The 57,671-nt window shown below is 73.0% G+C and carries 45 protein-coding genes (1 of these 45 only partly in view); 15 read left to right on the top strand and 30 right to left on the bottom strand.

Annotated elements, in window-relative coordinates; all coding sequences use genetic code 11:
• The 6 genes from dnaE to AB0B76_RS21470 all read right to left on the bottom strand — a co-directional run.
• Window positions 1–3,496, bottom strand: the 5' portion of a protein-coding gene (dnaE, locus tag AB0B76_RS21495; protein WP_360377735.1) for a DNA polymerase III subunit alpha. The gene continues 41 nt to the left of window position 1, outside the view; only the first 3,496 of its 3,537 coding nucleotides appear in the window; the start codon lies at window positions 3,494–3,496; its stop codon lies beyond the left edge, outside the window.
• A 103-nt stretch (window positions 3,497–3,599) separates the two neighbouring features.
• Window positions 3,600–5,819 carry an SWIM zinc finger family protein gene (locus tag AB0B76_RS21490; protein WP_360377733.1) on the bottom strand — a complete coding sequence of 740 codons (2,220 nt, stop codon included), beginning with the start codon at window positions 5,817–5,819 and terminating at the stop codon, window positions 3,600–3,602.
• Window positions 5,820–5,916: 97 nt separating this feature from the next.
• Window positions 5,917–7,068, bottom strand: a complete 1,152-nt coding sequence (locus tag AB0B76_RS21485) for a VWA domain-containing protein (RefSeq protein WP_360377730.1) — start codon at window positions 7,066–7,068, stop codon at window positions 5,917–5,919.
• Complete coding sequence (locus AB0B76_RS21480; RefSeq protein WP_360377727.1) at window positions 7,065–9,383, bottom strand: DUF5682 family protein; 2,319 nt, start codon at window positions 9,381–9,383, stop codon at window positions 7,065–7,067. The genes AB0B76_RS21485 and AB0B76_RS21480 overlap by 4 nt, the downstream gene beginning before the upstream one ends.
• Before the next feature lie 8 nt (window positions 9,384–9,391).
• Entirely contained in the window at window positions 9,392–10,465 is a 1,074-nt protein-coding gene (locus AB0B76_RS21475) for an AAA family ATPase (RefSeq protein WP_360378028.1), read from the bottom strand.
• A gap of 68 nt (window positions 10,466–10,533) precedes the next feature.
• Window positions 10,534–14,103: a DUF4132 domain-containing protein gene (locus tag AB0B76_RS21470; RefSeq protein WP_360377724.1), complete on the bottom strand. Its 3,570-nt coding sequence runs from the start codon at window positions 14,101–14,103 to the stop codon at window positions 10,534–10,536.
• 185 nt (window positions 14,104–14,288) lie between these two features.
• Between AB0B76_RS21470 and AB0B76_RS21465 the strand changes: the two genes are divergently transcribed.
• Entirely contained in the window at window positions 14,289–14,654 is a 366-nt protein-coding gene (locus AB0B76_RS21465; protein ID WP_360377722.1) for an MmcQ/YjbR family DNA-binding protein, read from the top strand.
• A 62-nt stretch (window positions 14,655–14,716) separates the two neighbouring features.
• Here the strand turns inward: AB0B76_RS21465 and AB0B76_RS21460 are convergent, their stop codons facing one another.
• Window positions 14,717–14,842, bottom strand: coding sequence for a hypothetical protein (locus tag AB0B76_RS21460; protein ID WP_360377720.1), 126 nt, complete (start codon window positions 14,840–14,842; stop codon window positions 14,717–14,719).
• 101 nt (window positions 14,843–14,943) lie between these two features.
• On the opposite strand from AB0B76_RS21460, the gene AB0B76_RS21455 reads away from it, so the two are divergent.
• Both AB0B76_RS21455 and AB0B76_RS21450 read left to right on the top strand, forming a co-directional pair.
• Window positions 14,944–15,861 carry a BTAD domain-containing putative transcriptional regulator gene (locus AB0B76_RS21455; RefSeq protein WP_360377717.1) on the top strand — a complete coding sequence of 306 codons (918 nt, stop codon included), beginning with the start codon at window positions 14,944–14,946 and terminating at the stop codon, window positions 15,859–15,861.
• A 419-nt stretch (window positions 15,862–16,280) separates the two neighbouring features.
• Window positions 16,281–17,228, top strand: coding sequence for an AAA family ATPase (locus AB0B76_RS21450; RefSeq protein WP_360378025.1), 948 nt, complete (start codon window positions 16,281–16,283; stop codon window positions 17,226–17,228).
• A gap of 36 nt (window positions 17,229–17,264) precedes the next feature.
• On the opposite strand, the gene AB0B76_RS21445 is transcribed toward AB0B76_RS21450, so the two are convergent.
• A complete protein-coding gene (locus AB0B76_RS21445; protein WP_360377715.1) occupies window positions 17,265–17,573 on the bottom strand; it encodes a hypothetical protein in 309 nt (102 codons plus the stop codon).
• Window positions 17,574–17,602: 29 nt separating this feature from the next.
• On the opposite strand from AB0B76_RS21445, the gene AB0B76_RS21440 reads away from it, so the two are divergent.
• Window positions 17,603–18,202 carry a TetR/AcrR family transcriptional regulator gene (locus AB0B76_RS21440; protein ID WP_360377712.1) on the top strand — a complete coding sequence of 200 codons (600 nt, stop codon included), beginning with the start codon at window positions 17,603–17,605 and terminating at the stop codon, window positions 18,200–18,202.
• A gap of 36 nt (window positions 18,203–18,238) precedes the next feature.
• Window positions 18,239–18,781: an RNA 2'-phosphotransferase gene (locus AB0B76_RS21435; protein ID WP_360377709.1), complete on the top strand. Its 543-nt coding sequence runs from the start codon at window positions 18,239–18,241 to the stop codon at window positions 18,779–18,781.
• Here AB0B76_RS21435 and AB0B76_RS21430 read toward each other — a convergent pair.
• Window positions 18,765–19,175 carry a hypothetical protein gene (locus tag AB0B76_RS21430; protein WP_360377707.1) on the bottom strand — a complete coding sequence of 137 codons (411 nt, stop codon included), beginning with the start codon at window positions 19,173–19,175 and terminating at the stop codon, window positions 18,765–18,767. The two genes, AB0B76_RS21435 and AB0B76_RS21430, sit on opposite strands and share 17 nt — an antisense overlap.
• Window positions 19,176–19,368: 193 nt before the next feature.
• Here AB0B76_RS21430 and AB0B76_RS21425 point away from each other — a divergent pair, with 193 nt between their 5' ends.
• Entirely contained in the window at window positions 19,369–21,093 is a 1,725-nt protein-coding gene (locus AB0B76_RS21425; protein WP_360377704.1) for a DEAD/DEAH box helicase, read from the top strand.
• Window positions 21,094–21,790: 697 nt separating this feature from the next.
• Here the strand turns inward: AB0B76_RS21425 and AB0B76_RS21420 are convergent.
• The 5 genes from AB0B76_RS21420 to AB0B76_RS21400 form a co-directional block, all read right to left on the bottom strand.
• Window positions 21,791–22,006 carry a hypothetical protein gene (locus AB0B76_RS21420; protein ID WP_360377702.1) on the bottom strand — a complete coding sequence of 72 codons (216 nt, stop codon included), beginning with the start codon at window positions 22,004–22,006 and terminating at the stop codon, window positions 21,791–21,793.
• Between the two features lie 364 nt (window positions 22,007–22,370).
• Window positions 22,371–23,558 (bottom strand): adenylosuccinate synthetase, encoded by a 1,188-nt coding sequence (locus tag AB0B76_RS21415; protein WP_360377700.1) that lies wholly within the window; start codon window positions 23,556–23,558, stop codon window positions 22,371–22,373.
• A gap of 7 nt (window positions 23,559–23,565) precedes the next feature.
• The gene (locus AB0B76_RS21410; protein ID WP_360377698.1) at window positions 23,566–24,531 is read right to left on the bottom strand and encodes a hypothetical protein; all 966 of its coding nucleotides are present in this window, start codon (window positions 24,529–24,531) and stop codon (window positions 23,566–23,568) included.
• 12 nt (window positions 24,532–24,543) lie between these two features.
• Window positions 24,544–25,494: a serine/threonine-protein kinase gene (locus AB0B76_RS21405; protein ID WP_360377695.1), complete on the bottom strand. Its 951-nt coding sequence runs from the start codon at window positions 25,492–25,494 to the stop codon at window positions 24,544–24,546.
• Entirely contained in the window at window positions 25,491–26,243 is a 753-nt protein-coding gene (locus tag AB0B76_RS21400; RefSeq protein WP_360377693.1) for an NUDIX domain-containing protein, read from the bottom strand. The genes AB0B76_RS21405 and AB0B76_RS21400 overlap by 4 nt, the downstream gene beginning before the upstream one ends.
• A 159-nt stretch (window positions 26,244–26,402) precedes the next feature.
• On the opposite strand from AB0B76_RS21400, the gene AB0B76_RS21395 reads away from it, so the two are divergent.
• Window positions 26,403–29,678: an NACHT domain-containing protein gene (locus AB0B76_RS21395; protein ID WP_360377691.1), complete on the top strand. Its 3,276-nt coding sequence runs from the start codon at window positions 26,403–26,405 to the stop codon at window positions 29,676–29,678.
• Here AB0B76_RS21395 and AB0B76_RS21390 read toward each other — a convergent pair.
• A complete protein-coding gene (locus tag AB0B76_RS21390; RefSeq protein ID WP_360377687.1) occupies window positions 29,667–31,019 on the bottom strand; it encodes a bifunctional 3-(3-hydroxy-phenyl)propionate/3-hydroxycinnamic acid hydroxylase in 1,353 nt (450 codons plus the stop codon). The genes AB0B76_RS21395 and AB0B76_RS21390 overlap by 12 nt on opposite strands.
• A 70-nt stretch (window positions 31,020–31,089) precedes the next feature.
• Here AB0B76_RS21390 and AB0B76_RS21385 point away from each other — a divergent pair, with 70 nt between their 5' ends.
• Together AB0B76_RS21385 and AB0B76_RS21380 are read left to right on the top strand one after the other, a co-directional pair.
• Complete coding sequence (locus tag AB0B76_RS21385; protein ID WP_360377685.1) at window positions 31,090–31,212, top strand: hypothetical protein; 123 nt, start codon at window positions 31,090–31,092, stop codon at window positions 31,210–31,212.
• 182 nt (window positions 31,213–31,394) lie between these two features.
• Window positions 31,395–31,889: a DUF892 family protein gene (locus AB0B76_RS21380; protein ID WP_360377682.1), complete on the top strand. Its 495-nt coding sequence runs from the start codon at window positions 31,395–31,397 to the stop codon at window positions 31,887–31,889.
• Here the strand turns inward: AB0B76_RS21380 and AB0B76_RS21375 are convergent.
• The 4 genes from AB0B76_RS21375 to AB0B76_RS21360 form a co-directional block, all read right to left on the bottom strand.
• Window positions 31,886–32,650, bottom strand: a complete 765-nt coding sequence (locus AB0B76_RS21375) for a putative protein N(5)-glutamine methyltransferase (protein ID WP_360377679.1) — start codon at window positions 32,648–32,650, stop codon at window positions 31,886–31,888. The two genes, AB0B76_RS21380 and AB0B76_RS21375, sit on opposite strands and share 4 nt — an antisense overlap.
• Window positions 32,647–33,288, bottom strand: coding sequence for a response regulator transcription factor (locus AB0B76_RS21370; RefSeq protein WP_360377676.1), 642 nt, complete (start codon window positions 33,286–33,288; stop codon window positions 32,647–32,649). Before AB0B76_RS21370 ends, AB0B76_RS21375 begins: the two co-directional genes overlap by 4 nt.
• The gene (locus AB0B76_RS21365) at window positions 33,240–34,580 is read right to left on the bottom strand and encodes a sensor domain-containing protein (RefSeq protein ID WP_360377673.1); all 1,341 of its coding nucleotides are present in this window, start codon (window positions 34,578–34,580) and stop codon (window positions 33,240–33,242) included. The genes AB0B76_RS21370 and AB0B76_RS21365 overlap by 49 nt, the downstream gene beginning before the upstream one ends.
• A 63-nt stretch (window positions 34,581–34,643) precedes the next feature.
• A complete protein-coding gene (locus AB0B76_RS21360) occupies window positions 34,644–35,261 on the bottom strand; it encodes a pyridoxamine 5'-phosphate oxidase family protein (RefSeq protein WP_360377670.1) in 618 nt (205 codons plus the stop codon).
• A 78-nt stretch (window positions 35,262–35,339) separates the two neighbouring features.
• Here AB0B76_RS21360 and AB0B76_RS21355 point away from each other — a divergent pair, with 78 nt between their 5' ends.
• The gene (locus AB0B76_RS21355; protein WP_360377667.1) at window positions 35,340–36,680 is read left to right on the top strand and encodes an aspartate aminotransferase family protein; all 1,341 of its coding nucleotides are present in this window, start codon (window positions 35,340–35,342) and stop codon (window positions 36,678–36,680) included.
• 4 nt (window positions 36,681–36,684) lie between these two features.
• Here AB0B76_RS21355 and AB0B76_RS21350 read toward each other — a convergent pair whose 3' ends face one another.
• From AB0B76_RS21350 to AB0B76_RS21315, 8 genes are read right to left on the bottom strand one after another with little or no spacing between them, the layout of a single operon-like run.
• Window positions 36,685–37,809, bottom strand: coding sequence for an ABC transporter substrate-binding protein (locus AB0B76_RS21350; protein ID WP_360377664.1), 1,125 nt, complete (start codon window positions 37,807–37,809; stop codon window positions 36,685–36,687).
• A gap of 13 nt (window positions 37,810–37,822) precedes the next feature.
• On the bottom strand, window positions 37,823–38,572 hold the full coding sequence (locus AB0B76_RS21345; RefSeq protein ID WP_360377657.1) for an ABC transporter permease: 750 nt from the start codon (window positions 38,570–38,572) through the stop codon (window positions 37,823–37,825).
• A complete protein-coding gene (locus AB0B76_RS21340) occupies window positions 38,569–39,327 on the bottom strand; it encodes an ABC transporter ATP-binding protein (protein WP_360377654.1) in 759 nt (252 codons plus the stop codon). The genes AB0B76_RS21345 and AB0B76_RS21340 overlap by 4 nt, the downstream gene beginning before the upstream one ends.
• Window positions 39,324–40,184 (bottom strand): ABC transporter permease subunit, encoded by an 861-nt coding sequence (locus tag AB0B76_RS21335; protein ID WP_360377651.1) that lies wholly within the window; start codon window positions 40,182–40,184, stop codon window positions 39,324–39,326. Before AB0B76_RS21335 ends, AB0B76_RS21340 begins: the two co-directional genes overlap by 4 nt.
• Complete coding sequence (locus tag AB0B76_RS21330; protein ID WP_360377648.1) at window positions 40,181–41,176, bottom strand: TIGR03842 family LLM class F420-dependent oxidoreductase; 996 nt, start codon at window positions 41,174–41,176, stop codon at window positions 40,181–40,183. Before AB0B76_RS21330 ends, AB0B76_RS21335 begins: the two co-directional genes overlap by 4 nt.
• A 4-nt stretch (window positions 41,177–41,180) precedes the next feature.
• Complete coding sequence (locus AB0B76_RS21325; protein WP_360377645.1) at window positions 41,181–42,665, bottom strand: CoA-acylating methylmalonate-semialdehyde dehydrogenase; 1,485 nt, start codon at window positions 42,663–42,665, stop codon at window positions 41,181–41,183.
• A gap of 10 nt (window positions 42,666–42,675) precedes the next feature.
• Entirely contained in the window at window positions 42,676–44,085 is a 1,410-nt protein-coding gene (gene hydA, locus AB0B76_RS21320; protein WP_360377642.1) for a dihydropyrimidinase, read from the bottom strand.
• Window positions 44,086–44,113: 28 nt separating this feature from the next.
• A complete protein-coding gene (locus AB0B76_RS21315) occupies window positions 44,114–44,950 on the bottom strand; it encodes a nitrilase-related carbon-nitrogen hydrolase (RefSeq protein ID WP_360377640.1) in 837 nt (278 codons plus the stop codon).
• 178 nt (window positions 44,951–45,128) lie between these two features.
• On the opposite strand from AB0B76_RS21315, the gene AB0B76_RS21310 reads away from it, so the two are divergent.
• From AB0B76_RS21310 to AB0B76_RS21300, 3 genes are all read left to right on the top strand, one after another.
• A complete protein-coding gene (locus tag AB0B76_RS21310) occupies window positions 45,129–46,493 on the top strand; it encodes an aminotransferase class I/II-fold pyridoxal phosphate-dependent enzyme (RefSeq protein ID WP_360377637.1) in 1,365 nt (454 codons plus the stop codon).
• Between the two features lie 128 nt (window positions 46,494–46,621).
• A complete protein-coding gene (locus AB0B76_RS21305) occupies window positions 46,622–49,720 on the top strand; it encodes a carbohydrate-binding protein (RefSeq protein ID WP_360377635.1) in 3,099 nt (1,032 codons plus the stop codon).
• Window positions 49,721–49,865: 145 nt separating this feature from the next.
• Window positions 49,866–50,627, top strand: a complete 762-nt coding sequence (locus tag AB0B76_RS21300; RefSeq protein WP_360377633.1) for an SGNH/GDSL hydrolase family protein — start codon at window positions 49,866–49,868, stop codon at window positions 50,625–50,627.
• Here the strand turns inward: AB0B76_RS21300 and AB0B76_RS21295 are convergent.
• Both AB0B76_RS21295 and AB0B76_RS21290 read right to left on the bottom strand, forming a co-directional pair.
• On the bottom strand, window positions 50,613–52,898 hold the full coding sequence (locus AB0B76_RS21295; RefSeq protein ID WP_360377630.1) for a hypothetical protein: 2,286 nt from the start codon (window positions 52,896–52,898) through the stop codon (window positions 50,613–50,615). The genes AB0B76_RS21300 and AB0B76_RS21295 overlap by 15 nt on opposite strands.
• 203 nt (window positions 52,899–53,101) lie before the next feature.
• Window positions 53,102–54,205 carry an acetate kinase gene (locus AB0B76_RS21290; RefSeq protein WP_360377628.1) on the bottom strand — a complete coding sequence of 368 codons (1,104 nt, stop codon included), beginning with the start codon at window positions 54,203–54,205 and terminating at the stop codon, window positions 53,102–53,104.
• Between the two features lie 18 nt (window positions 54,206–54,223).
• Between AB0B76_RS21290 and pta the strand changes: the two genes are divergently transcribed.
• Together pta and AB0B76_RS21280 are read left to right on the top strand one after the other, a co-directional pair.
• Window positions 54,224–56,263 (top strand): phosphate acetyltransferase, encoded by a 2,040-nt coding sequence (pta, locus tag AB0B76_RS21285; protein ID WP_360377625.1) that lies wholly within the window; start codon window positions 54,224–54,226, stop codon window positions 56,261–56,263.
• A gap of 33 nt (window positions 56,264–56,296) precedes the next feature.
• Window positions 56,297–56,647, top strand: coding sequence for a VOC family protein (locus AB0B76_RS21280; protein ID WP_360377623.1), 351 nt, complete (start codon window positions 56,297–56,299; stop codon window positions 56,645–56,647).
• A gap of 6 nt (window positions 56,648–56,653) precedes the next feature.
• On the opposite strand, the gene AB0B76_RS21275 is transcribed toward AB0B76_RS21280, so the two are convergent.
• On the bottom strand, window positions 56,654–57,382 hold the full coding sequence (locus AB0B76_RS21275) for a M23 family metallopeptidase (protein ID WP_360377621.1): 729 nt from the start codon (window positions 57,380–57,382) through the stop codon (window positions 56,654–56,656).
• Window positions 57,383–57,671: the final 289 nt, after the last annotated feature.

Here is a 57,671-nt window from a genome sequence, read left to right as displayed (position 1 = left end):
CCTTGAGCGCCGTGGTCGGGTTGACGTGGTACGGCCCCAGGCGCAGCAGCGTCACCCGCGAGCCGTGGCTGAGCTTCACGTGCACCTCGGCCTTGCCCGGGTGGTTGACCAGGATCTCCTTGAGCCGGTCGACGAGCGGCGGGGTGCACCGGGTGGCGGGCAGCGACAGCACGACCGGCCGGTTCTCGTCGGCGGCGCTGATGTCCGGCATCGACAGGTCCATCGCCATCAGCCGGGGCGTCTCGTCGCGCCGGTCGACGCGGCCCTTCACGACCACGATCGCGTCCTCGGCGATGTACTGCCCGACGAGCTCGTAGGTGTTGGGGAAGAACAGCGCCTCGACCGCGCCGCCGAGGTCCTCCAGCGTCGCCGAGGCCCACGGCTTGCCCTGCTTGGTGATGCGCCGCTGCACGCCGGTGAGCATGCCGGCCAGGGTGACGACGGTGCCGTCGGCGATCGCGCCCTCCTCCGAGAGGCGGCTGATCTCGGTGTCGGCCGCCTTGGACAGCACCGACTCCAGGCCGAACAGCGGGTGGTCGGAGACGTACAGGCCGAGCATCTCCCGCTCGAACGTGAGCAGCTCGCGCTTGTCCCACTCGATCTGGGGGATCTGCACCGACATCGCCGTGCCGCCGGAGGACGAGTCCTCCGTGCCGAACGCGTCGCCGAACAGGTCGAACTGCCCGATGGCCTCGTTCTTCTTGAGGTCGGCGTAGTTGTCGATCGCGTCGGCGTGGATGGCCAGCAGGCCGCGGCGCGGGTGCTTCATCGAGTCGAACGCGCCCGCCTTGATCAGCGACTCGATCGTCTTCTTGTTGCACACGACCGCGTCGACCTTCGACAGGAAGTCGTCGAAGTCCTTGTACGGCCCGTTCGCGGTCTGCCGGCAGCGCGCGATCGCGTCGACGACGTTGTGGCCGACGTTGCGCACCGCGGCCAGGCCGAAGCGGATGTCCTTGCCGACCGGGGTGAAGGGGCCGGTGGACTCGTTGACGTCGGGCGGGAGGACCTCGATGCCCATGCGCCGGCACTCGGCCAGGTACATGGCCATCTTGTCCTTGTCGTCGCCGACGCTGGTGAGCAGGGCGGCCATGTACTCGGCCGGGTAGTTGGCCTTGAGGTAGGCGGTCCAGTACGAGACCAGCCCGTAGCCGGCGGTGTGGGCCTTGTTGAAGGCGTAGTCGGCGAAGGGCACGAGCACGTCCCAGAGCTTCTGGATCGCGTCGTCGCTGTAGCCGTTGCCGCGCATGCCGTCGCGGAACGGCACGAACTCCTTCTCCAGGACCTCTTTCTTCTTCTTGCCCATGGCCCGGCGCAGCAGGTCGGCCTGGCCCAGCGTGTAGCCGGCCAGCTTCTGCGCGGCGCGCTGCACCTGCTCCTGGTACACGATCAGGCCGTACGTCGGGCCGAGGATCTCCTTGAGCGGCTCCTCCAGCTCCGGGTGGATCGGGATGATGTCCTGCTGGCCGTTCTTGCGCAGCGCGTAGTTCGTGTGCGAGTTGGCGCCCATCGGGCCGGGCCGGTACAGGGCCAGCACGGCCGAGATGTCCTCGAAGTTGTCGGGCTTCATCAGCCGCAGCAGCGAGCGCATCGGGCCGCCGTCGAGCTGGAACACGCCGAGGGTGTCGCCGCGGGCCAGCAGCTCGTAGGCGGGCTTGTCGTCCAGCTCGAGCGCGAGCAGGTCGAGGTCGATCCCGCGGCTTTTGATGTTCTTCACCGCGTCGTCGATGATCGTCAGGTTGCGCAGGCCCAGGAAGTCCATCTTCAGCAGGCCGAGCGTCTCGCAGGTCGGGTAGTCGAACTGCGTGATGATCGCCCCGTCGGCGTCGCGCCGCATGAGCGGCACGTGGTCGATGAGCGGCTCGGCGGACATGATCACGCCGGCCGCGTGGACGCCCGTCTGCCGGATCAGGCCCTCGAGACCCTTCGCGGTCTCGACGACCTTCTTGACGTCGGGGTCGCTGTCGTACAGCGCGCGGAACTCGACCGCCTCGGAGTACCGCGGGTGGTTGGGGTCGAAGATGCCCGAGAGCGGGATGTCCTTGCCCATCACCGCGGGCGGCATGGCCTTGGTGATCTTGTCGCCGACCGCGAACGGGTAGCCCAGCACGCGCGCCGAGTCCTTGATCGCGGCCTTGGCCTTGATGGTGCCGAAGGTGGCGATCTGCGCGACCCGGTCGTCGCCCCAGCGCTCGGTCACGTAGCGGATGACGTCGCCGCGCCGGCGCTCGTCGAAGTCGATATCGATGTCGGGCATCGAGACGCGGTCGGGGTTGAGGAACCGCTCGAAGATCAGCCCGTGCGGGAGCGGGTCGAGGTCGGTGATCCCCATCGCGTACGCGACCAGGCTCCCGGCCGCCGAGCCACGCCCGGGCCCGACGGCGATGCCCTCGTTCTTGGCCCAGAGGATGAAGTCCGAGACGACGAGGAAGTACGCCGGGAAGCCCATCTTGATGATGATGTCGGCCTCGTAGTCGGCCTGCCGCTGGTGCACCTCGTCGACGCCCCCGGGGAAGCGCCGCGCCAGGCCGCGGGCGACCTCGGCGAGGAACCAGGACTCCTCGGTCTCGCCCTCCGGCACCGGGAATCGCGGCATCAGGTTGCGGAACTCGAACATGCCGTCGGTGTCGACCTTCTCGGCCACCAGCAGCGTGTTCCGGCAGCCGTTCTGCCACAGCTCGGACGAGTCGACGGCCCGCATCTCGTCGGCGGACTTGAGGTAGTAGCCCGAACCGCCGAACCGGAACCGCTTCGGGTCGTTGATGTTCGCCGCGGTCTGCACGCACAGCAGCACGTCGTGGGCCTCGGCCTGGGCCTGGTGCGTGTAGTGCGAGTCGTTGGTGACCACGGGCGGGATGTTGAGCCGCTTGGAGATCTCGGTCAGGCCCTCGCGGACCCGCTTCTCGATGTCGAGGCCGTGGTCCATGACCTCGAGGAAGTAGTGCTCCTTGCCGAAGATCTCCTGATACTTCGCGGCAGCCTGCAGGGCCTCGTCGAACTGGTCGAGCCGCAGCCGCGTCTGGACCTCGCCGGACGGGCAGCCGGTCGTGGCCATCAGGCCCTCGGCGTGCTCGGCGATGATCTCGGCGTCCATCCGCGGCCACTTCACGAAGTGGCCCTCGATCGACGCGCGCGAGTTGAGCCGGAACAGGTTGTGCAGGCCGGTCTTGTTGCGCGCCCAGATGGTCTTGTGGGTGTAGCCGCCCGAGCCGGAGACGTCGTCGTCCTTCTGGTCCGGCCGCCCCCAGCGGATGCGCTGCTTGGTCAGGCGGGACTCGGGCGCGACGTACGCCTCGACGCCGAGGATCGGCGTGACCCCGGCCCCCTTGGCCTGCTTGTAGAAGTCGTACGCACCGTGCATGTTCCCGTGGTCGGTGATCGCGACGGCGGGCATGCCGAGCCGGTTGGCCTCGGCGAACATCTCCTTGAGCCGCGCGGCGCCGTCGAGCATGGAGTACTCGGTGTGCACGTGGAGATGCACGAACGAGTCGGCCATGCTCAACCCCCCAGGGCTCGGTCTGACAGGTCCGGCCCTGGACCCTACCCCTATCCGGACCGCTGTGCGGGGATGCCCCTCGGACGTGTCGAAGGGCACTGCGCTACTGCAGTTCCGCCGTTACCGTCAGTCGCAGATGGGCGTCGACCCAAGCCTCGGCCGCCGCCGCGCCGGGGTCGGGCCCGAGCGCCGCCCGGAGCCGCTCGACGGCCGCGGCCGCCTTGTACAGTCCCGTCTGGTTCAACCCGTCACCGGCCTTGCGCAGACGGTCACCGAAGCCGGGCGGGAGGTGGCGCATACCCCGGTGGGGCATCTCGGCCAGGGTGGCTATCGCGTGGTCGAGGGCGGCCTGGACGGGGTCCTTGCGCCCCTCCCACGCCGGCCCGATGTCCCGGCGATCGGCCTCGGCCAGATCGGGAACGACGACGCGCACACCGTCGGCGATCGCGAGGGGGTCGATCTCGATGCCGCCTTGGGCGCGCCTGACCACCCCGCTGATGTACACGACCGCGTCCTTGGCGCTCGCGTTCGCGTCTTTGGCGTTCGCGTCTTTGGCGTTCGCGTCTTTGGCGCTCGCGTCTTTGGCGCTCGCGTCTTTGGCGCTCGCGATCGCGTCTTCGGCGCTCGCGTCTTGTGGATGCGCGTCCTTGGCGAACTGTGCGGTGCCGGCGAACGCGTCGAGGCTCGCGGCGATGGCGTCCAGGCGACCGGGGGCGGCGGCCGTGTGCGTCGCGGTCAGGGTGGCCAGGTTGCCGTGCCGATCGGCGAGCACGGCCTCGAGCCGCTGAGCCCCCGGCGCGTACGCCACGGCCCGCACCTCCGCGACCTCCAGCACCCGAACGAGCTCGGCCTCGATCCGCGGCCGGACGACCCGCGGCGGCAGCCGATCGAGCTCCGCGGCGAGCGCGGCCAGATCCCGCACGAGCAGCGCCTCGGGCAGCCCGCCCCAAGCCCCGCGCGACACCGTAACGGTGGCCTTGGCGACGCGGCTCGTAGCCAGCCGTACCGCCCGGCTCGCACTACGCACCGCCGACTCCGTCACGAGGGTCCCCGCCGCGAGCCCGCCGACGCTCGACCCCGCGAGCCGCCGCCGCCCGAGCACCGCACCGCTGTCGTCCCCGTCCCAGGCCCGGCGCAGCACGAGCACGGTGGCACTGTCGGCGTGGGCCAGGTACACCTCGACAACCCGCCGCTCGTCCCCGCCCACCGCACTCCCGGCCGCCACGACCCGGCACCCGAGCCCATCGAGCCGAACCCGCCGCAGCGGCGTCTCGGCCGCCTCCTCGGTCCCGAGCACCCGAGCCCGCCCCTGCCCGCCGCGCGCCGCCCGGGCCCGAGCGTGCAGCTCCCCGACGAGCTCGGCAACCCGCTCGGGCGTGTAACCGCTCCCCCGCTCCCGGTACGCCTCCAGCTGCTCCGCCAACTCCCCGACCGCATTCAACGGCCACCGCAGCCCGGCCCGCTCGAGCCGCCGCCGCACCTCGGCTACGCGCCCCGCGAACCCGGCACCGAGGTGAATCGCCCCGCCGAGCAACACCTCGTCGGCGAGCAAAACCCCGGCCTCCTGCTCCCCCGGCAACGCCCCGCCGCCGCCCGCCTCCCGCTGACCCGCCTGCGCCCCGCCGCCGCCCGCCTCCCGCTGACCCGGCCGCGCCCCGCCGCCGCCCGCCACCCGCTCGTCGGGCTGCGCTCCTTCGCCTCCGGGCTCCTGCGGCTCGCCGACGTCGACCTGGACATCGGGTACGCCCGGCGCCTCCTCATCGGCGACCCGGAACGCCCACACCGCAAGCGCGATCACGTCGTCCCGGGCCCCGGCAACCGCATCGGTGTGGACGAACCCGAGATCGTCCGGCACCAGGAACCGCACGGTGGCCGACCCGAGGTCGACGCGCGCGGCGGGATCGGCGGCGCTGGGCCGGTACACCCGCGCGTGGTACCCGGCCCGCCGAGCCCTCCGCGCCGCCGCCAGCATCCGCGGCCCGATGCGCTCGGCGAGCCGCTCGTCGCCGAACCGCCCCGGCGACCAGTCCACGACCCGGCCCGGTGTCTCCTCGGCCGCCGCGCCCACCTGGTACGCGAGGATCAAGCCGAGCACATGCCGGCACACGCCGGCCGCCCCGCACGTGCAGCTCGCCCGCTCCAGCCCCCCGCTCGGCAGCACTGGCGCGGCCCCGTCGGCACAGGTCCCGCGGAGCGTTCCGTCCGGCTCCTCGACCACGGCCGGCGGCGCCGCGTCGACCTCCTTGGCGGCGCGCTTGACGAGCCCCCGGTTGGTGAGCGCCGCGAGCGCATCGGCCGTCAGCGCGAGCACGTCGTTTCTCATCGCCCCACCGTCGTCCCGCAGCGCACCGGCCCGAACCCGTTCCCGGCCGGCGCCGAGCGACGCATCAGCGGGAGCCGGTCCCCAACTCGTCTTGCGCTCATCGGCCCACGTGCTCCGCCACGAAGGCCGCCAGCTCGCCCGGGGTCATCGCGCCCACCGCGGCCCCGACGTCGGCGAGGTGCCGGCCCATCTCCGGGTCGTACGCGGGCTCGGCCTGCTCATCCAGCGCGGCCAGGCACAACACCTTGGTGCCCTGCTCGACGAGCGCCCGCACGCCGCGCACCAGCCGCCCCGGGTCGCCGCCCTCGTAGAAGTCGCTGATGAGCGCGACGATCGTGCGGCGGGGCTGCTCGACCAGCCCCGTGGCGTACGCGACCGCGCGCCCGATGTCGGTACCGCCGCCGAGCTGCACCTTCATCAGGATCTCGACGGGATCGTCGATCTCGCCGGTCAGGTCGGCGACGTCGGTGTCGAACGTGACCAGGTGCGTCTTCACGCCGGGCAGCCCCCAGAGGCACGCCGCGGTGACGGCCGCGTGGATCACGGAGCCGGCCATCGAACCCGACTGGTCGACCAGCAGGATCAGCTGCCACCGCTCGACGTGGCGGCGGGTACGCGAGAAGAAGTAGGCCTGCTCGACGTACACCTTGCGGTCCTGCGCCCGATAGTGCCCCAGGTTGGCCCGCAGTGTCCGCCGCACGTCGAAGTCGCGCGCCAGCCGGAACCGGCTCGGGGTGCGCGACCGCGCCCCCGTGAACGCCCGCCGCACCTCGGTCGCGAGCCGGTCCATGAGCTGTTTGACGACCGCCTCGACGATCCGCCGCGCCTGGTGCAGGACCTCGGGGTTCATGAGATGTCTGGTGCGCAGCACGGCCCGCAGCAGCGTCTCGTTCGGCTCGATCCGCGCCAGCACCGCGGGGTCCGTCACCACGTCATGGATCTGGTACCGCTCCACCGCATCCCGCTCGAGCCGCTCGATGGTCTCCTTCGGGAACAGCTTCGTGATCTGATCGAGCCAGTCGACGGTCGTGATGATCGACGGCCCGTCCCCGCCGTGCCGCCCGGTCCGCCTGACCCCGCGCCGCTGCAGCTCCTCATCCCGCCCGTACAGCCAGTCCAGCGCCGCGTCCTGCCCGACCCCGCCGGCATTGAGCACCGCACCGCCGAGCGCCCCGTCGGCGGCTTCCCCGAGCACGAGCCGCCACCGCTGCAGCCCCGGGTCGACACCGCCGTCCGAGTCCGTACTCATGACACCAGCCCCTGACGCGCCAACGCGGCATCCACCCGCTCCTCCAGCGCGGCCGCCCGCGCCAGTACGCCCGCATCGACCGCGGGCGCCCGCAGCAGGGCCCGCCCCGACCCCGCGACCCCGCGCCGGGCCAGCACATGTTCGGCGATCGTCTCCCGCTCCCGCGGCGGGAAGTACGCGAACGCCTGCCGCAACGCCGGCAACGCGATCAGGAAGTCCTCGGCCCCGAACCCGCACACGAGCTCGTCGAGCAGGTCCAGCACCCCCTGCGCGTGCAGCACCTCCTCCCGCGCCACCGCGAACAGCCCCGCCAGCCAGTCCCCGAGCGCGACCGGCCCGCCCGCGCCCCGGACCGCCCGCAGCGGATCGCCCTGCGCCCCGAGCGCCCAGCCGAACCCGAACGCCCCTCCGCGCAGGTCGGGCGGCCCGTCCCGCCCGGCCGCGACCCGCCCCATCGTCGCCAGCGCCGCGTCCCGATCGAGCCCGAGCTCGGCCCCGGCGTGCCGCGCCGCGTCCCGCAGCGCGACGACCGCCCCGATCCGCCCCGGGTCGGCGGGCGCAGAGGCCCCCCGCGCCCCTTCGGCCAGCCAGAGCACCCGGTCGTGCGCCGCGGCGATGACCACCCCGAGCGCCGCGGACCCGGCGGTGCCGAGCAGCCGATCATGCCGCCACAGCGCCAGCAGTACCCCGAGCAGCCGCCCCACCTCCCCCAGATCCTGCGCCGCGGCGATCCCGCGCCCGAGATCGCGCAACACCTGCTCCGACAGCCGGGTCGTGCCGCACAGCGCCGCGTCGAACAACGCCTCGGCGAGCACCCCCACGCGACCGCCCGCCCCCGCGATGCGCTCGGCGATCATCGCGGCCGCGGCCGCCTCGAGCGTCGCCCCGTACGCCCCCGCCTCGATCAACGCCGGCAGCCGATGCTCGTGCTCGCTGACCGTCCACTGCTCGTCGAGCACCGGGTCGATCCCCGTCGCCGGCCCGTGCCGCCGCGCAAACCCCGGGATCGCCAGCACCCGCAGCCGATGCAGCATCCGGCTGCGCCGCAGCCCGTCGGGGTTCGTCAGGCTCAGGGCGACCGCCCCGCCCGCGGCCAGCCCCTCCCGCTCGATCTCGGCCGCCACGTCGTGCACGAGCGGCGGCAACGGCGTCGCCTTGTGCAGCCGCCCGACCCGTTCCCCGCTGAGCGCCGCGACCATCTCGACGACGACCGGATGCGTACCGGGCCGCAGCCTCCCCCGCGTCGCCCACGGCAGTGGCTCGTCGAGCGCGTCCTGCACGAGCGCGGCGGCGAGCCCGTCGAGAATGTCGGTCCGCCCGGGGTGCCGGTGCCCGCGTACCGCCGCGAGCCCGGCCGCGGACGCCCGCGCCGCGATGAGATCCGCGGTCGAGGCCCGCTGCCGCCGCTCCCGCAACCGCCCGACGACCGCCTCGACCAGCCCCTCCGCGGCCCGCTCCGGCCCCGAGTCCCACAACCGCTGGTAGTACTCCGGCGACGGCATCCCCGACTGGTACCCGTCGAAAGCGTCGAGCCGCCGAAACGAATACGGCACCAAGTAACTCCCGCCGACGGCCCCTTCCGGCAACACCGGCGCGACCGGCCACGCGTCGCTACCGTCGCGCTCGGCCCCTGCAGGCGGCAACCCGTCGCCGTCCCCCTCGGGGCCCTCACCCGCGAGCCGAACCAGCGCCGGCCGGTGAAACCCGCCCGTGACCACGACCACGGGCCGTTCCCCGGCCTCGCGCACCGCCGCCCGCACCCACCGCGCCATGTACTCCTCGCGCGCCCGATCCCCCTCGCTCGCCTCCGACTCCCCGCGCAGCAGATCGAAGTACGCCGTCAGCCGAGCCTCGATCCCGCTCCCGTCCCCCGTGGGCTCGATCTCGAAGAGGTGGTCCCACAGCGAGTCCACGTTGTCGACCGAGAACGTCCCGCACAGCCGGGCGATCGCCTCGGCGTAGCGCTCGTCGGCATCGGAGTACCGGTTCTCGCGCCCGGCCAGTGCCTCGTGCCAGGCAGGCAGGTCGATGAAGCGCACCTCGGCCCCGGCGGCGTGACCCTCCCGCAGCGCGACCCACTCCGGCGAGTACTCGCAGAACGGCGCCCACGACCCGGCGTGCCGATGCTCGTCGCGGTAGCTGCTGAACACCGCGATGGGCAGGTCATGCCCGAGCAGCAGCTCGCCGATGCGGTCGTTCATGTCCGCCGGCCCCTCGACGAGCACGTACGCGGGCCGAAGGGCGGCGATCGTCTCGCCGACCAGTCGGGCACAGGCGGGGCTGTGGTGCCGCACCCCGATGAACGTTGCCGGCATCGCGCACCTCAGCCCGGCAGCTGGTGCCGTGCGGCGTGCAGGGCCCGCCACTGTTCGCCGCCGCGCCAGGTGACCTGCTGCTCCAGGTACCGCCGCAGCTTCGCCAGATCCTCCGGGCTGTCCTTGGCCGCGGTCCCGGCGATGCAGGCCACGAGGTCAGCCGCGGTGCCCGGCTCGCCGCGCAGGAACCACCCGCGCAGCCCGACCGCATGAGCGACGGCCACCGCCTCGGCCGTGCTCATCACCGCCGTGAGCCGGTCCATCGAGTCGCCGCGCGCCGTGCGCCCGGTCCGCAGCTCACGGAACGTCGTCACCAGTACCTCGAGCACGTCCTGCCGCGGCGGCGCCGTCACCCCCGAGCGGCGCAGCAGCGCCCCGGCCTCGGCCTCGACAAGGGCGAGCTCGGTCTGCAGGTCCGCGATCGGGAACACGGTCTCGAAGTTGAACCGCCGTTTCAGCGCGGCGCTCATCTCGTTGACGCCGCGGTCGCGGGTGTTGGCCGTGGCGATCACGTTGAACCCGTCGCGCGCGAACACCATCGCGTCCGGCCCCGTCAGCTCCGGGACGGCCAGCACCCGGTCGGACAGCGGCGACAGCAGACTGTCCTGTACCTCCAGCGGACAGCGCGTGATCTCCTCGAACCGCACCGTCCGCCCCTCCGCCATGCCGCGCAGCAGCGGCGCCCGCACCAGCGAACGGGTCGACGGTCCCTCGGCGACGAGCAGCGCATAGTTCCAGGAGTACTTGATCTGGTCCTCGGTCGTCGCCGCCCCACCCTGGATCGTCAGCGTCGAAACCCCGCTCACGGCCGCCGCGAGCAGCTCGGACAGCAGCGACTTGGCGGTTCCCGGCTCCCCGACGAGCATCAGGCCCCGGCTCGTGGCCAGCGACACCAGCGCCCGGTCGATGAGCGACGGGTCGCCGACGAACTTCCGGCTGATCCCCGCGGCCGCGTCCCCGACGACGAACCGCCGCGCCGCGGTGAGGCTGAGCACCCACCCCGGCGGCCGCGGCCCTCGATCGGTCTCGGCGAGGAGCCGCAGCTCATCGGCGAACCGCACCTCGGCCGGCGGCCGCTGCACCGACTCCAACTCCGCGTCAAGCCCGTCCACCGCAACGACTTCCGGCCCCGGCGGGCCGCCCGCGGCGCTCACTGGGTCACCTCGCGCAGGTCCCGCAGGATCTCCGACGCCGTCACCGGGTCGAGCGTGGCGAACGGCAGGCCGCGCCGCCGGTCCCAGCTGGAGCTGCCCGCGGGCAGGATGAACGCGGTCCCGAGCGTCTGGTTCTCGAACTCGGTCACGAGGCCGACGACGATCCCGGGGTCGAGGTCGAGCATCAGCGTCGCCCCGCCGGGCAGGTCGCGCTCCATGGCCGGCTGTATTCCCGCGTCCTGCGGCGCCGCCCGCCGCCACCCGCGCCGCTCCAGCCCGAGCACCTTGGTGGTGGGGACCTTCACCCCGGCGCACCGGTGCAGCTCCGTCGCCGGCCGCTCCGCCTCCGTCAGCGTCTGGACATCGCGGGCGAGCTGCTCGAAGGGCTGCAGGATCTCGTAGTCGGCGAACACCCCGGCCCATCCGGCGAGGTCGTCACCGAGCTCCAGCGGGTGCGCGAGCCCGATCACGGCCCCGTCGGGAATCGCGGCGGGCTCGTCGTCGACGCCGGCCAGCGTGCGGTCCTCGGCAACGCGAAGACTGACAAGCATTGCCCCGCCGACCGCCACCACTGCGTCGCCGCCCTTGGCCGAGCCCGACGTCGAGGGCGTGGCACCAGCGTCCGCTACGCCCGGCGTGGCCGGGGCAGCGCCGGCGGCCCGCGCGGCTGAGACGACGCCAGCGGCCGGGACGCCCGGCGCGACGCCAGCGGCCGGGACGCCCTGCGCGACGCCAGCGGCCGGGACGCCCGGCGGGGCTGAGGCGGCGGCAGTGGCCGGGGCGGCGTAAGCGGCCCACACCAGGCGCCGCGCCACGTGCCACACCAGCGGGTGCTCGACGATGAACCGCCGGAACTCCTCCGGCGTCCAGCGCCGCCGCCACACCATGGCCCGTTCGAGGCGGCGGATCTGGTCGGCGGCGACGGTCCGCACGTCCTTCTTGAGCGCGGCGAACCGGGCCGCGGCCGCCGGGGCGAGCTGCGGGTCGTCCTTCGCGCCGGGCTTGGGCAGATCCTTGCGGCGCTTGCCGTCCTCCTCCGCGACGTACGGCTTGAGCTGCTCGTCGAAGCCCACCACGAACCGCCGCGGCCCGTAGTCGAGCATGAGGGTGCCGTCGGGCTCGAGGCCGAAGTCGGGCACCAGCCGGTCGGCGAGCTGCTCGGGCGAGAGGCCGAGGGCGTCGGCCACCTCGGCGATCTTCTCCTGCGCCCGCTCCTTCAGCCCGCGGAACTTCACCTTCTCCGCGATGCCGTGCAGGTGCATGAGCGCCACGTCGGTGCCGATCTCGGCGAGCACGTCGAGCGCGGCGACCGCCCGCTGGTGGCCGCCCTCGCCGGGCCAGGCGCGGATCAGGGGCGCCAGCCGCCGCACGGTCTCGTCGTCGCCGAGGAACCCGAGCGCGTCGAGCGCCCACGACTCCTTCGACGGGAACCCGGCGAGCTGCCAGCGCTGGAACAGCGACCAGGCGAACTCGGCCAGCGACCCGGCCGTGCACGTCTGGGTGACGACCGCCAGTCCCGCGTACGGCTCGCCGATCCGCGACATCGCCAGGATCGTCAGCACCGAACCGGCCGCCGCGGCGGGCAGGCTCCCCGAACCGTCGGCCAGCTCGATCGGGGCCAGCAGCGCGGCATCGGCCCAGTCGGGCACCACGGGCAGCTTGGCCGGCAGCAGCTGGACCGGGTCGGTGTCCAGCAGCGCGGCGATCCCGTCGGCGGCCGCGGGCCCGTACCCCTCGGCCGCGGCCCGGATCGTGTCGGCGTGGCCCTCGCCCGCGAGGAAGTACAGCGCTCGTTCCGCATATCGCCGGGCCGCGCCCGCCTTGCCCAGCGCCGCCGGAACCAGCTCCCGGGCCACGGCCGCCGGATGCCGCCGCAGCCAGGCCGCCGCCGTGGGCCGCACCGACTTGAGCCGCCCGAACCACTCGGCCATCAGCGGCCCGACCGGCGGCCCCGTGAACGGCTGCAGGACGGGGGCGACGGCCGTCGCGGACGAGGCTCCGGCCAGCGCCACCGGGAACACCGCGAGCCCGTAGCGCGCGACAAGGCCCCGCAGCCAGTGCTCGGCGTTCCAGAAGTCCCTTGGCTGCCAATGCTCCAGCAGTGGTACCGCCAGTGCCTCCGGCGCCGCCTGGAAGAACCCGACCTCGTCGTAGGGCCGGGCCCGTCCGGCGCGGATCTCCTCCGCGAGCCGCTCGAAGTCGCGCCGGCCGTGCGACCGGTACCCCTGGCCGGCCCTCAGCCACACCTCCTGCTCGCCCTCGGCCCACTCCAGCCGCACCGGGTCGGTGCACCGCAGGCCCGCGACCACGATCGGCTTGCGGGGCTTGCCGCCGGCGGTCCACGGCGGCGCGGCCAGCAGCGGCGGCACCGCCTCCGCCGGGGCCTCCCGCACCGCGTCCAGCCGCGCGGTGATCGCGGTGATCCGGCGGGCCGCGGCCTCGGGCAGCGTCGCGGCGACCTCGTCGGCCTCGGCCCGGTGCCGCACGACCTGCGTGCGCAGCAGCTCGCCGAGCACGACGCCGCGGGAACCGGACCCGGACGCCGTGGCGAGCAGGCGGACGGCCCGGCGCGGAAAGCGGTCGGCGGCCTCGCCCAGAGCGAGGGATCCGGCCTTCGAATCGGACCGTTCGAGCAGCGCGAGAAAAGCCTCGTCCGACGGTACCGCCGCAATCAATGTCAGCAGCAGGCGCACTCCATCGCCCCAGGCCGCGTTGGACGACAGCAGCTCCTGGTAGACCGGCAGCCCGTGCGCGCCGAGGCCTTCCGCGAGGGTGTGGAGATACTCCGGCGATCCCACGAGATGGTTACGCGTGTAGCCCATGCTGAACAGCGGCCGCAGCCGGTCGGGCCCGGTGATGCAGGAGGTGAGCATCAGCTCGAGCCACTCCTGCCCCGGCCGCCCCGCGAAGGCGCCCACGTCCCGGTTGACCCATGCGTCCTCGGTCGGGGCGAGGAAGGTGGCGACGACGGCCTGGTGCGGGGCGAGCCCGCCGGCGCGGAGCCGGGCGAGCGCGGCCACCGCCGCGGCGTACTCCTCCTCGGACGCCGCGGCCGTTGCGGTCCGGAGCCGGTGCAGCAGCAGGCTCACGCCGTCGGCGTTGAGGTGCTGCGGTGGCCGGTCCCGGCTGTGTCGTGTGATGGGCGCCGGCCCGGCGTCCTGCCCGCGCAGGTCCTCGCGCTCGCTGATGAAGCGCAGGTCGACCAGCTCGACGGCGGCGCTGACCGCGAACGCGAGCCCGCGGCCGCGGACCCATTCGTCGGCGATGGCCCGGCTGGTCTTGGCGTCGGTCTTCTTCGGCGGCCCGACGGCGAACACGGCCACGGCGGCGGCGCCGAGCGGGGTGCTGTCCGGTTCTCCGGCGAGGTGGGCGAGCCCGGCCGCCGAGATGTCGCCGGGGGTCTTGTCGTGGGTGAGGGCCCGGCGGATTCGGGCCGGCGCCTCGGTTTCGCGGGCGACGATGGTAGCGGCGCCCGGGTCGGGCTCGTAGGGCACGGGCAGCCCGCCGCGGCGCGGCAGCAGGTGTCTGCGCCACTCGGCTGGCGTGTTGAACCGGTCCTCGCTCATCGCCTGTCGTCCCCTCGTGATCGGTCCCGACGAGCGACACCATAGCCACCCCCACCGACATTTTCTCGCGGCAGGGCCCGCTAGCTGCGGCGATGCCGATCCGGCCGGCAAGGGTCGACAAAGTCGCCAAATGGGGAAAATCGGATCCCAGGAAAAGTGTCGTACCGTCCTGTTACACCAGAGTCATGGGATTGCGGACCGTACGCGGGGTGAGCGTCGACGAGGCGCTACGGATGGTTCTCATGCTGCCCGAGGTCGACCAGCGCCAGCACGGCAACCACATCGGTTTCCGGGTGCGGGACAAGGCTTTCGCGTACCTGTGCGCGGACGACTTGACCATGCTCGTGAAGGCGACGCGGGAGGAGCAGGCGGCGCTGGTGGAGGATGACCCGCGGGCGTACAAGAAGGCACGCGCGTCCGGGCGGATCGGGTGGGTCCAGGTGCGGTTGCGCAAGGCCCACGAGGACGAGCTCGGCGACCTCATCACAGAGGCGTGGCGGATCACGGCGCCGCGGCTCATCGTGGCGCGCGCCGACCTACCGCTCTGCTGAACCCGTGAACCGAATCAGGCCCTCGATCCGATGAGTAGCTGAACGGGCGAGACGGAGGCGGTTCAGGTGGCGGCGGAGATGATGGTGGTGATCAGGCCCGCGGCGAGGGCGGTGACCAGGACAGCGGCCAGGGCGATGCGCCAGGTGAGGCGGATGGCCAGGGCGGCGTGGGTGGCGGTGTGCTTCATCCACCAAGGGAAGCAGGGCGACCTGACGCCCGGCTGTGGTGAACCTGAAGTGCTCCGGCGGGAGGGCTCAGATCCTCGGCCGGGCTGCCGAATGCGGCGGCGTGGACGTTCGGGTGCTCGGCACGATCGAGATCATCGACCCCGCGGATGCGACCGGGCGGCGGCTGATCGGGGCGGACCTTCCCCGTCGGGCGCGGCAGGTGCTGGGGGTGCTCGCGGCCCGGCACGACCGGGTGCAGTCCAAGGACGCGCTCGCCGACGCGGTGTGGGGCGAGGAGCTGCCGGGCAACCATGCCGCGGCGCCGGAGCACTACGTGTCGGTGCTGCGGCGGGCGCTGCAGCCGGGGGTGCCGACGTCGCGGTCGTTCATCGTGACGCGGGCGGGCGGCTACGTGTTCGCCACCGACCGGGCGCGGCTCGACCTCGCGGAGCTGCGTGCGGCGGCGCGGGTGGCGGAGGCCGAGCCGGACCGGGCCGACGTCCGCGAGGAGATCGTGCGGCTCGCGCGGGACCTGCCGTTCACCGAGGACGAGTACGCGGACTGGGCGGCGCCGGCCCGGGCCGAGGTCAAGGCGGCGCTCGTCGGGGCGCTGCTCGACCTGGCCGAGCGGGCCGTCGACGGCGATCCGGGGCGGGCGTTGCGGCTGGGGCGGCAGGCGCTGGAGCTTGAGCCGTACGCCGAGCGCGGGTACCGCGTCGTGATGCGCGCGGTCGCGGGGCTCGGGCGGAAGGACGAAGTGCTGCGGTGGTACGAGCGGTGCGTTCGTGCGCTCACCGACGAGCTCGGGATCGCGCCGGCGGGGGCGACCACGGCGCTGCGGGATGCGCTCGTCGTCACGATCGAGGGCGGGCCGCCGGCGTTTGATCGGCGGCGCGGGGATCGGCGCAGGGCTTCGCGTGACGGTACGGCTGGTTCCGCGGCGGGGCCGGGGCTGGGATTTGGGAGGGAGCCGGAGCCGGGATCGGCGTTGGGGCTGGAGTTCGCGGCTGGGGCGGTGCCGGGACCGGTGGACCATTAGGCGGTGCCGGGGCTTGAATTCGCGGCGCCGGCACGTCTTCGTCGTCGGAGGTCGGCGGCACGTCGGGGCTCGGTGTGGTGGCCGAGCTCGGTGGGGTGGCAGGGCTCGGTGGGGTGGCAGGGCTCGGTGGGGTGGCAGGGCTCGGTGGGGTGGCAGGGCTCGGTGGGGTGGCAGGGCTCGGTGGGGTGGCAAAGCCCGGTGCGGTGGCAGGGACCGGTGCGGTGGCAGGGACCGGTGCGGTGGCAGGGAGCGGTGCGGTGGCAGGGACCGGTGCGGTGGCAGGGACCGGTGCGGTGGCAGGGACCGGTGCGGTGTCGGAGCCCAAGACGGTGGCGGCCGCGGGGGGCGAATGGGCTTCGGGGGCTTTATCGGAGGCGGGGCGGGCGAACCTGGCGGTGGTCAGGGACGTGGAAGAGGGCATGGGTACCGTTGCCGCGCTGGCTGCCGTGGGGCGGGCTGGGCGCGATCGAGACAGTGTCGTGGCCGGGCGGGGCGGGTTTGTCGGGCGGGGCGCTGAGCTCGAGGCGCTTGCCGCCGGGGCCGATGTTGTGCACGTTGCCGGGCCCGCCGGGGCTGGGAAGTCGGCTTTGCTTGGGCGGTTGCGGGAGCTGTACCCCGATGTCGTGGGGCTGGGGCATGGGCCCGGACCCGGTGGGGCGCTTCGGCTCGGGTGGCTGCGTACCGTGCTGCATCAGCTCGGGGTGCCGGCCGATGCCGTGCTCGATGCGGCCATGGCGGAGCGGCGGCATCTCTCGCCCGGTGAGCTTGACGGGATTGCCGCTCGGCTGCCCCATGGGAAGCTTCGCGCCGTCGTTGCGATCGACGACGCCGAGCACCTCGATGCCGACTCCGTCGCGGAGTTGCGGTGGTTGCAGGAGCGGGGGGTGCGGGTCGTGGTGTCCTACCGGTACCCCTCGGCGATTGTCGAGCGGCCGCTCGGGGCGCTGGGTGCCGATCTCGTGCTCCGGCTTGCGCCGTTGACCGAGCGGGATCTCGAGGCCGGGGTGCTCGCGGCCAGTGGTGGGATTCCGGGGCTGGTCGCGGCGGCCCGGGAGCTCGGGCCGGGGCTCGGGGGCGAGGTGGCCATGCATCTGGCCCGGCAGCGTACGCGGTGGATGCCGCCCGCGGCGTGGGAGATTCTGCGGCTCACGGCGGCGCTCGGGTCGTTGCGGGTCGAGCAGGTCGCCGCCGCGGGTGGGGTCGAGCTTGATGACGTGCTCGGGGCCGTTGACCAGCTGGTGCACGCGCATCTGCTGGTCGAGGGGCCCGGGGGGCATGTGCGGCATCGCAGTGGGCTGGTTCGGGACGCCGTTGCGGCTCAGGTGTCCGCCGCTCGGGGGCAGCATCTGCGGGCCCGTCCGGCCTGAGACGCCTGAGACCGGGGAGAGGAGGGAGAGAGCGTGTCAGCCCCGGGCGGTCCGCTTGCCCCAGGGGTTCGGGTCGTTCCACGTGCGCGTGTGGATCAGGGCGACCACCAGCACGCCCGCCGCGGCTGACAGCCAGCCGGCCAGGGGGTTCGACGGTACGTCGGCGAAGTACCACGCCGTGCCCGAGATGACGAAGGCGAAGACCCCTACCGCGACGCTCACCGCCGGGCGGTCCGGGAACGGCGACGGGTTGCGTCCCACGCCGAGGCTGCCCTGCACGTAGTACGGCAGGCCGTTGCCCGCGAAGAAGCCCGCTACCAGCGCCAGCAGGATCGTGATGAACATGACGGGCCTCCGGACGTACAATCGGATTCGTGACTCCGATTGAACAATACGGAGCGGGCGCTCCGGAAGTCAACCGGCCGCTGCGCGCCGATGCGCGGCGGAACCGGGCGCGGGTGCTCGCGGCCGCGGAGGCCGTGTTCGCGGCCGAAGGGGTCGGGGCCTCCACCGAGGCGGTTGCGCGGCGGGCGGGCGTTGGCATCGGTACCGTGTTCCGGCACTTCCCCACCAAGGAGGCGCTGCTGGAGGCGGTGCTCGTCGAGCGGATGCGCGCGCTGGTCGAGCACGCGCGGCGGGCCGCCGAGGACGAGGACGCCGGTACCGCGCTGTTCGGGTTTCTGGAGCACGTGGTGGAGCAGAGCGCCACGAAGAACGCGTTCGCCGATGCGCTGTCCGGGGCCGGGGTGGATGTGACCGAGGTTGTCGGTGACGTACGCGGGGAGCTGCTCGGCGCCGTCGGCGCGCTCGTGACCAGGGCGCGCGACGCCGGGTCGCTGCGCGGGGACGTCGGGGCCGCCGAGGTGGTCGCGGTGCTGGTCGGGGCCTCGCACGCGGCCATGTGGGCGCCGGACGAGCGGACCCGGGCGACCGCGGTCAAGGTCATCCTGGACGGGCTGCGGAAAATGCCGTGACCCGGACGAGGGGCGCGACGCACAATCAGGGCCGTTATGGAATATCAGCAGTTAGTCAAGATCAGTAAGCGGATGTCGAAGGCACTCCGCCATGAGCCCGCGCGCGTCGGGCTCACGCTCGACCCCGCCGGGTGGGTGCCGGTGACCGACTTCCTCGCCGCCATGAAGATCGACCGGGCCACGCTCGACGAGGTCGTCGGCGGCAACGACAAGCAGCGCTTCGCGGTGGCCGTGGGCGAGGACGGCGTCGAACGCATCCGCGCCAACCAGGGGCACTCGGTGCCCGTCGAGCTGGGGCTGGCCGAGGCGGAGCCACCGGAAGTGCTGTTCCACGGTACCGCTGCCGCCGCACTTTCCTCGATCCAGGCGACCGGACTCAACCGGGGCGGGCGGCACCACGTGCATCTGTCGCCGGACACCGCGACCGCGCGCCGGGTCGGGGCCCGCCGCGGCGGCGCCATCGTGATCCTCACGGTGCTCGCGGGCGAGATGGCCCGGGCCGGGCACGTGTTCTACCGGTCGGACAACGGCGTGTGGCTTTCGGACGCGGTGCCGCCGGAGTTCATCCGGACCGGGTGAGCAGCCGCTGCAGCAGCGCCGCCAGCGGCATCGACTCGCCGTCGCGCGCCCCCTCGCCCACGATGAGGCGCGGCGGCTGCGGGCGGGGGTCGGCCCCGGTGAACAGCGCCATGGCCGACGACGGGACGAGCAGCGAGTAGTACTCCCCGGTCTCGGAGATCGCGATGGTGCGGGCCGGGTTGAGGTACCAACCCCGCAGCGCCGTTCGGTAGGACCGTCCGCTGTAGGAGCGCGCGCGCAGCGGCTCGGCCGGCGGGCCCGCCTCCCGCGCGGCGGTCACGAAGTCGGCGATCAGGGCCCTGGCCTGCACGGCCTCGGCCTCGCGGCGGCGCTCGAGCTCGGCCCCGTGACGGGCCACCGCCCGTGCGCGCTGCTCCGCCCAGTCCTCGGTCACGCCCTCACCTCCGCGGCCGGGTAGCTTCAGGGCGCCATGCACCTATGGTGAGCGGCCCCTCCGCTTACTCCTGGGCCGCTCACATGAAACCTTATCCGGTCGCAGATCACACACGGCGACCGCGCCAGGCGGGCGTCCCGAGGCGTTTGGGATGCTAGAGGAGCCTGCAATGCCCTGAGTGAGGAGCACCCCCGTGACCGCGAGCACTGACGATGAGGACGTGACCGGTTTCGGCGAGCTGGGGCTGCGTGACGAGCTGCTCAAGGCGCTGGCCGGCCTGGGGTACGAGGAACCGACCCCGATCCAGCGCGAGGCGATCCCGCCGATGCTCGCCGGGCGGGACCTGCTCGGGCAGGCCGCGACCGGCACCGGCAAGACCGCCGCGTTCGCGCTGCCGCTGCTGCAACGCCTGCCCGCGCCCGGGGGCGACAACCCGTCGGCGCTGGTGCTCGTGCCCACCCGCGAGCTCGCGGTCCAGGTGTCGGAGGCGATCCACCGGTACGGCCGGGATCTGGGCGTCCGCGTCCTGCCCATCTACGGCGGGCAGCCGATCGGCCGCCAGCTGCGCTCGCTCGAGTTCGGCGTCGACGTCGTGGTCGCGACCCCGGGCCGGGCGCTGGACCACCTCGGCCGCGGCACGCTGCGCCTGCACGACCTGCTGGTCGTGGTGCTCGACGAGGCCGACGAGATGCTCGACATGGGCTTCGCCGAGGACATCGAGGCGATCCTGGCCGAGACGCCCGAGGACCGGCAGACCGTGCTGTTCTCGGCGACGATGCCGCCCCGGATCGAGGGGCTGGCCGCGAGTCACCTCACCGACCCGCTGCGCATCCAGATCGGCCGCGAGCCGACCCCGGCGGGTGAGGCGCCGCTCGTGCGCCAGGTTGCTTATGTGGTACCGCGGGCGCACAAGCCGGCCGCCCTCGGACGGGTTCTGGACGTCGAGGCTCCCGGGGCGGCGCTCGTCTTCTGCCGCACCCGCGACGAGGTCGACCAGTTGACGGAGACGCTCAACGGCCGCGGGTACCGGGCGGAGGCCCTGCACGGCGGCATGGGCCAGGAGCAGCGCGACCGGGTGATGGCCCGGCTGCGCAGCGGCACCGCCGACCTGCTCGTCGCCACCGACGTCGCCGCCCGCGGCCTGGACGTCGAGCACCTCACGCACGTGGTGAACTACGACGTGCCGTCGGCGCCGGAGTCCTACGTGCACCGCATCGGCCGCGTCGGGCGCGCCGGCCGCGAGGGCGTCGCCATCACCCTCGCCGAGCCGCGCGAGCACCGCATGCTCAAGACCATCGAGCGCGTCACCAAGCAGCGCATCACCATCGAGAAGGTGCCCTCAGTCGCCGACCTGCGCGCCCGCCGCATGGAGCTGACCCGCGCGGCCCTGCACGAGAGCCTCATCGCCGACAACGGCCTCGAGCGCTTCCGGGTGATCGTCGAGTCGCTCGGCGAGGAGTTCGACCCGATGGAGATCGCGCTGGCCGCGATCAAGCTCGCCCACGAGTCGTCGGCCGTCGGGGAGAACGACGAGGAAGAGATCCCGGACGTCACGCTGCGGCAGCCCCGCGAGCGCGACGACCGCCCGGCGCCCAACCGGCGCGTCAGCGTCCGCGACGCCGACGGGCGGGCCCGGGGCCGCGAGACCGGGGGGCGGCGCGCTCCCACCGGCGGCATGACGCGGCTGTTCGTGGGCGCGGGGCGTGCGGCCGGCATCCGGCCTCAGGACCTGGTGGGGGCGATCACCGGCGAGTCGAGCCTGAGTGGCCGGGACATCGGCGCTATTGAGATCGCGGATCGGTTCGCGCTGGTCGAGGTCCCGGACGGGGCGGTCGACGAGGTGATCGACACGCTGCGGCGTACCACACTGAAGGGCCGCCGCCCGGTGGTCCGGCGGGAGCGTCACCGGCCGTCCTGATCCTGGTTACGCTGCGTCCACTGCGGCCAAGGTCAGTTAGGTCGGGGGTGTTACCGTTGGGATATCGGAACGCCCACGACGGCCTAAGGCTGTTATCGCCAGCGCGTTCGATCTCCTTTCAGTGATTTGCAGTCGCTCATGTGCTCGTTCGTTCGTCCGGCCGCGCGGTGAGCGGCGGCTTGTCGTTCGCTCGGCCGCGCGGTGAGCGGCGGCTTGTCGTTCGCTCGGCCGCGCGGTGAGCGGCGGCTTGTCGTTCGCTCAGGCGACGCGGTGCGCAGCGACTCGTCGTTGGCGCAGGACGCGCGGTGCGGAGGCTCGTCGGTTCAGCCCGGCGAGGTTCAGCCCCCGCGAGGTTCAGCCCGGCGGCGCGGTGCGTCGTTCGCTCGGCCGCGCAGTGCGGAGGCGGCTCGTCCACCCGGTGGGCGGCGGCTCGTCGCTCGGCCGCCACGGGTGGGTGGCGGACGGCGGCTCGCCCACCGCGGTGGGCGGCGGCTCGTCGTTCGCTCGGCTGCCCGGTGAACGGCGGCCCGTCACTCGCTCAGCCGCACGGCGAGCGGCGGCCCGTCACTCGCTCAGCCGCACGGCGGGCGGCGGCCCGCCACTCGCTCAGCCGCGCGGCGGGCGGCGGCTCGCCACTCGGTCGGCTGCCCGGTGAACGGCGGCCCGTCACTCGCTCGGCTACGCGGTGAACGGCGGCTCAGAGGTCCAGTACGAGCTGTGAGCCATCCGCCAGGCTGAGCGTCAGGTCGGCCGTCAGCTCCGGCGCCGCGAACGTCACGGTCTCGTCGGCCGTGGCGCCCGGGCGCAGGTCGACCGCGGCCGGGGCGCTGCGGCGAGCGAGGGGCTGCCCGTCCGCGAGCACCTCGAAGCCGTCCAAGCGCTGGACCACGCGGCCGGTGTTGGTGAACCGCACAAACCGCACGGTGGCGTCCAGCTGGTTGCGCCCGAGAAGGTCGACGCCGGTGACGATGGCGTGCGCCGCCGCGGGCGAAGCAGCCCCGGAAACAGCAGATCAAGGAGCCAATGAAGAAGACGACGAGGAAGAAGACGAGGAGGAGGAAGAAGAAGAAGAAGACGAGCCCGACGCCGCTGAGGCTGGCATTGGGGCCGTGAGGCCGAACGGGCCCCCGACCGCGAGGCCCGCCGCGGCCGTCAGGGTCAGCGTCCGGATCACGTCGCGTGCCATGCCCATCGCCGCCCCCGATTCGATCACTGTATGTAAGGACAGCGTGCCACGTGCGGCTGTGGTTCGGGTTTGGTGCGACTGGGTTGCCAGTTCAGGACGTCAGCCGGCCGGATGGCTTCTTGGCCTCGGCCGTCGGGCCCCAGGACTCCAGCACCACCTCCGCCCCGAGCTCCGCCTCGACCGCCCCCACCCAGTCGCTGACCTGCGAATACTCGGGCTCCACCGCGCCCAGGGCCCGCGTCATCGCCGCCTGGCGGGTCAGGTCGCCCGGCGGGCCGGCGCGCAGCGGGCTAGGGCCTCGGTAGCGGCGGCACATCTGGTCGACGTCCAGATCCAGGTGGGTCAGGACCAGGCCGTCCACGCCGCCGGCGACGTTCAGGGCGTACCGGTGTAACTCAGCGTCGAAGTGGCCCACCCTGAAGGCGCCCTGCCAGGCGTTCGCCGGGTTGTTAGGGTCGGAAATGTCCGAAAAAGGGAGCTCCGTCGGCAGCGGGCCCGCGCCGTGGCGCGTGGTCACCGTCCGCAGAACTCCCAGGCGCGTGACCGGTTCGTCCGGATTTATCAGACATAGGGCGTTCGCGAACGTCGTCGTGCTCCACGTCGTGTACGGGTGGAAACCGTGCCACTCGTCAAGCAGTACGCCCTGAGCGCCCTCGAAGACGCACGGGCCCGACGCCACGAAGGCGTCCACCAGGCGCACCGTCGCCGCGAAGCCCGTGAACGCCTCCACGCACGCCGAGACCGGCGGGCCGTCCACGCCCAGGCGCGCGCGCAGCTGGGCCAGCTTGCGGCTGAGCGTCGGCACGTCCAGGCAGTCGCCGGCGCGCAGGGCGTCGTCGGGGTACTCCAGCGCGTACGCCATCGTCTCGCCCACGCCCATGCCGCACGAGCCGTGCCGGTCCGCGCCCCGGGCCAGCTCCTTGGCCTGGTTGGCCAGGCGGTGGTACGGCGTCGCGAGCAGCGCCGCGCGGTCGACGGTCAGCCGCGCCCAGATGTCGGTGGCGCCGAGGGCGATCAGGTGCGCCGCCTCGGTGACCAGCGCCAGCGGGTCGACGACCATGAAGCGCGAGAGGTGCGTGCGGACCCCGGGCCGCAGCGAGCCGGACCCGAACTGGGCGAACGTGTGCTTGCGCCCGTCGGCGAGCACGACCGTGTGCGCCGCCTGCGCGCCCCCGTTGAACCGCACGACGGTGTCGATGTCGCGGGTGGCGCACAGGTAGTCCACGGTCGTGCCCTTGCCGCAGTCGCCGAACCCGAGGTCCACGACGATGTAGTGCATCGCGGTGTTACAGCCGCTCGACGCTGACCGGGCCGGCGAGGTCCGCCGGCGCCGAGCCGTGCGCGAGCGGGGCACGGCCGCTGCCGATGCGGGCCAGGGCCTTGCCGACCGTGTTCGCCGCGCCGGAGCCGACCTCGTCCAGGTCCGCGAGGCCCTCGTCGAGGTCGATGCTGTCCTCGCCCAGGCCGATCGTCAGCGCGATGGTCTCGCAGACCGCGTCGAGGTCGTCGAGCGCGATGACGTTCTGGCCGAGCAGCTTGCGCCAGAAGTCGAGGATCGCGGTGTTGCCCGCGTAGGAGGAGCCCGCCGGGAGGATGTAGTAGGTGTCGTACTTGCGCCGGACCTCCTCGACGATGGCGCGCAGGCTGATGGCCTCGCCGAGCTCGTCGCCGATGAACCGGCGCACCTCGTTCGGCTTGACCTTCGCGTACGCCTCCTCGTCGCCGATGATGAAGAGGTACCCGCGGCGGTTGCGCTTGTCGAGGCAGTCGAGCGACGTGTGGCGGGCCATGAAGTACATCGCGAGCTCGTACGACTCCGTCATCTGCCCGCCCCCGCCGCCCTCGAGCACGAAGCGGCCGAGGTCCTCGTCGAGGCGGTTGTCCGACTCGAACTGGCCCACCTGCAGCGGCACCCGGTCGCAGGTGGCGTCGCCGATGGCGCCGAAGAGGATCTGCGGGTCGGTCACGTAGCCCTTGCGCAGCAGCAGGCCGAGCAGCTGCGGGAGCTTCTGCTGCAGCACCCGCGGCACCGAGCCCATGGAGCCGGTGACGTCGAAGAGCACGGCGATCGCGACCGACTCGGGGTGCTCGTCGGAGTCGCGGCTCTCCCGGGCCTTGATGCCCTTCGGGTCGAGCGCCGTGTGTGCGGTACGGGCGCCGGAGTCGCTGTAGGCGAACGCGCTCGCGCCCGTGGCCCGCCGGTAGCGGTCGGCGGCGTCGTAGACGTCGGTCGACCAGGTCCCACTTCCCATCTCAATCCCCAATCACAGAACGAACGGACGGAACTTGCGCGGGCCGTACAACCGGTGCAGCAGCTCGTCGAACTCGCCGAGCAGGCTCCAGGCGTCGTCGGGGCGCCGGCGGGGCGAGGGGAGCCGGCAGCCGTCGGCGAACCGGCGCAGAGCCTTCGGGGCGCGGTCGCCCATGAGGCCGCTCATGAGGCCGGCGGCCATGTAGATGTCGGTGTAGGCGCCGGGGGTACCTCGGGAAAGCACTTCCGGCGGATAGTCGTCGCGGTGCCCGGGCACGAGCGCGGCGATGGGTTCGTCGGGCTGGGAGACGCTGTAGCACCAGTCGATGAGCACCACGCCGTGCTCGTCGGGTTCGATGAGCACGTGCTGCGCGACGATCGCGCCGTGCACGACGCCCGCCCGGTGCGCCAGGCCGAGCGCGACGAGCAGGCGCCGCCACATCCAGGCGGCATCGCGAGGGTCCACGCCGTGAGGCCTTTTCGCGTGTACCTCCTGAAGGCTGTGCAGCCGCGACGCCGACGTGGCGATGACGTTGGCGCGCCGCGTGCGGCCCGCCTCGTCGCGGTGCCGGAAGGAGTCCACGAGCCGGGGCACGTACGGCAGGTACCGCGGGTCGCCGTGCTCGGCCATCCGGCGCAGGGCCGCCGCCTCGCGAGCCATGAGGTCGTTGCAGGACGGGTCGCGGACGAGCTTCAGGTGGCCCTCGGGGACGCGGTACAGGTTGGCCAGGTCGCCGCGGTGGTCCAGGACGTCCGTGGCGTAGGTGCCCCGGGCCGTGCGGATCGCGCCCCGGTTGCGCCACAGCTCGGACAGGCGCGCGAACGCCTTGGTGCCCCTCGGCCCCGCGGCGTCGGGGTGGACCAGCTTGGCCAGGGTGCGGTACCGCCGGTGCGCGTCCCCGCCCCCGAAGAGCTCCTCGGCCGTGGCCCGCTCGATCAGGGCAATGGCGTCGTCGGTGTTCACCGCACCGTCTCCTCCCGGCTCGGCATCAGCAGTGCGGGGTGCAGGAGCTGGGCGTCGCCGGCGCGGTACAGCTTGGCGCGGGGCCCCCCTCGAGCCCCGCCCCGTTCCGTCGTGGCCCCGGTGCCCTCCACGAACCCCGGCACCGACAGCACCTTGCGGTGGAAGTTGCCGGCGTGCAGCGGCTCGCCCCACACGGTCTCGTACACCGCCCGCAGCTCCGCGATCGTGAACTCCTCGCCGACGAACCGGGTCGCGAGCGGCGAGTACTCCAGTTTCGAGCGCGCCCTTTCGAGGCCGTCGGCGAGGACCGTGGCGTGGTCGAAGGCGAGCGCCTCCGGCCGTTCGTCCATCGCGATCCAGGCCGCGTCGCGCGCGTCGCTGCCCGACACCGGGTCGGGCAGGTGCGGGGCGAACGCGAGGTACGCCACCGAGAACACCCGCATCCGCGGGTCCCGGTCGGGCGCGCCGTAGGTGCCGAGCTGCTCGAGGTGCAGCCGCCGGTGCGCGGTGGCGACCCCGGTCTCCTCGGCCAGCTCCCGGGCCGCGGCGGTGGGCAGGTCCTCCCACTCCCCGACGAACCCGCCGGGCAGCGCCCACATGTCCTTCATGGGCGGGCAGGCGCGGCGCACGAGCAGCACGTGCAGCCGCCCGTCGCGGATCGTGAACGCCACGACGTCGACGGTGACCGCCACGGGCGGGTACCGCCGCGGGTCGTAGCCGGCGAGGAACTCGGCCTCTTCGTTCGCCACGTCGCCAGTCCTTCTCAGATTGAGTCTTACTCCAACTGAGAAGAACCATAAGGCCGCCCGTGCCGATCGCGCAACGCCGATTTCTGTCGCGCCCGCGACTGTCTTGCCTCGGGCCGCCACAATGGACGCGCCACGGCCGCATGACGGGGAGGACGCGCCTTGACCGGAGTCGAGACGGCGTTGATTCAGGTCGGCCGCCTCGTGGTCGGCCCCGCGGTCACCCGATGGCTCGGCGCGCGGCGCCAGCGGGCCGAGCGGGAGCTCCCCCTCGCGGAGCTCATCAACCGCCGGGTGACCGACGAGCTCTCCCGGCGCAAGGTCGAGCGCGAGATCGAGGCGATGGTCGACGCGGTCGCCGAGCGCCTCCAGCCGCTGGTCGCCACCCGGTTCGCGGCGCTGCCCGCCAACGAGCGCGACGCCGCGCTCGCCGCCGTCGCCGACACGTTCGGCCGCGCCGACCTCACCGACGAGGGCCTGTTCGGCGCCGACGCCGACCCGGCCACGCTCGCGGCGCAGCTGCGGCGGCGCTGCGCGGACGTGCCCGTGCGCGCCGGCCTGTCCGAGCCGGCCGAGCGGCTGTACCAGGTGGCGCTGGACGAGTGCTGCGCCTACCTCGCGGCGCTCGTCGTGCAGCTGCCGAGCTTCGCCGCCCGGGCCGACGCCGAGCTGCTGGGACGCACCGCCCGGCTCGCGGACGAGCTGCGCGCACTGGCCGCCCGCGTGCCCGCGACGAGCGTGGACGCGCCGGCCGGCACGCCGCACGACGACGCATTCGGGCAGCGCTACCTCGCCTACCTCGCGAAGTCGCTGAACGAGCTGGAGCTCTTCGGGGTCGACATCCACCACTACCGCCCGCGCACGACGCTCTCGATCGCCTACATCAGCCTGACGGTCAGCACGGACGGCGAGCCGCTGCGGCCGGAGCGGGCCGCGTGGGCGCCGGGCGGCCTGCGCCGCGCGGCCGCCGAGCGGCCGGGCGTCCGCGTCGAGCAGGCCCTGGGCCGGGGCAGCCGGTTCCTGCTGCGCGGGGACGCCGGCTCGGGCAAGAGCACCGTGCTCAAATGGCTCGCCGTGACCGCCGCGCACGGCGGGTTCGAGTCCGATCTGGCGCCCTGGAACGGCTGCGTGCCGCTGCTGGTGAAGCTGCGCAGCCACACCGGCCGGCGGCTGCCCGGGCCCGAGCGGTTCCTCGACGGGGTGGCCGACCCGATCGCCGGGCTGATGCCGCCGGGCTGGGTCCACCGCCGGCTGGCCTCGGGCGCCGCGATCCTGCTCGTCGACGGCGTCGACGAGCTGCCGGCGGCGGACCGGCCGCTGGTCAAGCCCTGGCTGTCCGGTCTGCTGCGGGAGTACCCCGGCATCCGGATGGTGGTGACCTCCCGGCCGGCCGCCGCGGCCGAGCGCTGGCTGACCGACGAGGGCTTCACGAGCGCGATGCTGGAGCGGATGAGCCCGGCCGACATCCGGGCGCTGGTGCGGCACTGGCACCACGCGGTGCGCGACGCCGGGAGCCTGCCGTGCCCGGAGCCGGAGCTGCCCCGGTACGAGAGCGCACTGCTCGCCCGGCTCGACGGCAGCGCGCACCTGCAGTCGCTGGCCGCCAGCCCCCTGCTGTGCGCGATGCTGTGCGCCCTGAACCTGGACCGCAACACGCACCTGCCGCACGACCGGATGACGCTGTACCAGGCCGCCGTCGACCTGCTGCTCGAGCGGCGGGACACGCAGCGCAACCTGGTGGAGGCGGTGCACGGCCTGTCCGCACGCGACAAGCTGCAGCTGCTGCAGGGGCTCGCGTGGCGGCTGTCGGTCAACAACGCCACCGAGCTGTCCCGGGCGGCGGCCGAGCAGCGCGTCGGCGAGCGGCTCGCCGCGATGCCGCAGGTGGACGGGGCGCCGGCGGCGGTGCTCGACCACCTCGTCCACCGCAGCGGCGTGCTGCGCGAGCCGGTGCCCGGGCGCATCGACTTCGTGCACCGGACGTTCCAGGAGTACCTGACCGCCCGCGAGGCCGCCGAGCAGGGCGACGTCGGGCTGCTGCTGGAGCACGCCCACCTGGACTCGTGGCGCGAGACGGTGGTGATGGCGGCCGGGCACGGGAACGCGGTCGTGCGCCGCGAGCTGCTCGCCGGCCTGCTCGACCGGGCCGGTTCCGAGCCGCGGCACGGGCGCGCGCTGCGGCTGCTGGCCGCGGCGTGCCTGGGGACCGTGCCGGCGCTCGACCCGCCGGAGCTGCTCGAGCGGGTGGAGCGGGAGTTCCGGTCGCTCCTGCCGCCCCGCACCGTCGCCGAGGCCCGCAGCCTCGCCGCGGTCGGCGATCCGCTCGTCCGGCGCCTGCCCCGCGACAGCCGGGAGATGCCGCAGGGCCGGGCGGCCGCCGCGATCCGGGCCGCCGCACTGGTCAACGGGCCGGGCGCGCTGGACCTGCTCGCCGCGTACGCCGCCGACCCGCGCCCCGAGGTGCAGCGCGAGCTGGCCCGGGTGTGGGAGTACTTCGACCCGCACGAGTACGCCGAAAGGGTGCTCGCGCAGGCACCGCTCCCCGACGGCGAGGTGACCGTCACGAACCCGGGGCTCCTGCCCGCCGTCCACCGCCTCGGCACGCTGCGGAGCCTGTCGGTCCGGTTCGCCACCACCGTGGACCTGCGCTGCCTCGACGGCCTGCCGCACCTGGCCGAGGTCGCCTTCGACGAGGGCGTGTCCGGCGGCCTGGCGCCCCTGGCGGCCCATCCGGGACTGCGCCGCCTCGACGGCTACTTCGCCGAGCGCACAGCCGACCCGTCGCCGATCGCCGCGCTGACCGGGCTGGAGTTCCTGAACCTCTGGCTGCTGCCCGGCCTGACGAGCATCGGCTTCGTCCGCGATCTGGGCCGGGTCACCCGGCTCGAGCTCGGCTACGTCGACCAGGTGCGCGACCTGTCCCTCATCGCGGCCCACCAGCAGCTGGAGACGCTGCAGGTGCACCGCTGGACGTCGCCGGACCTGTCCCCGATCGCCGCCCTCCCGCGGCTCGAGCTGCTGGGCTTCTACGACTCGCCGGAGCCCCCGGGCGCGCTCGCGGCGCTCGCGGCGGCGGCCCCGGGCGTGCGGTCGCTGTGGCTCAACGGGTGCCGCTGGATTCGCGACCTCCGGCCGCTGGCCGGCCTCGCCGAGCTGGGCGAGCTCGCCATCACCGGTGTTCCGGACGCCGACCTCTCCGCGCTGGCCGGATGCCCGAAGCTGCGGACCCTCTTCCTCGGCTACGGCGACGAGCTCGACCTCCGCCCGGTCGCGACGCTCCGCTCCCTGCAACAGCTCAAGATCGGCCGGGTCACCGGCCCGATCGACCTGTCTCCGCTGGCCGGCCGGACCCTGGAGCTCCACCTGGTCCGCAACCAGCCGGTCCGCGGCGCGGACGAGCTGGGGCCGGGGGTCGCCGTCAGGCGGCTACCGGACTGAGTGCACGACCCGGTCCGGGCGCAGGAGCACGGCCCGGCCGCGCATCCAGCGGCGCAACGCGCCGGACGGGTCCAGCTCGTCGGTGACGTGGACCAGGCGATGACCGTCCGCAGCCGGGGGCGCGCCCGTGTACAGCAGGGCCCAGCCGTCGCCCAGGGCCTCGTCCGGCACGGCCGGGGCCAGGGTTCCCGCCCGCCTCCCGCGGCCCACCCCGCGCAGCGGCGGCGAGGTCGAGCGCAGCGCCAGGCCCTTCATGCCGGGCAGGCGCCAGACCGAGCCCAGCAGCAGCCGGCGCACGGCCGCGGCGCGGTCCTGGCCGCCCGTCATGGCCCAGCCGGCCACGATGGCCAGGCGGATCTGGGCGCGGACGTGCGGCGCCCGCTCGCGCTCGTAGGAGTCGAGCAGGTCCGGCGCGCCGCCCGGCGTCGTCAGGTCGGCGGCGAGCTTCCAGGCCAGGTTGTACGCGTCGCGCAGGCCCGCGCCCAGGCCCTGGCCGATGAACGGCGGGGTCTGGTGGGCCGCGTCGCCGAGCAGGAAGACGCGGCCGGAGCGCCAGGACGAGGCGATGTTCGCGCGGAAGGTGTACTCGGCCCGGCGCACGATGCGCACCGGGACCGCGCCGAGCCAGGGGGCCAGGAGCGGGTCCAGGTCGAGGTCGGACTCGCCGTCGAGGAGGCGGAACTCCCAGCGGTACCGGCGCGGGCCCAGCTGCATGAACGTCGCCGCGCGGCGCGGGTCGCACACCTGGTGCACGCCGCCCCAGGCGCCCAGGTCCTCCGCGCAGACGCCGTCGACGACCAGCCAGCGCTCGGCGAACCTCAGGTCCACCAGGTGGGCGCCGATCAGGTCGCGCACGGTGCTGTTGGCGCCGTCGCAGCCGAGCACCGCCGCCGCGGGGACCGCGCAGACCTCGGAGCCGAGCCGGTACGAGACGGTGGGGAAGTCGACCGCGAACACGGTGGCGCCGCCGACGAGCTCGATCAGGGGGTCCGCGGCCGCCCGGGCCCGCAGGAGGCGTTCGAGGTCGGGCTGGTCGAACATGTTCGCCTGCGGGTAGCCGTGCGGGCCGCCGCCCGGGGCGCGGTCGAACGAGGCCATCACGCGGTGCCGGGCGTCGAGCAGGCGCAGGCCCAGGCCGGGCCGGCTCACCTTCAGGAACTCCTCGGCCACGCCGGCCGCCTGCAGGATGCGCACGACCTCGTCGTCGACGTGCACGGCCCGCGGCAGCGGGTAGGGCTCGGCGTAGCGGTCGAGCACCAGGGACGCGACACCCCGCCGGGCCAGCAGGATGGCGGCGGTGAGCCCGACCGGGCCCGCGCCGACGATGACCACCCGATCCATCCGCCCAGGTTGCAACCTGAAAGTCCTCGACGGCAACCGGCAGACGGTCGATCAGTGACATCGTGCCGTCGTGGGTCCGCAATCGCAGCATCGCCACCAAGATCGTGGCGATCGCGATGCTGGCCCGATCACCGGGTCGGACATCATCGAGCGCGACGTCGAGGGCGAGGCCGGCGAGCGGACGGCGCCGTAGCCGGTGGCGTCGTGCCCATCCAGCCGGTGGCCGGCATCCCTTCTCGTTGCCGGGCAATGTATTAACCGGCTCAGTAAGGGTCGGCGAACCACCCGCTGAACACCCCGCCACCAGCGCGGGCTCCGTGAGAATTGCGGGTAGGTCAGCCCGTCCCCACTTCGAGACAGCACAGGGAGAAGCACATGCCAATGGACAACCCGGCCGACCTGTTCCTCTACGAGCTGTCGGGCATGTACGACGCCGAGCACAAGAGCAACCAGCTGGTCGGCGAGATCCTCGGCCGCACGGAGCAGAGCCCGCTGGCCCAGATCCTGCGTGCCCAGCAGCAACAGGGGCAGCAGAAGATCCAGAACCTCGAGACGTGCTTCGCGATGATGGAGGCCGAGCCCGAGGACGTGCCCTGCATGATGATGGACGGGATGCGCGCCGAGTTCCAGGCGTTCATGGGGCAGGCCCCGTCGATGGAGGCGATCGAGATCTACACCGTCGACGCCGAGACGAAGATGGCCCACCTGGGCATCGCGGGCTACCAGGGCCTCATCGACAAGGCACTGCTGATGGGCGAGATCCAGTGCGCCCAGATCCTGCGCACCAACCTGGTGCAGATGCAGGAGAACGCGGGCACGTTCGAGCGGATCAGCCACGAGCTCGGCCAGCGGGTGGCGATGAACGTCTAGCGCCCGGCGACGACCACGTGGGTCTCGGTCTCCTCGTCGGTGACCGTCCGCGGTTGCAGGCCGCCCGTGCGCAGCAGCGCGTGGGCGGCCGGCAGCTGCGCCGGGCCGGCCTCGGTGAGCAGCGCGCCGCCGGGGGCGAGCCACGCGGCGGCCTCGGCGGCGACGCGGCGCAGCACGTCGAGGCCGTCGGCGCCGCCGTCCAGCGCCGTGCGGGCCTCGTGCACGCGGAACTCCTCGGGGAGGTAGGCGATCTCGGCGGTCGGCACGTAGGGCACGTTGGCGAGCAGGAGGTCGACGCGGCCGCGCAGATCGTGCGGTACCACCGAGAAGAGATCGCCGGCGAAGACCTCAGCGGTCACGCCGGAGAGGTTGCGGCGCGCGCACGCCACGGCGGCCGGGTCCAGGTCGGTCGCGACCAGGCGGACGCCGGGGCGGCCCTGCGCCACGACCAGGCCGAGCGCGCCGGTACCGCAGCACAGGTCGAGCACGGTGCCGCCGTCGCGCAGCATCGTGCGGGCCGTGGCGGTGAGCAGTTCCGTGCGGTGCCGGGGGACGAAGACGCCGTCGGTGACGGCCACGCGCACCCCCGCGAAATCGGCGAAACCGAGGACGTGCTCCAGCGGCGCACCGGCGACCCGGCGGGCGGCCATCGACTCCAGGGCCCCGGCGTCGGGCGCGGCCGCCAGCAGCCGGTCCGCCTCCTCCTCGGCGAAGACACACCCGGCCGCGCGCAGGCGGGTGGTCAGCTCGGCGTGGTTCATGCGTTCAGGTACGCCAGGACGGCCAGCACGCGGCGGTTGTCGTCCTCCGACGGGGGCAGGGCGAGCTTGCCGAAGATGTTGTTGATGTGCTTGCCGATCGCCTTCTCGGTGACGAAGAGCCGGCCCGCGATCGCCGCGTTCGAGCGGCCCTCGGCCATCAGCCCGAGCACCTCCCGCTCGCGCGGGGTCAGCGCGCGCGTCGGGGCGCCGGCGTTGCGGGCCAGCAGCTGCGAGACGACCTCCGGGTCCATCGCGGTGCCGCCGGCGGCGACGCGCCGGACGGCGTCGACGAACTCGCCGACGGTGGCGACGCGGTCCTTGAGCAGGTACCCGACGCCGCCGCGGCGATCCGAGAGCAGCTCGCGGGCGTAGAGCTGCTCGACGTGCTGGGACAGGACGAGCACGGGCAGCCCGGGGATCTCGGCGCGGGCCGCGATCGCCGCGCGCAGGCCCTCGTCGGTGAACGTCGGCGGCAGCCGCACGTCGACGACGGCGACGTCGGGGCGGTGCGAGAGCAGCGCGGCGCGCAGGTCGGTGCCGTTGTCGACGGCGGCGACGACCTCGAAGCCGTACGCGCCGAGCAGCCGTATCAGCCCGTCGCGGAGGAGGGCGAGATCTTCGGCGATGACAACACGCACGGCAGCTCCATGGTCAGCACGGTCGGTCCCCCCGGCGGGCTGTCGACGCGCAGAACCCCGTCGAACACGGCCAGCCGGCGCTCGACCCCGGCCAGCCCCGAGCCGGCCCGGGGCGCGGCGCCGCCCACGCCGTCATCGCTGACGCTGCAGTAGAGGGCCCCGTCCAACCCGCCGCCGGCCGACTCCTTCCCCACCGACGAGGCCTGTGTCGCATGACAGTAGGACAACGATACCCAGGCCGCCGCGGCCCCGCTGTGCTTGACCACGTTGGCGAGCGCCTCGGCGACGGCGAAGTACAGTGCCGACTCGACCGGAGCCTCGGGCCGGCCCGGCAGGTCGCCCTCGACCACGACGGGCAGCGGGAGCGTCAGGGCCAGCGCGCGCAGCCCGCCGACCAGCCCGCGCTCGGCCAGCACCGGCGGGTGGATGCCGCGCACCAGGTGCCGCAGCTCGGCCAGGGCCAGGCCGCTGGCCTCGCGCGCCTCGGCGATGAGCCGCTGGGCCGCGGCCGGGTCGTGCAGCACGATGTCCTCGGCCATGCCCAGGCTCATGCCGAGCGCGACGATCCGGGCCTGCGCGCCGTCGTGCAGGTCGCGCTCGATGCGGCGCAGCTCGGCCGCCTGGGCGTCGACGACCTGGGTGCGGGTCTCGGTGAGGCGGTTGACGCGCTGGGCGAGCACCGAGCGGCTCGTCGGTCCGAGGAGGCTGTGGTCGTACCGCGCGAGCGCCCACTGCACCCACGGCGCCGCGTAGAGCACGCCGGCCGCGATCAGGGCGCCCTGGAACGGTACGGACAGGTAGCTGATCGGGTTGAGCGGCCAGGTGACCCCGTAGCCGCCGTTCTCCCCGGACGTCACGTTGATGATGACCGGCAGCAGGGCGATCCCCGTCAGGCCGTAGAGCATCAGGATCGCCGTGCTGAACCCGAACGCCACCCCGAGCGGCGCCCCGCCGAGCAGCCACAGCAGGTCGCGCCACGTGGCGGGGTCGCGCACGAGCCACATCCACCGCCGCGGCGAGCCGATGAACGCCCCGTCGGGCCGCGGCCGGTACGGCCGGGGAATGTCGACCCCGGACCACCGCCCGGCCAGGTGCCGGCGCAGGTCGGCGTAGGCGCGCACGAGCAGCTGAACGAGCGGCGCGAGCACGAGCCCGACCCCGATCACGGTGAACGCGAAGGACAGCACGGTGAGCACGATCAGCGCGATGTGGATCGGCACCCCGAGAATGCCGACCACCGCCACCCGGGCCACGCTGGTCAGCCCCCGGCGGACGAACGGCCACGGCTTCATGCAGCCATTCTGTCCGCCCGCCGGGCGGTTGGCAGTAGGTCTAAACCCCCGGGTCGCCGGGTTCTAGGCCCCATAGAGGCCGCGGCGGTAGGTGCTCTCGGCGTAGTAGGCCTCGAGCTCCTCCACCGACTCCGGCATGTCCTGCACGCTCTTGACGAGCTTCGCGTGCGTCGGCAGGAGCTCCGGCGTCCAGGTCTCGGGCTTCCACAGGGCCGACCGCATGAAGGCCTTCTGGCAGTGGAAGAAGATCGTGTCGATGTCGACCACCAGGGCCAGGATCGGCCGGTGGCCCTCGACGACGAGGTCCTCGAACCAGGGCGCGTCGGTCAGCAGCCGGGCGCGGCCGTTGATGCGCAGCGTCTCCCGGCGGCCCGGGACGAGGAAGAGCAGGCCGACGTGCGGGTTGGCGAGGATGTTGTGGAAGCCGTCGGCGCGGCGGTTGCCCGGGCGTTCCGGGACGACGATCGTGCGGTCGTCGAGCACGTGCGTGAAGCCGGGCGGGTCGCCCTTCGGCGAGACGTCGCAGTTGCCGCCGGCGTCGGCGGTGCCGACGAGCACGAACGGGGAGAGGGCCAGCCAGTCGCGGTCGGTCTGGCAGAGGCGGTCGCGTTCCTTGGTCACGGCCCGGGGCATCGGCGACCCGAGCAGCTCCTCCAGTTCCGTCACCGAGGTGATCTGCATGGCGCCAGCATACGACCGGTAACAATCTGAAACAGACAGGTTATTGTCCGGGCGCACGTGTGCCATTAGCGTCGGCTCATGACGGGACAACGCACCGAGGCGTACCGCGACGACCGCGCGCACGTCTTCCACTCGTGGTCCGCCCAGCGGATGCTCGACCCGGTCGTGGTCGAGGGCGGGCTCGGGGCCACGTTCTGGGACGACGCCGGAACGCGGTACCTCGACTTCTCCTCGCAGCTGGTGAACCTCAACCTCGGCCACCAGCACCCGCGGGTCGTGGCCGCGATCCAGGAGCAGGCCGCGAAGCTGTGCACGGTCGCGCCGACGTTCGCGAACGCGGCGCGCAGCGAGGCGGCCCGGCTCATCGCCGGGGTCGCGCCGGGCGAGCTGGAGCACGTGTTCTTCACCAACGGCGGCACCGAGGCCAACGAGCACGCGATCCGGATGGCCCGGGGCACCACCGGCCGGCACAAGATCCTGGCCGCGTACCGCTCCTACCACGGGGCCACCACGGGCTCGATCACGCTCACGGGCGACCCGCGCCGCTGGGCCAACGAGCCCGCGATGCCGGGCGTGGTGCGGTTCTTCGGGCCGTACGCGTACCGCTCCCCCTTCCACGCCGAGACCGAGGAGCAGGAGGCCGAGCGCGCCCTCGCCCACCTCGAGGAGATCTTCACGTTCGAGGGCCCGCAGACGATCGCGGCGGTGATCCTCGAACCGGTGGTGGGTACCAACGGCATCCTCGTGCCCCCGCCCGGCTACCTCGCCGGCGTCCGCGCGCTGTGCGACCGGCACGGGGCGCTGCTCATCGCCGACGAGGTGATGAGCGGCTTCGGCCGGTGCGGCGAGTGGTTCGCGGTCGACCGCTGGGGCGTGGTGCCCGACCTCGTCACGTTCGCCAAGGGCGTCAACTCCGGCTATGTACCGCTGGGCGGCGTCATCCTCGGCCCCCGCGTGTACGAGACGTTCGCCGAGCGCCCCTTCCCCGGCGGCCTCACGTACTCCGGGCACCCGCTCGCCTGCGCCGCCGCCGTGGCCACCATCGAGGTCATGCGCGACGAGCGGATCCCCGAGCGCGTGCGCGACCTCGGCGAGCGGGTGGTGCGGCCGCGGCTGGAGAAGCTGCGCGACCGGCACCCGTCCGTCGGCGACGTGCGCGGCCTGGGCCTGTTCTGGGCGATCGAGCTGGTGCGCTCGAAGGAGACCCGGGAGATGCTGGTGCCCTACAACGCCGCCGGCCCGGCCGCGAAGCCGATGGCCGAGGTGGTCGCGGCGTGCAAGGCCGGCGGCGTGTGGCCGTTCACCCACTTCAACCGCGTCCACGTGGTGCCCCCGCTGATCATCTCGGAGGACGACCTGGTCCGCGGCCTCGATGCGGTCGACGACGCGCTCGAGGCCGCGGACGGGTACTGCGCCTGAGGGACTACGCCCCGCCGGCGGTCAGCGTGACCGTCTGCGGGGCGAAGGAGGAGCCCGTGGTGTCGACGCCGGCGGCCTTGGCGGCGTCGAGGGCCTTCTGCATGTAGTCGTTGGTGTAGGCGAGGCCCTCGGGCTTCTTCTTCAGTACCGTGTCGCCGGTCTGGTTCTTGGTCGTCATCGAGATGTCCACGGTGCGCGCCCAGTCGGCCTCGTCGACCAGGCCGACGCCCTTGGCCGCGGGCCAGACGAGCTTGTTGACCTCGTTCATCTGCCACAGCTGGTGGGTCTTGCCGAGCTTGGAGCCCTTGGCCACGACCATGTCGCGGCACTCCTCCGGCTTGTCGCGGCAGTAGGCCCAGCCCTTGATGGTCGCGGTCAGGAACTTCACGGTCCGGTCCTGGTAGCCCGCGTCCTTGAGCTTGTCGGTGTTGGCCCACACGGCGTCCTGCAGCATCGAGGAGCCGACGTTCTTCCAGTCGATGATCGAGAAGTCCTCGGGCTTGTAGAGCTGGCCGGTGGCCGGGTTGGTGGCCTCCAGCAGCTGGGCGTACTCGTTGTAGGACATGGCCTGCGCGACGTCGATCTCCTTCTTCAGCAGCGCCTGCATGTCGAACTGCTGCTGCACCAGGGTGACGTCCTTGCCCGGGTCGAGCCCGGCCTTGGTCATGCCGGCGAAGAGCTCGAACTCGTTGCCGAAGCCCCAGTTGCCGACCTTCTTGCCCTTGAAGTCGGCCGGGGACTTGATGTTCGAGCTCGCGAAGGCGACCTGGTAGGTGCCGGAGCGGGCGAAGATCTGCCCGACGTCGGTGATGCCGGCGCCCTGCTCACGCGAGGCGAGGGCCTTGGGCACCCAGGCCACGGCGTAGTCGGCCTTGCCCTGCGCGAGGACGGTCTGCGGCACGATGTCGACGCCGCCCTCCAGCAGCTGCACGTCGAGGCCCTGCTCCTTGTAGAAGCCCTTGTCCACGGCGGCGATGTAGCCGGCGAACTGGGCCTGGTAGAACCATTGCAGCTGCAGCTTCACGGTGGTGAGGCCGCCGCTGCTCGTAGTGGTGGGGGACGTGGAGTCGGCAGTGCCGCAGCCGGCCAGGACGAGCCCGGCCGCGACCACGACAACGAACTTCTTCATGGGGGAACCTCCGTCAGAAACGGGACTTCCAAGGCATCGCGAGACGCTCCAGCAGCAGCGTCGTGAGGTAGAAGACGAGCCCGAGGACGCAGGCGCCGAAGACGAACGCCCACGCCCGGGGATACGCGGTGAACGCGGCGGCGGAGGTGATCCGCGCGCCGAGCCCGTCCTGCAGGCCGCCGAAGTACTCCGCGACGACGGCGGCGATCACGGCCAGCGACGATGCCTGCCGCAGGCCGGTGAACAGGTGGGGCAGCGCGCCCGGCAGGCGCACCAGGCGGGCGAAGGTCCAGCCGCCCGCGGCGTAGCTGGCCATCAGCTCGCGGTGGGTCGGGTCGACCTCCCGCAGCCCGCGCAGCGTGTTGAGGAAGACCGGGAAGAACACGATGATCCCGGCGACCAGCCGGCGCGGCAGGCTGCTGGTCGACTCGAACATGTTGTTGAGGATCGGCGCCAGCGCGATGATCGGCAGCGCGTTGAGCACCGCCGCGAACGGCACCGAGACCTCGCTGAGCAGCCGCACCCGGCTGGTGGCCAGCGCGGCGAGCACGGCCACGACGGTGCCGCCGACCAGGCCGACGAGCGCGTTGGCCCCGCTGGCCAGGGCCGCGTCGAGCACGTTGGTGCGCTGCTCGACGAGCTCGGCCCAGATCGCCGACGGGGCCGGCAGGATGAAGGGGGCGATCCGGCCCGCCTTGACCACCAGCTCCCACCCGGCGAGGCCGAGGATGCCGACGAGCAGCGGCGGCAGGATCCGCCTCATGACCGCAGCGCCTTGCGCACGGCCGTGACGTGGTCGAAGTAGGCGGTCGACTGGCGCACGGCCTCGTTGCGCTCGCCCAGGGCGATGTCGATGGTGGCGGTGATCCGGCCGGGGCGGGCCGACATCACGACGACCTTGTCGGAGAGGAACACCGCCTCGGAGATGGAGTGCGTGACGAACACGGTCGAGGTGCGCGTGGCCGCGCAGATCTGCAGGAGCTCGCCCTGCAGGCGCTCGCGGGTCATCTCGTCCAGGGCGCCGAACGGCTCATCCATCAGCAGCAGCGGCGGGTGTACCGCCAGAGCCCGCGCGATCGCGACCCGCTGCTGCATGCCGCCGGAGAGCTGGGCCGGGTAGTGGCCGCCGAAGTCGGCGAGCCCGACCAGCGCGAGCATCTCCTCCGCGCGGGTGCGCCGCTGCTGGCGCGGGATCCGGCGCAGCTCCAGCGGCAGCTCGACGTTGCGGCGCACGGTGCGCCACTCGAAGAGCCCGGCCTGCTGGAAGGCGATGCCGTACCCCTGCTCGCGGCGGGCCTGCCCGGCGGGCTTGCCGGCCACGGTGACCGCGCCGGTGGTCGGCTCGATGAGGTCGGCGATGAGCCGCAGCAGCGTCGACTTGCCGCACCCGGACGGGCCGATGAGGGAGACGAACTGCCCGTCGTCGACGTCCAGGTCCACATCGGACAGTGCCGCCACCTCGTCGGGGCGGCCCTGGTTGAACACCTTGGTGACGCCCGCGATCGACACCGCGGTCATATGACGTTCACCTCGACTTGTCGGCGATGGCGCATGAGGGGGAGCTCGAGCAGGCTCACGAACGCGGCGACGCACAGGCCGAGCAGCGCGGCGCCCAGCATCGCGGTGTAGACCTTGGCCGGGTCGGAGGTGGCCTCCCGGGAGTACTCGATGACGAGCCGGCCGATCCCGCCGCGGGTGCCGGTGGAGATCTCGCCGACGACGGCGCCGACGACCGCGGCCGCGCCGGCCAGCCGCAGCGCCGGGAAGAGGAACGGCAGGGCGGCCGGGAGCCGGAGCTTGACCAGCGTGCGCCACCAGCCGGCGGCGTAGGAGCGCATGAGCTCGACGCCGGCGGACGGGGGCGACTGCAGGCCGCGCAGCAGCCCGACGGCGATCGGGAAGAACGCGAGGTAGGCGGCGATGGTGGACACCGTCATCCAGTCCTGCCACGGGTAGGGGCCGAACGACAGCGCCCCGCTCCAGCCGGCCACCAGCGGGGCGAGCGCCACCAGCGGCACGGTCTGGGACAGGATGACGTACGGCAGCAGCCCCCGCTCCACGACCCGGAAGCGCTGCATGAGCACCGCGAGCACGAAGCCGATGAGCACGCCGGCGGCGAAGCCGACCATTGTCACGCCTAACGTGAACCGGCACGCGTCCAGGACCACGCGCCAGATCGGCCGCCCGCCGGTCAGCTCGGGCCGCGACAGGCGCTCCAGCACGGTGTACAGGTGCGGCATGGACAGATCGTCGGCGCGGGGCAGGATGCGCACGCCGAAGACGGCGGTGCCCTCGTCGTTCCCGACCGCCTTGTAGCCCTCCCACAGCAGGACGAAGGCGGCGACCCCGGCGAGGGCACCCAGCACGCGTTTCATGAGACGACCGGGATGACATGCTCGCCGTAGGCGGCGAGCGTGGACTCCTTCGCGTCGTGCTGCAGGTACAGGGCGAACTGGTCCACGCCGAGCTCCTTGAGCTCGGCGAGGCGCTTGAGGTGGTGCCCGATCGGGCCCAGGATGCAGAACCGGTCGACGACCTCGTCGGGAACGAAGTCGGTGTGCGTGTTCCCGGCCCGGCCGTGCTCGGCGTAGTCGTAGCCCTGCCGGCCCTTGATGTAGTCGGTGAGCACGGTCGGCACGGCGCCGCCGGCGCCGTAGCGGGCCACGATGTCGGCGACGTGGTTGCCGACCATGCCGCCGAACCAGCGGGTCTGGTCCCGCTGGTGGGCCAGGTCGTCGCCGACGTAGGCCGGGGCGGCGACGCAGAACTTGATCGCCGCCGGGTCCCGCCCGGCCCGCTCGGCCGCGGCGCGCACCGCCCCGATCATCCAGGCCGCGATGTCGGGGTCGGCCAGCTGCAGGATGTACCCGTCGCCGACCTCCCCGGTCAGCGCGAGCGCCTTCGGCCCGTAGGCGGCGACCCAGACCTCGAGGCGGCTGTCGGGCGCCCACGCGAACTGCAGGTCGCGGTCGCGCAGGTGTACCGCGCGGCCGTTGCCGAGCTCGCGGACGACCTGCACGCACTCGCGCAGCTCGGCGAGCGTCGTGGGGCGGGAGCCGAGCACCCGCACCGCCGAGTCGCCGCGGCCGATGCCGCAGACGGTGCGGTTGCCGTACATCTCGTTGAGGGTGGCGAACAGCGACGCGGTGACCGTCCAGTCCCGGGTGCCCGGGTTGGTCACCATCGGGCCGACCACGACCCGCTCGGTGTCGGCGAGGATCTTGCTGTAGATGACGAACGGCTCCTGCCACAGCACGTGCGAGTCGAACGTCCACACGTGGCTGAAGCCGGCCGCCTCGGCCTTCTTGGCCAGCTCGACCACGCCCAGGGCGGGCGGGTCGCACTGCAGCACCACCCCTATGTCCATGCCGTCACCGCACCTTCGGGAAGCCGAGGTCGACCTCGGACGTGGCCGGGTCCGGCCAGCGGGAGGTGACGACCTTGCTGCGTGTGTAGAACTGGATGCCTTCGGGGCCGTACATGTGCAGGTCGCCGAAGAGCGAGGACTTCCAGCCGCCGAAGCTGTAGTAGGCGACCGGGACCGGCACCGGCACGTTCACGCCGACCATGCCGCAGACCACGTCGTACTGGAACCGCCGCGCGGCGCCGCCGTCCCGGGTGAAGATCGCGGTGCCGTTGCCGTACTCGTTGTCGTTGACGAGCTGGACCGCCTCGTCGTAGGAGTCCGCGCGCACGACCGACAGCACCGGGCCGAAGATCTCGTCGCGGTACAGCGGCGAGTCCGGGGTGACCTTGTCCACCAGCGACGCGCCGAGGAAGAAGCCGGGGCCGGAGCTGACCGGCGCCTCCCGCCCGTCGACGACCACCTCGGCCGAGCCCGGCTCGGCCAGGTAGCCGGCCACGCGGTCGCGGTGCTCGCGGGTGATGAGCGGGCCCATCTCCGCGGCCGGGTCGGTGGCCGGGCCGACCGCGATCCGGCCGATCCGCTCGCCGATCGCGGCCACGAGCGGGTCGGCGACGGCGCCGACCGCGACGACGACGGAGACGGCCATGCACCGCTCCCCCGCCGAGCCGTAGCCGGCCGAGACGGCGGCGTCGGCGGCCGCGTCCACGTCGGCGTCCGGCAGCACCACCATGTGGTTCTTGGCCCCGCCGAGCGCCTGGACCCGCTTGCCGGCGCGGGTGCCGGCCTCGTAGACCGCCCGGGCGATCGGGGTCGAGCCGACGAAGCTCAGCGCCTGCACGTCGGGGTGCGCGATGAGCCGCTCGACGGCCTCCCGGTCGCCCTGCACGACGTTGAAGCAGCCGTCGGGCAAGCCGGCCTGGCGCAGCAGGTCGGCCAGCAGCAGGGAGGCGGACGGGTCCTTCTCGCTGGGCTTGAGGATGAACGTGTTGCCGCACACGAGCGCGTTGCAGAACATCCACATCGGCACCATCGCCGGGAAGTTGAACGGCGTGATGCCGGCGACGACGCCCAGCGGCTGGCGGATGGAGTACACGTCCACGCCGGAGCTGGCCTGCTCGCTGTAGCCGCCCTTGAGCAGGTGCGGGGCGCCGGTGGCGAACTCGATGTTCTCCAGGCCCCGGGCCAGCTCGCCGCCGGCGTCGGCGACGGTCTTGCCGTGCTCGGCGGAGACCAGCGCGGCGATCTCCTTGCGGTTGGCGTCGACGAGCTCGCGGAAGCGGAACATGACCTCGGCGCGGCGGGACAGCGAGGCCGCCCGCCAGGCCGGGAACGCGGCCAGGGCGCTCGCCACGGCGGTGTCGGTCTCGGCGGCGGTCGCGGCGACGACGTACGCCTGCTGCTCGCCGGTGGCCGGGTCCCAGACCGGCAGCCGCCGGCCGCTGGTGCCGGAGACGGCCTGCCCGTCGAGCCAGTGCTTGATCTCTCGCATATCGCAACCCCTACAGGAGATAGTCCGACAGCCCCCGGCGGAGGAACTGCCCGTGACCCTTGCGGCCGTGGTACGTGTCGCCGGAGACGATCACGCTCCCGCGGGAGATGACCGTGTCGACCTTGCCGGCGATCTCCACGCCCTCCCACGCCGAATGGTCCATGTTCATGTGGTGCGTCTCGACGCTGATGCGGGTGCGCGCCGAGGGGTCGTACAGCACGATGTCGGCGTCGGACCCGGGCGCGACGACGCCCTTGCGCGGGTACAGGCCGAACATGCGCGCCGGGGTCGTCGCGATCGTCTCGACCCAGCGGGCCAGCGACAGCTTGCCGTCGACGACCCCCTGGTACAGCAGGTCGACGCGGTGCTCGACGCTGCCGATGCCGTTGGGGATCTTCGAGAAGTCGCCGATGCCGAGCTCCTTCTGGTCCTTGAAACAGAAGGGGCAGTGGTCGGTGGAGACCACGGAGAGGTCGTTGCTGCGCAGGCCCTTCCACAGGTCGGCGCGGTGGCTCTCGTGCTTGCTGCGCAGCGGGGTGGAGCAGACCCACTTCGCGCCCTCGAAGCCGGGGGCGCCGAGCTGGTCCTCCAGGGTGAGGTACAGGTACTGCGGGCAGGTCTCGGCGAACACGTTGCGGCCGAGGTCCCGGGCGGCGGCGACCTGCTCCAGGGCCTTGCTGGCCGAGAGGTGCACGATGTACAGCGGGCAGTCGGCGGCCACGCTGGCCAGCCAGATCGCCCGGCTGGTGGCCTCGGCCTCGAGCGCCTCCGGGCGGGTGAGCCCGTGGTGGATCGGGTCGGTCTCGCCGCGTTCCAGGGACTGCTTGACGAGCACGTCGATGGCCGGGCCGTTCTCGGCGTGCATCATGATCATGGCGCCGTTGTCCCGGGCCTTCTGCATGGCCCGCAGGATCTGCCCGTCGTCGCTGTAGAAGACCCCGGGGTACGCCATGAAGAGCTTGAAGCTGGTGATCCCCTCGTCGGTGACCAGCTGGTCCATCGCCTTGAGCGACTCGTCGTCGACGCCGCCGAGGATCTGGTGGAAGGCGTAGTCGATGTGGCACTCGCCGGCCGCCTTGGCGTGCCACGCGGCGAGCCCGTCCTGGACGACCTCGCCGGTGCGCTGGACCGCGAAGTCGATGATGGTGGTGGTACCGCCGAACGCGGCCGCCCGCGTGCCCGTGTCGAACGTGTCGCTGGCGAAGGTGCCGCCGAACGGCAGCTCCATGTGCGTGTGCGCGTCGACGCCGCCCGGGATGACGTACTTCCCGGTCGCGTCGAGCACCTCGAAGTCGCCCTCGACCGGCCCGTCGCCCGGCATGAAGATCGCGGAGACCTTCTCGCCGATGACGAGCACGTCGGCCGGGATGGCGCCCTGCGGGCCGACCACCGTCCCGCCCTTGATCAGCAAGCTGCTCATCCGTCCTCCTCGCTTCGCTGCGGAGCGATCACGGCTGCACCAGCTCCCCGTAGGCGTCCGGCCGGCGGTCGCGGTAGAACTGCCAGCGGTCGCGGACCGCGGCGAGCAGGTCGAGGTCGAGGTCGCGGACGATGAGCTCGGGGTTGTGCGCGTCGCCGACCTCGCCGACGAACTTGCCCTCGGGGTCGACGAAGTAGCTGGTGCCGTAGAAGTCGTTCTCGCCGAGGTCCTCGATGCCGGTGCGGTTGATCGCGCCGATGAAGTACTCGTTCGCGACGGCGCTGGCCGGCTGCTCCAGCTGCCACAGGTACGCACTCAGGCCGCGGCTGGTCGCCGACGGGTTGAACACGATCTGGGCGCCGTTGAGCCCGAGCGCGCGCCAGCCCTCGGGGAAGTGGCGGTCGTAGCAGATGTACACGCCGACCTTGCCCACGGCGGTGTCGAAGACGGGGTAGCCGAGGTTGCCGGGGCGGAAGTAGAACTTCTCCCAGAAGCCCTTCACCTGGGGGATGTGGTTCTTGCGGTACTTGCCCAGGTATTTGCCGTCGGCGTCGACGACGGCCGCGGTGTTGTACAGCACGCCGGGCTGCTCCTGCTCGTACATCGGCAGGATCATGACCATCCCGAGCTCGGCCGCGAGGGCCTGGAAGCGCTCGGTGGTCGGGCCGGGGATCGACTCGGCGTACTCGTAGTAGGCGGTGTCCTGCACCTGGCAGAAGTACGGGCCGTAGAACAGCTCCTGGAAGCAGATGACCTTGGCGCCCTGGGCGGCGGCCTGCCGTGCGTAGTCCTCGTGCGCCTTGATCATCGATTCCTTGTCGCCCGTCCAGTTGGTCTGGACGAGGGCGGCGCGGATGATCGTCATGGCTGCCCCTCTCTGGTCGGTCCACAGTGGCCGGTGGCGGGGATGTCGTCCGGCGGCAGATGACCTTGTATCGGGTCGGATGCCGTAGGACACTAACGACACAAATCTAGGCGGACAATGGTCCGAGCGTTACAGAATGTTTCGGAGATGTAATTTGCTAGCGCTGATCACCGGAGCGGTGGACGACCGGTCGGCCCGGGGCATCGCGGCGGCCGTCAGCCGCCTCGTCACGGCGGGGACGCTGCCCGCCGGCACCCGCCTGCCCACCGTGCGCGACGTCGCCCGCGAGCTCGGGATCAGCCCGACCACGGTCAGCGAGGCGTGGCGCAGCCTGGCCCGCGCGGGCGCCATCCAGACCCGGGGCCGCTCCGGCACGTTCGTGTCCGGTCCTTCGGCGCCGCGCCAGCGCCTGCGGTACGCCCAGCTCGGCACCCGCGTGGGTGAGCTGCGCGGCGGCCTGCTGCGCGACTACTCGACCGGCGTGCCGGACTACGACCTGCTGCCGAGCCTCACCGAGGCCCTCAAGCGCATCGGCGACGCCCGGCTGACCACCTCGTACCTCGACGGCGCCGTGCTGCCGGGCCTGGAGGAGGCGCTGCGCGGGCGCTGGCCGTACCCGCCCGAGCAGATCACCGTCGTCGACGGCGCCATGGACGCGCTCGACCGCATCGCCGGCGTCGTGGTCCGCTTCGGCGACCACGTGCTCGTCGAGGACCCGGCCTTCCCGCCGACCCTCGACCTGCTGGAGACGGTCGGCGCCACCGTCGTCGGGGTCGGCCTCGACGAGCACGGCCTGCGCCCCGACGCGCTCACCGCCGCCCTGGCCGGCTGCGAACCGGTCGCGCTGTTCCTGCAGCCGCGCGCGCACAACCCGACCGGCGCCAGCATGACCCAGGCGCGCGCCGACAAGCTCGCCCGCATCCTGGCCCGCCACCCCGGCGTCACCGTGATCGAGGACGACCACGCCGGGGCGATCGCGACCGCGCCGCCGGTGAGCCTGGGCCGCCGCCTGCCGGACCGCACCGTGCACGTCGTCAGCTTCTCCAAGAGCCACGGCCCCGACCTGCGCCTGGCCGCGATCGGCGGCCCCGCGTCGGTCGTCACCGCCGTCACCGACCGGCGGCTGCTCGGCCCCGGCTGGTCGTCGCGACTCCTGCAGGCCGTCCTGGTCGAGCTGCTCACCGACCCGGCGACGGTACGTCAGGTGGCCCACGCCCGCGACGAGTACGCCCGCCGCCGCACCGCCCTGCTCGACGCCCTCGACGAGCGCGGGGTCGCGGCCACCGGCGCGGACGGGATCAACATCTGGATGGCCGTGGCCAATCAGCAGGTTGCGCTGCTCACGCTGGCGGCCCATGGGGTGGCGGTCGCGCCCGGCGCGCCGTTCGAGGTGCGTCACCTGGACTCCGACCATGTGCGGATCACCGCGGGGCTGGTTCGGGACGGCTTCACGGAGCTGGCGGACATCCTCGCGGAGGCGGCCGGCGGCGAGCTGCGCGGGAGCGGCCCGCGCGCCGCGACGCACCCGCGCGGCTGGCGCTGATCGCGGCCTTGACCGCATCCGAACCGCGCGCCTAACATCGACAACTGTTAAATAGTAAGACTCTTTAACAGTCGACCTTCGCTGTCGGATGCCCGTGCACGCAGACCGCTTGTCACCCGGGAGGCGTCATGCTGCTCAAAACTCGAACCGGTTCCTGGCTACAACTGCTCGTCGCGGCGACCACGGCCGTCGCGCTGGCCGGCAACGGCGCGGAACCTGCCCTGGCCCGCCCGCCGGCGGGCATGCAGCGGGCCGCCGTCCAAGTCTCCGCCGCGCCCGGCACGCCGACCGCGATCCCCGGCTTCGCCATGCGGTCGTCGGGCCGCACCGCCGACACCGGCGGCACGATCTCGCGGCCCGGGTACGCGACCTCAGGCTGGTACGCGGTCTCGGCCCGCTCCACCGTCCTCGCCGGCCTGCTGCAGAACGGCGTGTACCCCGACCCGTTCTACTCCACGAATATGCGGTCGATCCCCACCGCGGACTTCACCGTGCCGTGGTGGTACCGCGCGGACTTCACGCTCGGCTCCGAGACCGGGCTGCACACGTTCGTCGACGTCACCGGCGTGCTGTCCAAGGCCGACGTCTGGGTCAACGGCACCCAGGTCGCCACGAGCGCCACGATCGCCGGCGCCTACACCGACCACGAGCTGGACCTGACCGCGATCGTCCACAGCGGCGTCAACAGCGTCGCCATCAAGGTCTACCCGAACGACCCCGACCGGGACCTCACGATGGGGTGGATCGACTGGGTGCAGACACCGCCGGACAAGAACATGGGCATCGTCCGCGACGTGACGCTGCGCCGATCCGGCGCGGTGGCGCTGCGCAACGCCCACGTGGTCACGCGGCTCAGCACGCCGGCGCTGGACCGCGCGACGCTTACCGCGAAGGCCGACGTGCGCAACGACTCCGCCGCCGCGATCACCGCGACGGTCTCCGGCAGCGTCGCCGGCACCGCCGTGTCGCAATCCGTGAGCCTGGCCGCGCACGAGACGAAGACGGTCACCTTCGGCCAGGTGACGCTGGCCGATCCGCAGGTCTGGTGGCCGGCCGGCATGGGCGGGCAGCCGCTGTACGACCTGAACCTGACCGCGTCGGCCGGCGGCACGGCCAGCGACGCCGGGCACCAGCGGTTCGGCGTTCGTGACGTGCAGGCACCGCTGGATGCGAGCGGGCACCGGCGGTACACCATCAACGGACGCCCGTTGCAGATCCGCGGCGGCGGCTGGTCGCCGGACCTGTTCCTGCGGTGGAATCCCGGTTATGTAGAGGACAAGCTGCGCTACGCGCTCGACCTCGGGCTCAACACGATCCGCCTGGAGGGGCACATCGAGGCGGACGAGTTCTTCGACCTGACCGACCGGTACGGCATCCTCACGCTGCCCGGCTGGGAGTGCTGCGACAAATGGGAGGGCCAGGTCAACGGCGACGAGCCCGGCGACGTCTGGACGTCGGCCGACTACCCGATCGCGAAGGCGTCGATGGCCGCCGAGGCCGCCCGGCTGCGCGGCCACCCGAGCGTCATCTCGTTCCTCATCGGCAGCGACTTCGCGCCCGACGCGACAATCGAGAAGAACTACCTGGACGCGCTGACCGCCGCCGACTGGCCGACCCCGGTCATCGCCGCGGCGTCGGACAGCTCGGCTCCCCGGACCGGCCCGTCGGGGATGAAGATGACCGGGCCGTATGAGTGGATCCCGCCGAACTACTGGTACGACAAGGCGCACTCCGACAGCGGCGGCGCCTGGGGCTTCAACTCCGAGACCAGCGCCGGCCCGGACGTGCCGACCATGGACACGCTCAACCGGATGATGTCCGCCGGGGAGCTGAGCGCGCTGTGGCAGAACCCGAACGCGACGCAGTACCACCGCTCGCCGTCGGACACCTTCAACACGCTGAAGATCTTCGACAACGCCATCACCGGCCGCTACGGGGCGCCGACCGGCCTGGACGACTACGTACGCAAGGCGCAGCTGGCCCAGTACGAGAACGTCCGGGCGCAGTTCGAGTCCTACCGGCGCAACTTCACCGACTCCTCGAACCCGGCCGGCGGCGTCATCTACTGGATGCTCAACAGCGGCTGGACCTCGCTGCACTGGCAGCTGTTCGACTACTACCTGGACCAGAACGGCGCGTACTACGGCGCCAAGAAGGCCAACGAGCCGCTGCACGTGCAGTGGTCCTACGACAATCGCTCGGTCGTCGTGGTCAACCAGCGGCACGGCCCGGCAAGCGGCCTGACGGTCAAGGTGAACCTGTACAACCCCGACGGCACCGAGGTCTACGCCCGGACGGCGGCGACCCCGACGGTGGCGGGCGACGGCGGGCGGGCCACCGCGCTGACCGTGCCGTCGTCGATCAGCGGCATCGCCGGCACCTACCTCGCCAAACTCGTGCTGCTCGACTCGTCGGGCGCCGAGGTCAGCCGCAACGTCTACTGGCTGTCGACCGCGCCCGACACGGTCGACTGGGCGAACAACGACTGGTACTACGCGCCGACGACCAGCTACGCCAACCTCAAGGGCCTGTCGGGCATGGCCCAGGCGCCGGTGTCGGCGACGGCGGCGTCGAGCGCGGCGGGCGGCACCACGACGACGACCGTCACGCTGCGCAACACCTCGACCGGCAAGACGCCGGCGTTCTACGTGGACGCGCACGTGATCGGCGCGGCCGGCAAGCCGGTGCTGCCGATCCAGTGGGACGACAACGAGATCAGCCTGTGGCCGGGCGAGTCGAAGACGCTGACCGCGACGTACCGCACGAGCGACCTGGCCGGCGCGGCCCCGTCGGTGCGGGTGTCGGGCTGGAACGTGGCGACCCGGACGGTGCCGGCGACCGGGGCCGTGCGGTACGAGGCGGAGAACGCGACGATCGCCCAGGGCACGGTCGCGACCAACCACACCGGCTACTCGGGCACCGGCTTCGTCGACTACACCAACATCGCCGGCGGCTACGTCCAGTGGTCGGTGACCGCACCCACGGCGGCGGGCACCGCAGCGCTGACCTTCCGCGTCGCCAACGGCACGACCGCCAACAGGCCGATGGACATCGCCGTCAACGGCACCGTCGTCGCCGCCGGCGTCGCCTTCAACCCCACCGCCGACTGGAACACCTGGCAGGACGTGACCGTGACGGTACCGGTGACCGCCGCTACCTTCACCGTCCGCGCCACCGCCACGACCGCCGGCGGAGGACCGAACGTCGACTACCTCAGCGTCCACTGAGCTCCAGAGGGCGCGGGCCTCAGCTCCGCCACCGTCGTGTGCGCCCATACGTGACGGGCACGACAATCAGGGCCCGCGCCCCGGCCGCCCGTGACGTCTCTGGATGATGCTGGTCTGGGCAGCACGCGGCGGAGGGGGACAAACCGTGCGGTACGTGGCGATCGGCGACAGTTTCACCGAGGGCATGGGCGACGAGCGGACGGACGGTACGCCGCGTGGCTGGGCCGACCTGGTCGCGGCCGGGCTGGCGGCGGCGACGGGCGAGGAGGTGCAGTACGCGAATCTGGCCATCCGCGGCCGTCTCCTGGGCCCGATCCTGGACGAGCAGCTGGGTGTGGCCCTGTCCCTGGCCCCGCCGCCGACGCTGCTGTCCCTCAACGGCGGCGGCAACGACATGATGCGCCGCGGCACCGACATCGAGCATCTGCTGCGGCTGACCGAGTCCGCCCTGCAGCGCACGACGGCGGCCGGTGTACGGATGCTCCTGCTCAGCGGCGCGGACCCGTCGGAGCATCTGCCCATGGGCAAGGTCATCCACCGCAAGGGCACGATCCTGTCGGCGGCGGTCCAGGAGCTCACAGCGCGCTACGACAACGTCGTGTTCGTGAACGTGTTCGGCGACGAGGAGGTCCGCCGCGCGCCGTACTGGTCCGGGGACCGCCTGCACCTGAACTCGGCCGGGCACCGGCGGGTGGCGGGGCTGGTGCTGACCGCGCTGGGCCACCCGACGGCGGCGCATCAGGTCGAGGCGGGGCTGGGCTCGGCGCGGGGGCTGCTGGCGGAGGCGCGGTACTACCGGGAGCACGTGCTGCCCTGGGTGAGCCGGCGCCTGCGGGGCCGCTCCTCGGGCGACGGGCGAGCGGCCAAGTACCCGACCTGGACGCCGGTGGGTTCAGCGACCGGCTGACACCGACGGCGAGGGCCGCGGCGGCGACGGCGGCGCGGGCGCCTGATTGGCGATGAGCGCGGCGGCGGCCGCCCCGGCCAGGGCGGTACCGAGCGCGGTGACCACCGTGAGCACGACCGTCCCGGCGGGGGCCGCGAGCGTGGTGGCCCGGCGCAGATCGCGGAGCCGGTTCCATCCGACGTCGGCGAGCACGGCGAGGCGCCGCTCCCACAGCAACCCCAGCACCACGAAGAACACGAGCACCTGGCCGGCGCGCAGCAACAGCGCGATCACCAGCTGGCGCCCGCTGGCCGTGACGTGCGGGTCGGCGAGGACCGGCAGCAGCTCGGCCACCAGCACGACGGCCGCGAGGTTGAGCGCCTTGGGGAGCGGCCCGTTGCCCCGAAGCAGCGGATAGCAGTACCCGAACAGGGCCGCGAACACGGGCCACCGCAGCAGGTGCCGCGCCGTGTCGGCCAGTCCGAGCAGCGTGAGGTCGGCCGCCGAGCGGTCGTCCTGCTGCAGCAGCGCGACCACCTCGTAGATGATGAGCAACGCCGCCGCGGGAGCGGCGTACCCGACCGCGGCGAACGCGTTCAGCGTCGGCGCGCGCCCGGCATCGGTGGTGAACGCGTCGCCGACCGCCACCCCGTCGATGGGTTGCCCGCCGCGCGCGACGGCCTCGTCGAGCCGCTGCTGCGCCCCGTCGTAGGCCTCGATCGCCTCGGGCTCACCGGCCAGCCGGGCCCGGCCGCCACGGTATACGTCCGCCGCCGCGATGCGCAGCATGCGCCGCCGCAACTCGGCCCGTACCAGGCGCCCGTGCGTCCCGGGGGAGACGAGCCGGGCCCGCGGATCGCCCTTCGGCAGCAGCACCACCAGCCCGCCCCACAACGCCCCGATGGCCGCGACGTGGGCCCAGCTGAACGGCGCGGGATCGATGGCGACGCCCAGCGCCAGCGCCACGGCCGCGGGGGCCATCCCCCGCTCGCGCAGCGCCCCCGGCTCGCGGCCGGCCCGCGCGAGCAGCCCGGCCAGCGTCCCGATGAGCACCAGACCGGCAAGCGTCCGCGACTGCGTCCCCAGGCTCTGCCAGGTGAACCCGGCGTCCGGTCCCCCGCGGAAGGTCGACACCGGCTCCAGGGCCAGCCGCACCGGCCGCACCAGCAGCAGGGCACCGACCGGCAGCACCGCCGCGAGCCACCACAGGGAGCGGCGCAGCACCAGCGGCACGCCGAACAGCAGCGCCCAGACCAGCCCGATCGCCATCGCCGCGACCTCGCCCTCGGCCGGCCGGCCGACGAAGAGGTAGCGCGACAGCCCGAGCGCGACGGCGACCCCGGCGAACGCGGCGGCCGCGCCGGCCAGGGCCGCCCGCCGGAGGAGGAGCGCGGTGGCGAACCCGGCCGCCGGCGGTCCGAAGACGAGCGCCCATCCGGCCAGCGCGGGCAGGGTGTGCCCGTACAGTCCGGCCGGAATCAACGCCACGCCGGCCGCCGCCGCCGCGGCGACCGTGAGGTCACGGGCGCGCGGCCGGACGATGCCGGCGGCCCACGGCACGGCCAGCAGGAGCAGCGGCATCGCCACGCAGAACAGGGCGAAGCCGACCCGGCCGACCACCTCGACGTCGGCCCAGATCATCACCGAGCCGACGACGATGCACGCGAGCACGAAGATCGTCGCGACGTTCGCCAGCCGTCGCGTCGGGCCGCGGCGGATCGCCGCGACCGCGAGCCAGGGCAGGAGCAGGGCCAGCGACCAGGCGAACCACCCCTGCCGCAGCGACTCGACGACCACGTACAACCAGCCCGACGTGCCGCCGGAGTCCGCGCCGGCCTCCACCGCGGTCGCGGACGTGTCCGAATCGAGCCGGATCTCGATCGCCTCGGCGCCCGTGACCGTCACGTGCGTGGCGTCCTGGTCCTGGACCTCGCCGCCGCGCACGGCGAGGATCGTGCAGCCCCGCACCTCGAGACGGACCGTGCGGTGCACGGTGGCCGGCGCGCCGAGCGATGAGGGCACATCGTCGAAGCCCACCGCGAAGGGTGGGCCGGCACGGACCACGTAGCGCCACGACACGTGCGTCTCGCTGCCCGGACCCGAGGTCTGCACGATCACTCGGCTGTCCACCCACGGGCCGCCCACAACTCGGGCGGCCAGCTGCTGGCCGCCGACGTCACCGATGCGGATCAGCGGGATCAGCGGATCGCCCGGCCGTAGGGTCACGTCGTAGGCCGCGCTGACCTCGGCCGCACCGTCGTCGGCGCGCTGCACCACGAGGTCGACGCGCACCTCGCGCGGCGGGTGGGGAGCCGACAGCCAGGCCGGCTCGTCGAACTGCAGGACACCGCCCGGCTCCGAAGGGGCGTAGCGGCCCGATACTACGCCGCCCGGCTCCGCGGCCCGGTCCGGCGACCACGAGCGCGGTCAGGGCCACCAGCAGACACGCGAGGCCACCGAGACGGCGCAGGAGCATCGATGCATCATGCCAGATCTCAGAGTACGAGCGCGGCCGTCTGCTCGGCGATCGCGTGCTCCTCGTCCGTCGGTACCACGCACACCGCGACCCGCGCACCGTCGGGGCTGATGATGCGCTCGTTCGCCTCGTTGCGCGCCGCGTCCACGGTGATGCCCCACGACTCCAGGCCGCTCAGCGACGCCGCCCGCACGGCCGGGGCGTGCTCGCCCACCCCCGCCGTGAACACGATCGCGTCGAGGCGGCCCAGCACGGCGTGGAAGGCGCCGACGTACTTGCGGATGCGGTGGCAGTACACGTCGAAGGCAAGCGCCGCCGCCTCGTCGCCGGAGGCCCGGTGCTCCAGCACGGTGCGCATGTCGTTCACGCCGGCCAGGCCGAGCAGGCCCGCGTGGCGCTGCAGGGTGTCGTCGACGGCGGCGAAGTCCATCCCGGCCACGCGGTGCAGGTAGGCGGGGACGGCCGGGTCCAGGTCACCCGAGCGGGTGCCCATGACCAGGCCCTCCAGCGGGGTCAGGCCCATCGACGTGTCGACGCTGCGCCCGCCCCGCACGGCGGTGGCGCTGGCGCCGTTGCCCAGGTGCAGCACGACCAGGTTGAGATCCTCCAGGGGGCGGCCCAGCAGGTCGGCGGCGCGCGCGGACACATAGGCGCACGAGGTGCCGTGAAAGCCGAAACGCCGGATGTCGTACCGTGCGGCAAGTTCGCGATCGATCGCGTACGTGGCCGCGGCGGGCGGGATCGTCGCGTGGAACGCGGTGTCGAACACGGCCACGTGCGGCACCGCCGGGAGCTTCGCGCGGGCCGCCTCGATGCCGGTGATGCCGCCGGGGTTGTGCAGCGGGGCCAGCGGTACCAGCTCGCGCACGGTGTCGAGCACCGCGTCGTCGACGACCACGGGCGCGTGGAAGCGCGACCCGCCGTGCACGATCCGGTGCCCGACGGCCTCGATCGCGGCGGCGTCGAGGCCGTCGAGCACCTGTTCGAGCGCGGCCGCGTGGTCGGGTACGCCGCCCGGCTCGCCGATCTTCTCGATCAGGCCCCGCTCCCCCGCCGCCGGGTCGGCGAGATCCACGACACGAAACTTCACCGACGAGGAGCCGCTGTTGAGCACGAGGATCATGCCAGGCAGACTATCGCCGTGGCCCGCATCGTGTACCTCGTCGAGCACGGACCCGACTCCGGCAAGTCGGCCGTGGCTCTCGGACTGGCCGAACTGCTGTCGCGCAAGGTGCCGCGGATCGGTGTTTTCCGGCCCGTCGCTCCCGCGTCGGAGGACGTTCTGCTGGAGTTGCTGCGCTCGCGGTACACGATCGGGGACGACCGCCTCTACGGCGTGACGTATCCGGAGGCGGCGGCGATGCTCGCGGCCGGACGCGCCGAGGAGCTCGTCGGGCAGGTCGTCGAGCACTTCCGCCTGGTCTCGCAGCAGCACGAGGCGGTCGTGGTCATCGGCACCGACATCGACGACGACCTCGCGTTCAACGCCCGCCTGGCCAACGAGTTCGGCGCGGTCGTGGTGTCGGTCGTCAACGGCAGCGGAGCCGACGAGTCCACATTGGACTCGATGGCCCGCCAGGCCTACCACGCGCTGGCCGACCTCGACGCGACGGTCGCCGCCGTGGTGCTGAACAAGACCGTTTCGGCGGTACCCGCGCCAAAGCTCCCGGTGCCCTGCTTCGTCATCCCGGACGTGCCGACCGTCGGCGCGCCGACCGTGGCCGAGGTCGCCGCCCAGCTCGGCGCGAGCGTGGTGACCGCCGGCGGCGACCGGGACGCGGCGCTCGGGCGCGACGTGCTCGACTATGTCGTGGGGGCGGCGCAGGTGCCGGCGGTACTGGGCCATCTCACCCCCGACTGCCTGCTCATCACGCCCGGGGACCGGGCCGACCTGCTCGTGGCCGCGGGCGCCGCGCACGCGTCGGGCCTGGTGCCGCTGGCCGGGATCGTGCTCACCCTCGGCATCGCGCCCGACCCCGTCGCGCTGAGCCTCTTCGAGCGGCTCAACCCCGGGCTCGCGGTGCTGTCGGTACCGTCGGGAAGCTACGACACCATCGCGTCGTCCACGCGCATGGAGCACCGGCTCAGCGCGGCCAACCCGCGCAAGGTCGAGGCCGCCCTGGGCGCGTTCGAGTCCAATGTGGACACGGCCGCGCTCGCGGACGTGCTGGAGCTGACCGCCTCGGCGCGGGTGACGCCGCTGATGTTCGAGTACGACCTCATCGACCGCGCCCGGGCGGACCGGCGGCGCCTCGTGCTGCCCGAAGGTACCGAGGAGAGAATCCTGCGCGCCGCGGACATCCTGCTGCGCCGGGGCGTCGCCGACCTGACCCTGCTCGGCGATCCCGCGGCGATCCGGGCCAAGGCGCGGGACCTGAGCCTCGACCTCGGCGCCGCGGAGATCGTCGACCCGGTCACCAGCCCGCTGCGGGAGGAGTTCGCGGCGACCTACCGCGACCTGCGGGCGCACAAGGGCGTCACGTTCGACCTCGCGCGCGACGTCGTGGCCGACGTGTCGTACTTCGGGACGCTCATGGTGCAGCTCGGGCACGCCGACGGCATGGTGTCGGGCGCGACCCACACCACCGCGGCCACGATCCGCCCGGCCTTCGAGATCATCAAGACGGTGCCGGGGCTGAGCGTCGCCTCCAGCGTGTTCTTCATGCTGCTGCCCGACCGCGTCCTGGTGTACGGCGACTGCGCGGTGAACCCCGACCCCGACGCCGAGCAGCTGGCCGACATCGCGCTCTCCTCGGCCGGCACCGCCGCGCGCTTCGGGGTGACCCCGCGCGTGGCGATGTTGTCGTACTCCACCGGCACCTCCGGCTCCGGCGCCGACGTCACAAAGGTCGCCGAGGCCACGGCCATCGTCCGCGCCCGGCGCCCGGACCTGCCGGTCGAGGGCCCGATCCAGTACGACGCGGCGATCGACCCCGCGGTGGCCGCGACCAAGCTGCCCGGGAGCCCGGTGGCCGGCCAGGCGACGGTGTTCGTGTTCCCGGACCTGAACACGGGCAACAACACGTACAAGGCGGTCCAGCGCTCGGCGGGCGCGGTGGCGGTGGGCCCGGTGATGCAGGGCCTGCGCAAGCCGGTCAACGACCTGTCCCGGGGCGCGACGGTGAAGGACATCGTGAACACCGTCGCCATCACCGCGATCCAGGCGCAGGCCACTTCTTAGTTTTTTGTCATACCGGTGGGGCACGATGGGGGGATGATTGCGAGACTCTCGTCAGTCGTGCTCGACGCTTCGGACCCCCATGCCCTCGCGCGGTTCTATTCGGAGCTGCTCGACCTGCCGATCACGAAGGTCGACGGCGACTGGATCGACATCGGCGACGGCGGCAGCCGGATCAGCTTCCAGCACGCGCCGAACCACATCCCGCCGCAGTGGCCGGACCCGAACTACCCGCAGCAGCTCCACCTGGACATCTGGGTCGACGACATCGACGCCGCGGAGTCCAAGGTCCTGCGCATGGGCGCGCAGCTGCTCTCGACGAAGGAGGCGGGCTTCCGGGTGTACAGCGACCCGGCCGGCCACCCCTTCTGCCTGGAGCACAGCTGAGCCGCCCTACGGATCGGCGGTGGCCTTGGCCGGGCAGCCGTTCTTCTGCTGCCACGCCTCCAGCTCGGTGACCGGGGACTTCTCCTTGCCGGCCTTCCACGCGTCCAGGTAGGACCAGGGCCAGATCACCCCGCGGCGGGTCCACCAGTCGCCGGTCTTCGCGCACGCCGGGGAGAGCCCGAAGTGGATGTGACAGGCGCTGGCGTCGCCGGTCCGCCCGACCTTGGCCACCGGCTGCCCGGCCTGGACCACCGTGCCCGCCGCGATGCCGTCGTCGATGACGGAGAAGTGCGACATGTAGTACCGCGCGCCGTCGTTACCCAGAATCGACACCGACAGTCCGCCGCGCGAGGAGCCCTCGTTGACCTTGGCCGTCCAGGTGTCGACCTTGGTGACCTCCAGCACGGTGCCGTCGACCGGGGAGAGCGCGTTGAGGCCGCAGCTGGCGATGATGTCGCTGGCCGGGTAGTCGTGGTGGTCGTGCGAGTAGGAGCCCTTGCCCTGCAGGGGGAAGGCGTGCTTCGTGGTGCCCTTGGGGACGGCGCCGGCACCCTCGGAGGCCAGCCCGGCGTTACCGGGCGCACCGGAGGCGGCCGCGCTGGACACCTGACGGCCGGGCGACTCCGCGGCGGCGGGGGCCTGACCCGCGGGGGCCGGATCGCCACCACAGGCGGCCGCACCGAGGGCGACGACCAGCAGGGCGGCTCCGGAGAGACTCAGGCGAAGGGCAGACATCGCCCGCCACCCTACGCGCCGCCGGCAAGCGCGCCCAAGCCGCCGCCCGGCCACGGATCGGGACCCGTTCGACGGCAGCCCTCGACCACCGGTGCGGACCTCTCACCATTCCGGCGCCGCCGCCCGGCGAGCACTCCCTCTCCCTTCAGCCTCTCACCAATCCCGGCCCGTCGGCCCGGCCGGCGCGCCCTCTCTGCTCAGCCCTTCACCAATTCCGGCCACCTCGGCCCGGCCGGCGCGCCCTCTCTGCTCAGCCCTTCACCAATTCCGGCTACCTCGGCCCGGCCGG

It is taken from the genome of Dactylosporangium sp. NPDC049140 (assembly GCF_040648435.1).
The sequence above is the reverse complement of the archived record's forward strand: the minus strand, read 5'-3'. Positions and strand labels throughout refer to the sequence as shown.

Coding starts and splice junctions, on each gene's coding strand:
- AB0B76_RS21490 (WP_360377733.1), bottom strand. CDS start 5,819: ATGAGAAACGACGTGCTCGCGCTGACGGCCGATGCGCTCGCGGCGCTC.
- AB0B76_RS21485 (WP_360377730.1), bottom strand. CDS start 7,068: ATGAGTACGGACTCGGACGGCGGTGTCGACCCGGGGCTGCAGCGGTGG.
- AB0B76_RS21480 (WP_360377727.1), bottom strand. CDS start 9,383: ATGCCGGCAACGTTCATCGGGGTGCGGCACCACAGCCCCGCCTGTGCC.
- AB0B76_RS21470 (WP_360377724.1), bottom strand. CDS start 14,103: ATGAGCGAGGACCGGTTCAACACGCCAGCCGAGTGGCGCAGACACCTG.
- AB0B76_RS21465 (WP_360377722.1), top strand. CDS start 14,289: ATGGGATTGCGGACCGTACGCGGGGTGAGCGTCGACGAGGCGCTACGG.
- AB0B76_RS21460 (WP_360377720.1), bottom strand. CDS start 14,842: ATGAAGCACACCGCCACCCACGCCGCCCTGGCCATCCGCCTCACCTGG.
- AB0B76_RS21450 (WP_360378025.1), top strand. CDS start 16,281: ATGGGTACCGTTGCCGCGCTGGCTGCCGTGGGGCGGGCTGGGCGCGAT.
- AB0B76_RS21445 (WP_360377715.1), bottom strand. CDS start 17,573: ATGTTCATCACGATCCTGCTGGCGCTGGTAGCGGGCTTCTTCGCGGGC.
- AB0B76_RS21435 (WP_360377709.1), top strand. CDS start 18,239: ATGGAATATCAGCAGTTAGTCAAGATCAGTAAGCGGATGTCGAAGGCA.
- AB0B76_RS21415 (WP_360377700.1), bottom strand. CDS start 23,558: ATGCACTACATCGTCGTGGACCTCGGGTTCGGCGACTGCGGCAAGGGC.
- AB0B76_RS21410 (WP_360377698.1), bottom strand. CDS start 24,531: ATGGGAAGTGGGACCTGGTCGACCGACGTCTACGACGCCGCCGACCGC.
- AB0B76_RS21390 (WP_360377687.1), bottom strand. CDS start 31,019: ATGGATCGGGTGGTCATCGTCGGCGCGGGCCCGGTCGGGCTCACCGCC.
- AB0B76_RS21380 (WP_360377682.1), top strand. CDS start 31,395: ATGCCAATGGACAACCCGGCCGACCTGTTCCTCTACGAGCTGTCGGGC.
- AB0B76_RS21375 (WP_360377679.1), bottom strand. CDS start 32,650: ATGAACCACGCCGAGCTGACCACCCGCCTGCGCGCGGCCGGGTGTGTC.
- AB0B76_RS21365 (WP_360377673.1), bottom strand. CDS start 34,580: ATGAAGCCGTGGCCGTTCGTCCGCCGGGGGCTGACCAGCGTGGCCCGG.
- AB0B76_RS21360 (WP_360377670.1), bottom strand. CDS start 35,261: ATGCAGATCACCTCGGTGACGGAACTGGAGGAGCTGCTCGGGTCGCCG.
- AB0B76_RS21355 (WP_360377667.1), top strand. CDS start 35,340: ATGACGGGACAACGCACCGAGGCGTACCGCGACGACCGCGCGCACGTC.
- AB0B76_RS21350 (WP_360377664.1), bottom strand. CDS start 37,809: ATGAAGAAGTTCGTTGTCGTGGTCGCGGCCGGGCTCGTCCTGGCCGGC.
- AB0B76_RS21345 (WP_360377657.1), bottom strand. CDS start 38,572: ATGAGGCGGATCCTGCCGCCGCTGCTCGTCGGCATCCTCGGCCTCGCC.
- AB0B76_RS21340 (WP_360377654.1), bottom strand. CDS start 39,327: ATGACCGCGGTGTCGATCGCGGGCGTCACCAAGGTGTTCAACCAGGGC.
- AB0B76_RS21335 (WP_360377651.1), bottom strand. CDS start 40,184: ATGAAACGCGTGCTGGGTGCCCTCGCCGGGGTCGCCGCCTTCGTCCTG.
- AB0B76_RS21330 (WP_360377648.1), bottom strand. CDS start 41,176: ATGGACATAGGGGTGGTGCTGCAGTGCGACCCGCCCGCCCTGGGCGTG.
- AB0B76_RS21325 (WP_360377645.1), bottom strand. CDS start 42,665: ATGCGAGAGATCAAGCACTGGCTCGACGGGCAGGCCGTCTCCGGCACC.
- hydA (WP_360377642.1), bottom strand. CDS start 44,085: ATGAGCAGCTTGCTGATCAAGGGCGGGACGGTGGTCGGCCCGCAGGGC.
- AB0B76_RS21315 (WP_360377640.1), bottom strand. CDS start 44,950: ATGACGATCATCCGCGCCGCCCTCGTCCAGACCAACTGGACGGGCGAC.
- AB0B76_RS21305 (WP_360377635.1), top strand. CDS start 46,622: ATGCTGCTCAAAACTCGAACCGGTTCCTGGCTACAACTGCTCGTCGCG.
- AB0B76_RS21290 (WP_360377628.1), bottom strand. CDS start 54,205: ATGATCCTCGTGCTCAACAGCGGCTCCTCGTCGGTGAAGTTTCGTGTC.
- AB0B76_RS21280 (WP_360377623.1), top strand. CDS start 56,297: ATGATTGCGAGACTCTCGTCAGTCGTGCTCGACGCTTCGGACCCCCAT.
- AB0B76_RS21275 (WP_360377621.1), bottom strand. CDS start 57,382: ATGTCTGCCCTTCGCCTGAGTCTCTCCGGAGCCGCCCTGCTGGTCGTC.